Raw genomic sequence first — 57,671 nt, forward strand, 5'->3', positions numbered from 1 at the left:
TTGCTTACGTATGGATTGGCGATCAGATGTTTAATGAGATGCTCCTTGAAGAAGGACTAGCAAGAGTTGCTTATATTTATCAGCCAAACGTAAAGTACGTTGATACATTCCAAGAAATTCAGCGTAAGGCTCAAGAAGAAGGCAAAGGCATTTGGAGTATTGAAGATTACGTTCGCGAAGAAGGATTTAACGAATCCTTTGAAGCATCTGACTCCACATCTACTGACAAGGGATCTCAACAAGGTTGTGACATTAAAGGGAACATTAATTCTAAAGGAGATAAAATTTACCACGTTCCTGAAGGATCATATTACGAGATTACGAAAGCAGAAGAAATGTTTTGTAACACAGATGAAGCCGAACAAGCTGGATTCCGCCCCTCTCAACGATAGATGCAACTACTTATTACTCTCTTCAGACTGAAAGACGAGTGAGATAAAGAGTTCACTAAAATAAGCCAAAGATCGAGAATCAACAGTATACCTAACATATCTAATAGAAAAAGAATGGGGTTTGCACCCTCCAACATCAAAGCCGTAGCTTAAGCTACGGCTTTGATTCATTTCATCTACTGATATCTACTAAACAGCCTGCTCAACCTTTTTCCCTTGTTGAAGCTGATACATTTGGAAGTACCTTCCCTTTTGCTTCATCAATTGATCATGATCGCCTCGTTCAACGATTTCACCTTGGTGAAGAACAAGGATTTGGTCAGCCTCTCGAATTGTTGAGAGTCTGTGAGCAATGATAAATGTGGTACGACCCTTTTTTAAAATATCCAGCGCATTTTGAATAATCATTTCTGTTTCGGTATCAACATTCGAAGTCGCCTCATCAAGAATTAAGACAGCAGGGTCAAACGCTAGTGCCCTTGCAAAAGAGATCAGCTGTCTTTGCCCCGAAGAAAGCGTGCTTCCTTTTTCGATCACTGCCTCATCATACCCGTTAGGAAGAGATCGAAGCAGCTGCTCTGCTCCCACATCTTTTAAAGCCTTTTCAACTTTTTCTCTTGAGATCGAGGAATCATTAAGACTTACATTCGAAGCAATCGTTCCAGTGAACAAGAATGGATCCTGGAGCACGATCGCCATATGCTGTCTTAACTGCTGTTTTGGAATATCTTGAATATTTTGACCGTCGATAGAGATCGTTCCTTTTTGGTTATCGTAAAATCGGAATAATAAATTCATAATTGAACTTTTCCCTGAACCAGTATGCCCCACTAGGGCAACCGTCTGACCTTTTTTCGCTTCAAATGATAGTTCCTTTAACACATATTCTTCTGCTTTGTATGCAAACGAAACATGATCGAAAGTGACATTCCCATCATAACGAGGAAATTCACCATCTGATACATCTTCCCCCTTTTCATCAAGAAGCTCAAAAACTCTGTCCGCCGCTACTAAAGCCTGTTCTAAATTAGCTAGCTGGTTCACCATATTTGTAACGGGTTGAAATAAGCGATTCAAATAATCCACAAAAGCATAAAGAACACCGAGACTCACAATAGACCCAGCCGTTAATGAAGCTCCCCCAAAGTACCAAATCAATACTACAAATGAAATATTCCGTAGAATGTTCACAAGGTTATGTGACATTAAGGAATTCAAATTCAATAGCTTATTTTGATAAGTAAAATGGCTGTCATTCAGCTCTTCAAATTCCGCTTCAGTCTTCTCTTGACGTTTGAAAGCTCTTATTATCGACATGCCCTGAATGGATTCATTGATCATTCCGTTAATATCACTAATCCTTGTTCGAATGACCTTATTGAATTTCGACGCATATTTACGATAAACGAAGATCCAAATCAGAAGGAGTGGCACAATCGTTAATGTAATCAACGCAAGCTTTACATCAAGCAAGAATAAGGCAATAAATATCCCTGTCATATAAAAGATGCTTGTGAAGAACGTTGCGAGCACCGTCACATAAAGCTCTCTTATTGCCTCCGTATCATTCGTAATTCTTGCCACAACTTTACCGGCTGGTAAATTATCAAAATAGTTGATATGCAAACGCTGAATCTGGGAGTAAACATCCGTTCTCATTTTTTGAATAATACGGTTAGCAGAGGTTTGCAATAGAAGTCCCTGCCCATATTCAAAAAAGGATGCGAACAATAGAAGCCCAAAGTAGAGCGCTATTAACCAGACCATCGGTTCTATTTGCGGTTGATAAAAGGCAAGCAGTTCTTCATTGCTTATTTCTTTAGCTTGATAGGATTGTTGTTCCCCCTCCTTTTGAATCGTGATAAGGTTGTCGTCAACCGACCGTTCTCCATCGTATGCGATCGCTTCATCAACGAAATAGTAGTCGCGACCTACCTGAAGAATCCTTACTTCCTCTCCTTTAAATTCATCGCTCCCAAAATGATCACTTCGTTTATACCAGTCCCCATCATATTTAACAGCTTCTTCTCCCTGATCTGTTTCATACCAGGGATACTCAATCCCCATAATATGGACATCAATCATACGTTTCGCAATGAAAGGCCCAGAGAGCTCTGCTGTAACAGCTACCATTAATAAGAGTAAAGCAATAAGAATATTTTTCTTAAAACCCAGTGCATACTTAACTAATCGCTTTCCTACCTGTCGATTCATTTACAGCACCTCCTTCAATGAATCCTCAAGCTGCTGTCTGTCAAATTGGTCACGATACCATCCCTTTTTAGAAAGAAGCTCTTTATGAGTTCCTTCCTCAATCACCTTGCCCTCATCAAGAACGATAATCCAATCAGCATGCTGAACACCCGACAAACGATGCGTGGCTATAAACGTCGTTTTCCCAGAACGTTCATTGCGAATATTGGATATAATTTGTGCTTCAGTTTTTCCATCAACGGCAGACATTGCATCGTCTAAAATTAATATTTCAGGATTAATCATTAGAGCTCGCGCAATGGATACCCTTTGTTTCTGTCCACCTGATAAAGCGACGCCTTTTTCTCCAACAAGCGTCTCAAGCCCTTCAGGGAGCACATGTATATCTTTTTTAAAGTCGGATAGCCGCAGCACTCGATCAATGTCTTGATCTGTTCCATTATTTTTACCAAACAGAAGATTTTCTCTCACCGACCTTGAGAAAAGCATCTGATCCTGAGGAACATAACCAATCCAGTTTTGCAGAGTTTCGAGAGAAATTTCTTCGATCGGCACATCAGAAATTTTGATTTTCCCTTTACCGACTGGATATTCTCTTAAAAGTTGCTTCAGTAATGTCGTTTTCCCACTACCTGTTCTCCCTACAACGCCTAATGTTTGGCCTTTCTTCAGAGTAAATGAAACATTTTGTAAATTCGTAACAGATGAAGAGGGATACGTAAAAGTAACATCTTCAAAAACGATCGTACCTGGTGTATCCAGATATTGAGGAGAATGGTGTTCTTTCACATCCTCTTCATGAGACAGCGTCTCTAAGACACGGTTCAACGATGCATTTCCTCGCTGCATGACGTTGATCAACTCTCCAACCGCAATCATCGGCCATATGAGCATCCCCAGGTACACATTGAATGACACCAGTTCTCCGAGTGTTAGGACTTTATGAAAAACGAGATACGCTCCATACCCTAACCCAATTAAATAACTAATCCCGACAAGAACTTTAATAGTTGGCTCAAATAAAACATCTACTTTTGCTACTTCAATATTTTTCTTATATACATCTTCCGTTAAGTTCTGAAACTTCTGCTGATCTGCCCTTTCTTGTACATAAGCACGCGTTACTCGAACTCCTGCAATCGATTCTAGTACTTGATCATTCATATCTCCGAACGAATCTTGGGCAGCTGTAAAGCGCTTATGAATGATTTTTCCGTAACGATTCATGGCAAGAGCCATAAGGGGTAGAGGAAGAATAGCCGCAAGCGTTAATTTCCAGCTAATAAGAACGCCCATTGTAATCAAAATAAGAAACATAAAGATCGTTGAATCTACTAATGTTAAAATACCAAATCCTGCGGTAAGGGAGACAGCTTTTAGATCATTTGTGGCCCTTGCCATCAGGTCTCCAGTTCGGTTTTTCTCATAAAAGGATGGCGTCATTTTAAGGAGGTGCTTCATCAATTTAGATCGGAGCGCCCTCTCAACTAGAAAGGCACCACCAAATAATTGGTACATCCAAATATATGTGACGATATAGACGACGAGCAATAACCCTCCATAAAAAAATAAATAATTTTGTAAGCTTTCCCAGGTTAAGCTTCCTACGTTTATTTCATCAATGGCCATTCCGATTAATTTTGGTGGAATGACCTCGAGAATACCCCCAAAAATCAATAAAGCAATAGCAATGCTATACCGTTTCCAATGCTGTTTAAAAAACCAGCTCAATTTCCGTAAAATAGAGAACAACTTAATCCCTCCTAACTTTTTCCTACAGTTATGCTTTCTGATTGACTATTTCACCATCCTCCTTACATGGATCACTTCATTTCCCCACTGTCACTTTTCTCAGAAACCAAAAAAGACATAACCGCATGCGGTTATGTCTAATGACTTCTTAAGACATAGAAAAGGGCACACGTCTATGACGCGCGCCGATTCCTTTACTGTGACAAAGGGGTTACATCCCTGGCAAAGTGCGTCTATGAGTACATGAAGTTAGTTGTTGGATATCTTTCAAAATATGTCTCATCACACACACTCTCCTTTACCGTTATTTTTCACTCTGTCATCTTAGCACTATTGTCACAATTTTGTCAATATTATTATTTAAGTTAGTGGATTCACACTTTCTTCGCCTGTTAAATCCGCTATCATTTCCACGAGCAAATCAATTTCTTCCTGCATATCTTTTAAACTTACTGTTTCTACCGGTGCATGCATATAGCGAAGCGGAAGGGACACAAGTGATACAGGAACACCGTATCCTGTTAAACGAAGCTTATCTGCATCCGTCCCTGTCATTCTTGGTGTTAACTCATACTGAAGTTTCAAATCAAGCTTTTTAGCAGCCTTTTCAAGGAGCTGATTGATTTTTATATTGATTGGAGCGCCTTTCGCAAGAACAGGTCCACCTCCAAGATCAACCTCTGTGTGCTTTCTTGCATCAATTCCAGGATAGTCTGAAGAAAATGTAACATCACAAGCAATGGCCATTGTTGGTTGGATTCCTGCACCAGCGAAATAAGCACCACCCATGTTTGTTTCTTCATTCACTGTACTAACAGCATAAACACCTACTTTAGGGTTACGCTTGGCTACTTCACGAAGAACTTCTGCTACGATAAATGAACCAGTCCGGTTGTCTAATCCTCTTCCACTAATTCGGTCATTTAAGAGGTGCTCAACTTCTCGTTTATAGACTGCGAGGTCCCCAATTTGGACGTACTTCTCGATTTCTTCTTTTGTAGCTGCACCACAGTCAATATAGAGGTCTTCGAAATGAAACTCTTTCGCCCCTCCGTGATGTTCTGCATTGACACCAAATACACCTGTTAACTTTCCATGTGTGCCTAGAATTGTTACTTTCATGCCAATAGCAGGCTTATGACTAATTCCACCTAATTTCTCTACGCGAATAAATCCATTTTGATCAATTTGCTTCACCATAAATCCAATTTCGTCACAGTGTCCTGCAAGAAGCACTTTAAATTCTGCTTCTGGATTAAGAATTCCGATCGCATTACCTGCGTTATCCGTTTTAATGTCATCTGCAAACTCTCTTACATAGTCCATCCATTTATGCTGGATTTCCATTTCAGCTCCTGATGGAGAAGCGGTTGATAACAATTCTAATAAAAAATCACGGTTCATACGATGCACCTCCGAATAGTTTATAAGTTCCTTTTTCATTGTATCTTACAGCAAGACTTCATTCTAGTTTTGTGCAATGGCGAGCTTGTACACAAAAACACCCCGCACATTAGCGGGGGTGCTTCATTATTTCGACTCTTTTAATAATATTTCTTCCACTTCTGTTTTCGTTGGAAGAGCGGTCATTGCACCCTTCGTTGCAGCTGCTAAAGCACCAGACACGCTAGCAAATTGCGTCATACGTTCAAGCTCTTCACGCGATAGATCACTAAGAGAGCCTTCATATTCATTGAAGCCGTTTAAAATGCCAGAAACAAATGCATCTCCTGCGCCTGTTGTATCAACGGCTTTAACTTTCATAGCAGGTACTCTAAGTGAGTAGTCTGGTGTGAAAACGAGACTACCTTCACCACCCATAGTAATAAAGATCACTGGAATACGATAATGAGCGAGCTTCTTAATTCCATCTTCGATCGCTTCTTCACCTGTAATGAATGTGAGCTCTTCTTCAGAAAGTTTTAGTATATCTGCCTCTGATAACATTGAAACAATCGTTTCTTTAGCTCTTTCTTCACTTTCCCATAGGCCTAGTCGTAAGTTCGGATCATAAGAAATGATTAATCCATTTTCTTTTGCTTTTTCAACCGCTACCTTAGTTGCACTTCTAGAAGGTTCACTAATCATTGAAATTGATCCAAAATGAAGGATACGGTGACGCTCGAATAAATCGTCACTTATTTCTTCTGCATGCAAAAAGCGATCGGCACTTGGGTTTATGTAAAAGTCAAAACTACGCTCTCCGTTTTCTGCATTTGTAACAAAGACAACTCCGGTTCGGGCTGACTCAGTTAGGATCATCGTTGATACATCAACACCATAATTTTTTAGCGTTTCTTGGAGAAATCGTCCGAGGACATCATCCCCAACTTTCCCTAGAAACGTGGAGTTAACACCGAGACGTGCAAGTCCAACGGATACGTTTGCAGGAGCACCACCAGGACTTTTTTGATACGTGAGATTGTCCTTGTCCAGAGGAATAAAGTCAATTAATGCTTCACCAAGACTAATAACACCTTTACTCATATCTACTTCCCCCTAAGTTAATCGAGAATAGAGCAGTGCTCAGAATGATTCGAGTACTGCTTTTCGTAATCATATCACGACACGGTAGATCACTAAAGAAAAAACCTTGTTATCCCATGATCCTTTTTATCATTTTTAGCCCGTTTTTAGCAGAGGGATAACGAAATGCAAAATCGAATTTCGTTGTTTGTTTCACAATGCTTTTCTGATGAGAGAATGCTTCAAAGCTCGCTTGACCATGATAGCTTCCAGTACCGCTTGAACCAACACCACCAAATGGTAGATAAGGTGAGACGATATGCATTAACGTGTCGTTCATACATCCGCCTCCAAAAGAAATAGAAGAAGTGATCAAATCTTGCATTTTTTCAGATTCTGAGAAAAAATAAAGAGCAAGTGGCTTTGGGCGTCTGCGTACATCATCAATCACAGTATGAATATCTGTGAATTCAAGAACAGGAAGGATCGGACCAAAGATTTCTTCTTGCATGACAGGATCTTCCCAAGACACATTATCCATAATTGTTGGGGCAATGACACGTTCCTTTTCTTTATGTTGCCCACCTATTAATACGTCACCATCATTTAGGAATTCTTTTAATCTTTGGAAATGACGATCACTTACGATGTGACCGTATTTCTGATCAGACAATGGATCTTCTCCGTAGAATTCAACCAGGACTTGAGCCATTTGTTCTAACAATGCTTTCTTTACATCACGATGAACGTATAAATAGTCTGGAGCGATACACGTTTGTCCAGCATTTGTGAATTTACCCCACATGATTCGTTTAGCAGCTAAGTTTAAATTAGCATCTTTATTTACTATGGCCGGACTCTTTCCGCCAAGTTCAAGCGTTACCGGTATAAGTTGTTTAGCCGCAGCTTCCATCACAATTTTTCCGACAGGAACACTTCCTGTGAAGAAAATATGATCAAACGATTGCTTTAATAACTCCGTACTCGTATCTACGCCACCTTCAACGACAGCAATATACTTTCGCGGAAAGACTTCTCGAATCATTTTGGCAATCACAGCAGACACTGCGGGTGTTAGTTCCGATGGCTTTAAAACGGCACAGTTCCCCGCTGCAATGGCACCAACAAGAGGGGCAATCTGCAGCTGGAATGGATAATTCCAAGGAGCAATAATTAATGTAACGCCATATGGCTCTCGATGAACATAACTTTTAGAACCAAGATGAGTGACAGGCGACTTCGCTCTCTCAGGGCTCATCCACTCCTTTAAATGCTTTAGCGTAAACTTTATTTCTTCAAGCAGAAAACCAATTTCAGTTGTATAAGCTTCCCACTCTGATTTATGAAGATCTTCCTTAAGGGCTTTTAATACTTCAGGTTCATATTCTTTAATGACTTTTCTTAATGTCTCTAGCTTTTGTTTTCTGAAAGCATACGATTTCGTTTCTCCATTATAATAATACTCTCTTTGTGTTCTTACTATTTCTTCTATCACTTCCATCGTATCATCTCCTCAGGCAAGTCTCTTTATTGTTCTTAAGTTTAAACTTTTGAACATAAGGTGTCAAATCAAGACACTCCTAATGTTTAAATATCTCATTCATAGGGGGAGAAAACTGTATAAAACGATTTACTAAAATCAAAACTATAGGATGCAACCAATAAGGAGGCTATTACCATCGAAACATTAGGTCACCATATTATCGCTGAAATGTGGAACTGTAACAAAGAGAAATTAAACGATTTAGTCTATATAGAAGAAACCTTTGCTAGTGCAGCACTTGAAGCTGGAGCCGAAATTAGAGACGTAGTCTTCCACCCGTTCGAGCCCCAGGGAATTAGTGGCGCCGTTATTATTGCTGAATCCCACCTTACCATTCATAGTTTCCCTGAACACGGATATGCTTCAGTAGATGTCTATACTTGCGGGGACAAAATTGACCCTTCAGACGCAACCAATGCTATTGCAAGAGCACTTGAAGCGAAGAAGATACACACAGTAAAAATTCCTCGTGGAACTGGAGAAATCACTGTGAATGAAGTTGAAAAAAGCGGCGTCGAAGCAAAGTAGAACGATCAAGAGCGGATGCATATCGTGCATCCGCTCTTTCTTTCACTCCTGATTCAACAATTGTCTGTAATGGGCAAGGGCAAGGAGCGGCCAGATCATTTTATAACTGTGATAGTGAACGTAAAAGCCACCTGGTAATCCTGCTCCTGTTGGATAAGTGAGTTCTTTATTTTCAAAAGCGCCTTTCGTAAGATACTCTACTCCTTTATGAAGTGCATCACATTTATCTCCACAAATTGTTAAAGCATCAACTGCCCAAGCGGTTTGGGAAGGTGTACTATAGCTAAGAGAAATATACTTTTTTTGTTCATCACTTTTACATGATTCTCCCCATCCACCATCTTCCTGCTGAATCTTTTTAAGAAATTCTAAACCCTTACTGATTGCAGGAAAAGACGCACTATACCCCGCTGCCTTCAGTCCAGTTACAGCTGCCCATGTACCGTAAACATAGCAAATCCCCCACCTTCCGCACCATGAACCATCACTCTCCTGGTTGCTAACAAGCCACTTTACTCCTCTTACTACTGATGGATGATTATGTTGTAACCCAGCGAAGTTACATAGAAATTCGACAGTTCTTCCGGTAAGATCGGCTGACGAATCATCAGGAAAAGAAGATTGCGCTCCATCGATCGGTAGATCTTTCAATAGAAGAGCTTTACGGTCTGTTTCAAATGCGGGCCATCCCCCATCCTTATTTTGCATCGCAAGTATCCAGTTCACTCCTCGCTGCCAGCTGTTTGAGGAAGAAGCATGTTTCATTGCTCTCAGGGCAGCTGTCGTATCATCTACATCTGGATGAATACTGTTTCCTTCACTAAATCCCCATCCCCCAGGTATAATATTCTGTTTTGCCATCGCCCAGTCTCCAAACTTTGTTTGTTGATTTCTTCCTAAATATTTACTTGCCTTCATAATGATAGGATCAACACTTGAAAGTCCTGCTTCTTGGAGCGTATGCGTTATTAGAGCAGTATCCCAAATCGTAGAGGGAGAGTTTTGAATATGATTCTCTGACAAACACAACATCCCCTTCAAACCATCTATAGCACGTAGAATAACCGGAGACTGTTTTTCATAACCAAGGGCGAGCATGGCATAAATCATGAAAAATGTGGCAGTAGCATAATTTAATAACGTTCCATCACTTTCAATTCGCTGTAACATATATTGTTCAGCTCTCTTTCTTGCTTTGAACAACTGATTATCTGGAAATTGAACTATGGAATCCCATAATGATTTGATAGCGTCTGAAAAAACGCGTTCTTCATTTAATAAATGAGCGAGATCAGGTGTCCAGCTCGTCTTAATCGAATAGCGTAGATCCTGACATAAGATGATTGGCGCAAAATGGAGGCGGGCATATGAGCTTAAATCAAAGAAAGAAACCGGGAAGGAACCAGGAATAAGCATAAATAACATCGGAAAATGGAAAAGCTGTGGCCATTCCAGATGACCATTTAATGCTAGAAAAACTTTAGTCATTGAATCCGTTCTCTCTATCCCTCCCCACTTTCGGATATACAACTCAGCTTTCTTCATCTGAGGATGCTCCCGCTTTATTTTCCCCGAATAAAGGAGGCTATGATACGCCTGAACTGTAGCCGAAAGATTCCCTTCATCATCTTCAAATAGCTTCCAATACCCGCCCCTTGACTGATTCATCAGCAAACGATGGACAAGCTGATCCACTAATGTTTCTTCTTTCAACCCAAGTGTTCTTATGAGCACAATCATAACTGCATCAGTTAGAAGACTATTCTCAAAACAGTAATGAAATGAGCCATTCTTCTCCTGGTGACTTACTGCTTCTTTTACTAACTCATCTATTCTCTCATTCACCCTCTTCATATCCATAACGGTACCCCCTGAATTTAGCTACCGTATTGTATTCACGAAATCTTTTGGCGATTCAAACTAAAACTTATTGTAAATTTTTTGAAACTTGTGTAAAATTCAAACGTATGTAAGGAATAAGGAGTGATTGAATGAAAAAATTTGGGCTTCCCATACTAACTGGCCTCGTTATTTTGTTATTAATTTTTCTCCATCAGCTGTCAATTCTTCAAGAAAAACCCGACGAAGAATGGAGTAGAACAATTGCTTTAGACGTAGCAGCTGAGGATAGTGAAATGTTTGTGGAACATGAAGAAGAAGTAAGTACGCTATATTTCAGCGGCGATCCTGTGCGAAAAGTCGTCGTAAACGAACAGCTTGAAACATCCTCAGAAAATCTCGAGTATGTTATTCCTGAAGGGTACTCTTTCTATGTTGATGATAAACAAGCCATTTACAAAAAAAAGGATGAAATTATCTATGCTCGAAATGGAGAAGAGCAATCCATCCTGAATAAGATTGAAGGTATAAATGCATCAAATGATGGGGTTATAGCCTGGTCACGCCACACGGTTTACGCCATTTCTCCAGAAGGAACAATTGATTCAGAAACGAAGTTACCTCAATACATAAAAGGTGGAACCTTTGCAGAAAATGGACAGTTATTTCTTTATGTTCAATCAGAAGATACAAATCAATTTCTAACATTTGACCCGGGCAAAGAACCAGTTATTATTCACGAAACCCCTCTCTCGTCAGGAGAATTATACAGCAATCTCCAGATGATCCAGGTAGATGAAACCTTGACGTTTACATATACAGTTAGTGCAACAAGACAGGGAACAAGAGTGATTAACACTTACTTCGGCGAAAGTATTAGTGGAGAAGAGGCTAAAGTTAACCTCTTGAAAATCACTAATGTTGAAACAGGAGATAGCTTCCCAAGGCCTAACTATTTCTCTTTAACTAAAGTAGATGGAAAACCTCATCTGTTGTTTAGTGCAGACGGCGAAATATCTCCGAAACGTTCTGTTATAAGTATTTATGAAGCATCTCGCCAGGATGGAGAATGGGTGGCTTCTAGAAGAAGTACAAGTGAGGAACTTTCGATACGACCTGTTTCGATTACAGATCAATCGCTAGTTTGGATGGACCAAGAAGACAATGGCCTGGTTTTACATGGGGCATCTACTGATTCAACCGTAATTGAGAGCAGTAATGAAACGTCAAAAGATGATCTGAAATTCGCTCTTTATTATACATTCACAGCAATTGTAGGTATGTTCGCAATGCTAGCTTTTTCCTTTGGTTTTCTGATTCTACCGGCAGTTGCTTTAATGTACTTATATTTTGCAAATACAACTGCAGTTGAGCAGGATAAGAGCTGGGTAGAATGGACAATTGTCCTCCTTTGCGTTGGGTCCCAGATGATTTTCTTACCTTCGATTCTTGACGGCCCCTTTCAAAACCTTGCCCCTACCTATCTTACGTTTGAAGGAGCTCCATACGTCTGGCCAGTGATTATCTTCCTTGTCTCTTTCATCATCAGTCGAATAGGACAGGACCAAGAATGGACCATTCTTCAGCGTACTTCTTATCAGCTAGGATTAAATCTTGGAATACTCATTTTCTTGTTAGGACCTTATATTTTATAATAATCAAAAAGAGGATGCCCGCTTTAATGGGCATCCTCTTTTTATTTCGCCTGTTCAGCCGCTTTGTCGTTTACAGCGAGAATCGCCTCATGCAGAAGCTGACTGAAATCTCCTTTCCTCAGAACATCTAGTCCTGCAGCAGTAGCCCCACCTGGTGTTGTCACTTGATCACGCAATTCTCCTGCGTCTCGCCCATCTTTAAGCATTGAAGCAGATCCATAGATCATATGCACAACAAGCTTCCTCGCTACATCAGCAGTTAATCCATAAGACGCAGCCGTTTTTTCAAGTGACTCTGCTAAGTGATAAACAAATGCTGGAGCACTTCCCGTAATTGCAGTAAGATCATGAATTTGCTTCTCAGACAACTCTTCAGACTCTCCGATAGCATCCAGAATGACCTGAAGTGCTTCACGATGATCCTCTGTAACGTGATTTCCACACGTGAATAATGAAATTGACTCACCGATATCAGCCGCTGTATTCGGCATGATCCAGGCTGTTGGACGTCCTGGAAGTGATGCTTCTAAAATAGAAGGACCTATGCCTGCAGCAACTGTAATGATAAATTGATTTGTTACTCGATCAGCTAGCTCTTTAAGAACAGCTGGATGTGCTGCTGGGGGCATTGCTAGTATGACAATATCATGTTCGGTAATGACATCCTGCCATACTCCTGTTTCAACATCATACGTTTTTCTCAAATCATCCAATTTCTTCTGATCAGATTGATTCGTTACCGTAATTGTCCCCATATTTCCAGACTGTTTAAGTCCTGAGAAAATAGCCTCAGCCATGCGCCCAGCACCAATAAACAAGATATTAGACTTTTTCAATTATACCCCTCCTCTTTTCCAACTTAACTATACCAAACTGATGTACAATAGAAAAACGCCGGATTATAACCGGCGCTTTGATTACCAAAATTTAAACCCAGGAGACCCGGGTGGTGCATGTTCAATCATATGAACGACCGGTACTGTATAAGCCACAAGTATGAGTATTGTCGCAATACTAAGCCATAGTCGCCAGTTTTCCAAAATAGCAGGCGTTTTCTCTGCATCTTCTGCCACTTCTCCAATCGGAAAATCTTCTTTTCCTTTTGGTGCAAAAAACGTGAGGTTCACAATAATGTAAACTAACAGCAAAATGGCAAGAAACAGGATTGATCCACCAACGGCCATCGTCACTTCATATGGAATCCACCCTAATGCATCAGGGTTATCCCGATAAGTCGTATAAGCTGTTCTCCTCGGTGCACCAAGTAAACCCACTGTATGCATGGCTCCTGACATAAAAAACATGCCAATCGCCCACAAAATTGTTTGCAAATTCGCAATGCTGTGCATTTTCCCCGTCAATACTCTTCCAGTAAGATGAGGAATTAGCCAGTAAGCAATGCCAAAGAAAGTAAGAGCCACACTTGAGGCAACGGTAAGGTGGAAATGCCCAGTTACCCAAAGCGTGTTATGCACAATCTGGTTCATTTGGTTACTTGCATTAATGATCCCACCAGCACCAGCTGGAATGAAAATCAACATTCCGACCATGGGCGCAAAGAACCGCGCATCTCTCCATGGTAATACTCTGAACCATCCAAAGAGGCCCTTTGCCCCTTTGCGACGACCAGCGATTTCAAAAGAAGCGAATAGTGAGAAGGCCGTCATGAGTGAAGGAACAATAACCATAAACGTTAACACAACCTGTAGAAATTTCCAAAAAGGAGAAATGCCAGATTCGAGTAACTGATGATGAAATCCTACCGGTATCGAAAATAGCAAGAAAAGGACGAAAGACAAACGTGCTAAAGAATCACTGAAAATTTTACCACCTATAATTTCGGGTATAATAACGTACCAACAGACGTAGGCAGGTAATAACCAAAAATAAACGAGTGGATGACCAAAATACCAGAAAAGCGTACGACTTAGAAGAATATTAATTTCATCCACCCAACCGAATGACCAGGGAATAAACTGAAAGATAACTGAAACAGCAACACCAATCGTAGCGACAAACCACAGTACCATCGTCATCACAGCCATGAAGCTAAATAATGGAGATAGCTTCTCATGAGAAACTTTTTTCCAAATGTAGTACTGATGACACATCGCACCGCCCGCTAACCATGTTCCGATAATAAACAACGTTAATCCAATATAAAACCATGGAGACGCTTTTAACGGGGCATAGAAAGTATACAGAACCGTTCCCTCATTTAATAAAACCATAACAGTTGTAAGAACTGTTCCAATCGTCATTATGATATATCCCAGCCACGCCATACGGTATGGTTGGTCATAGAACTTCCCCATTGTTCTGCTCATGCCGGCATAAAAGAACCCAATAATAAAATAAGTTGTAAAAATAAGTGCGAGTAAGATCCCGTGTGCAGTTAAAAGCTGATAATATCCTATTCCTGCTGGTAACTGAATTGTTCCACTTCTTACTAACGTTTGTAGTAATCCTGCAATACCACCTAATAGAACAGCTAGAAAGGCAATTAACAAATGAGCCATACTGAGCTTTGCATCATTTCGATCTACTATAGAATGACTCATTTCGTCACCTCCAGAGGTACACCCATTGCCTGATGTCCTACCCCGCAATATTCATTACATAAAATCAGGAATTGTCCTGCCTCATCAAACGTATGTGTAATGGTATTCACGTGCCCAGGAGTAATCATCATATTGACATTCGTCTTTGGGATTTGAAATCCATGAACAACGTCTTTACTAGTAACTTTAAAATGAACGGTAGCCCCTTCAGGTATTTTCAGCTCATCATTTGATTGGAAGGTGAAGGCTTGAGCAACTAAAACCGCTTCATATTCATTCTCACCTATTTTCTTTAAACCAGGTTGATCAAAGGGCGCAGTTACATCTACTTTTGTTGGATCAAGAATTTCGTTATCACTCGGTGGCGTATGCCCCATTGCGAAAGCGTTCACACCAATGACTAAAAGAAAAAGAATAAGTGTCCCGCTTCCAATCATAAGCCAAAGTCTTTCTAATTTGTGCATGTGCATCTCTTTTCCCCCTTTCTAAAGACGAACCATATATAGCCAGTAAACCCCAAACCAGGATAATAGAATAAAGCCACCAAGTAACATTACTGCGACCATCGTCCCTTTCAGGTTTGGTCCTCCCTTATTTATTACAACTTTTCTCGCTGTTTCTTTCTTCTCCTCAAGAGCCCCCATCACTCATCCCCCTTTATACTTCACTATAGGTTTATTGTATGAGAATACACATTCCTAATCTGTGACTAAACTCACTAAACAAGAGAACATTCACGAGTTAGCCAATATATCTGAATTTAGCCAATATTTATCGATTTTGGCGAGTATCCTCTTCCACAACCTCCGCACGCCATCACGATCAAGACAAAAAAAGAGTTCAGGATTAAAACTCCTGAACTCTCACGCCTTATAACCTGCATATGTTTTTTGGACAGCCTTCGCAATGACATATGGCTTTCAATTTATCGAGATCTTCAATCAGGATTGCTCCCCCATCATAGGCTATAATCTCATCTTTCTTAAGCTGGTTGAGCATTCGATTAACCGTTTCTCGAGTTGCTCCAATCAAGTCTGCAAGCTCCGCATTTGTAAACTTCGTAGTCATGCGAATACTTGGTCCTTCTTCAACCCCATAAGTATTGGCGATTCTAATCAAAGTTGAAGCGAGTGCTCCATGCTTTCCGAAAAACATCAAATCGCGTAATTTTGTTTGGGTAAAACGCTGCATATAGCCCATCCATTTCATAAATTCAATGGCAAGATCCCCATTTTGCCATAAAATTGTTTCAAGATCTTTCTGCTGGATGATACCTAGACTACAATCCGTCATGGCTTCTGCACTAAAGCTATTCTGCACATGACTATCATCATGGAATTCTCCGAACAGATCTCCTGCTTGAAAATGATAGAGTACAAGATCTTTACCCTCATCAGAACTCTTCGTAAGTTTTACTGCTCCGCTTTTCAAATAATATATATGATTCGATTCATTGCCTTCCCAATAAATCGTTTCTCCACGCTTAACCTGTTGTTCATACATTAATTCTGCTAATTTAATAAAATTACCCTTTGAAAATGACTGTGTATTGTATCCGCCTTTATTCATAGTGGAGATGGGACAAGTAACTTTCATGATTTTCGCCTCCTATAATGTTTCTCTTAGCATCATTATAAGAGTTCCACTCCATTCTAAGTGTGATATACATCACACCTCAATCATTTTTCTCTTGAAAATGTGACATTGTTTACAGCCTAGTTTTCCTCAACCATATTACATTTAAGGTAACAAAAAATTGGAAGGTGATGAGCATGCTAACAGGAATCATTTTAGCCGGAGGACGTAATGATTATGTAAACGGTCACCATAGATCCCTTCTACTACATCATAATGAGCCAATCATCTTATGTCAGATCAAAAAAATGAGTCAAATTGCAGATGAGATCATTATCGTTACAAATACTCCTAGAGAGTTACTACCACACGTCCCAACAAATATTCGCATCATTACGGACTTTTATCCAAATAGGGGACCTATAGGAGGATTGCATGCCGGACTATCTCTCGCTAGAACAGAAATAGCATGGGTTATTGAAGTAGACACACTTTCCATTTCAACATCTATAACAAGTAAACTAATTAAAAACGTATTGCGTTATCATGCAGATGGCGCAATTCCATTGGTAGATGGGACACTTAAACCTCTACAGGGCGTCTATAGGACAAGTACAAAAGCAACCTTAACGAAGTTACTTCAACAAGAAAATACCACTCTGTCTACTTTTCTAGAAAACATTCACACCGTTTCAGTGAGCTCTAATTCAGACTATAAAATCCAACCACATCATACGCCCCAATAGACATGGTGAATTCACCATGTCTATCCTTTTGATAGGAACATGCTTTTCTCATCAAAAGGTGATAATATAACGGTGATGCAAACTAATTTCATATTAATAATATACATATGGATATGGGTGAACTTAATGAAAAAAACATCCGTTATTGTTGGAATACTTTTCTTTATTGTAGCTGGTCTCATAGTTGTGCTTTCTACACAAAATGAAACTGAACCTCAGCAGCCGTCTGAGCTGCTCACGACCTATCGGAACATCTCTCAACAAACTGAGGAGAATACAGCTATTCAGAATGCTTCCTTAACGCTTTCGGCGGTGGGAGATATACTCATTCACGACCGAGTTTATGAAAAGGCAGTAGTAGGCAATGGATTTAACTTTAATCCAATGCTTGAAGATGTTCAAAACCAATTAAAGAAAGCTGATATTACGATCGCCAATCAAGAAACCGTCATCGGCGGGACATCAATCGGCCTTTCATCTTATCCTTCTTTTAATAGTCCAACAGAAGTTGGGGACGCACTTAAAAATTCCGGAGTAGATATTGTATCGATGGCGAATAACCATACTTTAGACCGAGGAGAAAAAGCCATCCAAAATGCGATTAAACATTGGAACAAAATCGGCGTACTTTATACAGGAAGTTATGTTTCAAAAAAAGATCGCACTATCATTAGAACGATTGAACATAATGGGATAACGCTGGCTTTTCTCTCCTATACTTACGGAACTAATGGCCTCCGCCCTCCTAGAAATAAACCTTATCTTGTGAACTACATTGATAAGCAACTCATAACTCAAGATATTCAAGAAGCCAAAAAGGTAGCTGATGGGGTAGTTGTAAGCTTACACTTTGGAAATGAATATGAACGCTATCCAAACAATAACCAGCTAGAACTCAGTTCTTATGTAGCTGAAGCGGGAGCAAACCTGATTTTAGGTCATCACCCCCACGTTCTCCAGCCGTTAGAATGGATTGAAACAAACGACAAGCGCAATGTATTGGTTGCCTATTCACTAGGTAATTTTTGGTCAGGTCAAAAAGGGGATTACAAAGATATCGGAGGCATTCTTGAGGTTCAATTCGTCAAAAAGAATTTCCGAGGAAACTCTATGCTCTCAATCACTTCCCCAGCATTTACTCCGACTTATGTAGATAATGAGTATAAAGTCCACCCGCTAAGTGAAGTAAAACCTGATTTATTAAATGAAATGAATCTTCATATGAAGCAGTGGATGCCAGATTTACAGGTTCCAAAACCATAAGAAAAAAGCCCGTTATCAACGATAACGGGCTTTTTTCTACAATAGGATATATCAACCATCAACAACAAGATTATGACCATTAATATAACTTGCGTCCTCACTTGATAGAAAGTAAACCACTTTTGCGATTTCAAGAGGCGTTCCAAATGACCCTCTAGGATGTTGTTTATAGGCTTTCTGAAACCCATCCTCTGTGCCATATAACTTCCGAGCAAGAGGGGTATCAATTGGTACTGGCGAAATAACGTTCACACGTATTTTCCGCTTCGCATAACGACTTGCCAATGATTTCGATAGTGAGACGATACCTGCCTCTGTTGCATTGTAAGCTGGAAGAGCTGCGTTGGAGGTTCTCAATGCGCTACTTAAAAAAGCATATTCCATGTATCTGGACCAACAATCCCATCTACTGATAATCCCTTTCTTTTCTGATAAGCCCTTACAGCCTTTTCAGTTGCGGGTCCAAAGATACCATCGGGGTTCACATTAACCGCTCGTTGAACGGCCTCTACATCTTTGCCACGATCGCCATTCATCACATATCGACCAGGATAAGGTCTTACTGGAGCATTCATAGCGAATCCACCTTTTGGAGCTCGCTTCAAAGCAGCAAGTGTTTTCGGACCAACAATCCCATCTTCCACTAGACCTGTTAATCGCTGAAATTTCTCAACTGCTTCCTGCGTCTCTCTTCCAAAAATGCCGTCCGCCCCAAATTCACGCAGGTCCATTCCTACACGAATGAGAAGGTCTTGAATTCTCTCAACTTCTTTCCCACGATCACCTGCACTAACAATAAGTGTGCTAGTAGTAGATTTCACCTTCCCAGGGCTACTTATTTCTTTAAAGTTTTTCCAAACGCCTGTTACATCTTCAATAAAAGTTGACCATGTAATTCCATAGCGATTTAATGCATTCTCAGGGTCTGTTCTACGTGTTGGATCAAGTGTTGAGTGGGCAACTATATCTGATTCAGGATCGAGTTTATATTTATCACATAAATAAGCATGGTACCAAACATAGCGGTCATATGCCTCTATAAAGGATATACCTCCTCCCCAACAAAGTTCCACACCGATCGCTTTATCGTTCGCATCTCCGTTATAAAGGAGATTGTCCTTTTCCGTTACATAACGTACATGCCATGCTTTTTCAGTTAATGGAATGATTTCAAGAATAATCGAATCATCAATAAACGTATGAGCAGACGCTGAGATAATATTTTTAGCAAAATAGGCTCGATTTACGTATGCCGTTGAACCTGGATTACCTGTATCATGAGCGACAATAAAGCTAATTCCATCATTTTTTTCTTTTGGTCTGGACTTACCTTTATCGATATAATCTCTAGTAATTGTATATTTTGAATTACTTGCCATTATTTCACTCTCCCTTTCTTTGCTTCCCCCCTCCTCTCTAATATCCATCATATGTAAACAATTCTTATCTGGCTCGCTTCTTTGTGTCTTATCAAATAAAATTAGTCAGGTGCTGAGTAGCCCTGACTAATTAATTGATTCTTCGTTATCAACTAGACAATCATTCATAAACCCTTCCCAATCACTAAATTGATAAAGAGTCGGAGTGAGCACCAATTTTTCTAATATCCCTGCATATGTTTCTTTGTTGTTATCATCTATTAACGGTGATAGAGCTGTTCGAATCATTTCTGCTTCTCTACGCGTTATGTTCATATGAAGTCCTCCTTTCGCCTTTTTACATAATTTCTCCGATAGACGTCATAATCATGTGCTTTTTTTGCCAGAATAACGATGAGGTGAACACGAAATGAACCAGGGAATGAATACAGCTTTATCAGCGATCATGCTAGCACAAGGATTAAAAATAGTAACACATAAAGCGAAATCGGGAAATTGGGATTGGCGCCCTTTCTTTCAAACGGGAGGAATGCCAAGTTCTCATTCTGCAGGTGTATCTGCTTTAGCTACTTACACAGCATTAAAAACAGGAAAAAGCTCTGTCGAAACAGCACTGGCTGTCGTATTTGGAGTGATCGTCATGTATGATGCACAGGGCATTCGACGACATACGGGCGAGATCGCTCGATTGGTCAATGACCTAGATGAAGACATCGAACTATTATCGGGGCACTATCCTGATTTATTTCACGCGAGACGAGATGTTGAACTAAATGAACTTCTAGGTCATCAGCCTGCTGAAGTGGCCGGTGGTGCTTTGCTAGGGATTGCCCTTGGCTTAATAGGTTATTTCTCGAGGAAATAATTAACAAATAAAAAGTTGACAATCCTTCTCAAGCGTGTATAATGTGTAGTTGGGGTAACAAAAACCCGATATTAACAACTAGCTCCTTTAAAATAAGGAGAACTAAAATTCATAACTGGAAAGGTATGAACAGCATGATTCTAATTGGCTTGTATCAAGTTAATGGCCATACTACAATTGCTGTTGATCCTCCTCACTCACACTGGCGCGGCTTCGGAGCCGTAAGGATGGAAGAGAGGTAGGGCTTTCGTTGTTTGAGAGATCAACAGATCTCTATGGTATGTTTACCGCGGCAATGAAGGAGTTACTGTTAATAAATAACGATCGTTATATAAAACGTAGAAAGAGCGCATCTAAGCGATGCGCTCTTTATCAATTTATAGAGAGTTGCCTTCATCTTTTCTAACAATGATGTCGGCAATCACGCCTCCAGTATAGAGGATGGATGAAATAATTCCACTAACACCAAATGCACCTAATGCGATAATCCAGCGCATTGGATAAGGTTCTTCAATAGTTGAATAATTTGGTAAGTTTTCTCCAAGGGTAATACCAATGAATATAGCGGCCACAATACCTGCTAGTAATGTGTATACTGACATCTTTCTAAGTAAATATCCGTTCACGTTCATTACCTCCTTCTCTCCTAATCATTCCCTCTAAATAAGCAACAAAACATGAAAGGAACCTGATCAATAGTGAATTAGTGGACTAGTCATTATTTATTTCCTGGTGTTTATTGTGGTAAAACCAAAGAGCTAGGTAAAGAGAGAAAGTATTGAACAACGGCTACTATGTTAAAATAAGATGAAACACTACAAAAGCGCACCAATCATGAAAGTGTTAAAGACATAAAGTACTGATACGACATTTAACAGAAGCCCCCTGTGGCCAACTGTATACGAAAATAAAGGAGCAACGATATGACAATGTTTGATCAACACCCTTTTCTTTCTGAAAACTGGCAAGCTGCCGGCTTTAGTAATTTCTCAATGGTTCAAGAACAAGCCATTCCTCGGATCTTGAACGGAGAAGACTTACTAGTTGAAGCTCCAACCGGCACTGGAAAAACACTTGCTTACCTTTTACCGATTATGCAAATGCTTGATCCAAATAAAAAAAATACACAGGCCATTATTCTTGCTCCTACGCGAGAACTCGCCATGCAGGTTTTTGAAGTTTCTCAACAATTCCTAAAGGGCAGTAACATGACAGCTGCTTCAATGATTGGGGGAGCTGCTATTAAACGACAGTTAGACAAGCTTAAGAAGCACCCCCAGCTTATCGTTGGTACACCCAATAGAATTGCCGAGCTAATTGATATGAAGAAATTGAAAATGAACGAAGTAAGAACCCTTGTAGCTGATGAAGCCGATCAAGTGTTACATCCGTCTACCTTTGAAGATGTCTCCTATATTTGTCAATCTGCGCTTAGAGATTGTCAGCTCCTTTTCTTCTCTGCCACGCTCAGTGATAAAGTGCTTTTGCAGGCAAAGAAACTATCTGATAATCCATCCGTCTTAAGCATCAAAGCTACAGCAGAAGACAAAAAAGCGATTGACCACAGTTACTATGTGACAAATCGACGAGAGAAGCCAGAATTACTGCGGAAGCTAGCTCGTAAAGACGGTGTAAAAGCGCTAGCCTTTGTTAACAACAGTAACTACCTCTCTCGATTGAAAGACATTCTTGCAACTAAGAAAATTTCATTCGATGTATTAGATAGTTCGACAAATAAAACGGAAAGAAAGAATGTATTAAATCGTTTCCGTAATGACCAAATCCAATTGCTTTTAACAACTGACCTTGCTGCAAGAGGACTAGACATCGATAATATTACTCATGTTTTCCACTATGATTTATCTGAAGATGCAAGAACATACCTGCATCGCTCAGGACGGACAGGACGCATGGGGAAAGAGGGTTCAGTTGTCACGCTATTACTCCCTGGTGAAGAAAAGTATCTTGAGAAAATCACCCAAAAGCTAGATCTTGAACTCACTAGAAAGAACGTACCAAGACCATCTACTACTAAATCTCGTAAGCGTCATTAAGTAAAATACAAAAAGCTGCCTTTCATCGATAATCATTGATGAAAGGCAGCTTTTTGGTTCTATTAATCCCCATTAAACATATCGAAAAGACCTCTTGCCATACTTCCCTCGCCCTTACTTCCACCTGGCGTTTGAGGCATAGCTGCAAATACTCTGCTTGCAAGACGACTAAACGGAAGTGACTGCACCCATACAGTTCCAGGCCCTTTAAGCGTTACAAAAAACAGCCCTTCTCCACCAAATAAAGCTGTCTTTACTCCTTTAACAAACTCGATATTGTAATCCACCTCTCCAGTCATCGCCACTAAACAACCCGTATCTAGACGAAGCGTTTCCCCAATTTGAAGCTCCTTTTTGTGGATCGTTCCTCCAGCATGGACAAAAGCCATACCATCTCCCTCTAGCTTCTGCATGATGAACCCTTCTCCTCCGAAGAAACCAGTGCCTAATTTCTTCTGAAGCTCGATACCTACTGATACGCCTTTTGCTGCAGCTAGAAAAGCATCCTTTTGACAAATAATCTTCTTATCCCATTCACTTAAATCCATAGGGATAATTTTCCCAGGATAAGGTGAAGCAAAAGATACATGCTTTTTCTCTTTTCCTTCATTTGTAAAAGCCGTCATAAACAAACTCTCGCCAGTTAAAACACGCTTACCTGCACTAAATAATTTCCCCATTATCCCGCTTTGTTGACCACTTCCATCGCCAAAAATAGTCTCCATTTCAATATGATCTTCCATCATCATAAGGCTCCCTGCTTCAGCAATAACAGTTTCCCCTGGATCTAGTTCAACTTCTACAAACTGCATATCATCCCCATATAGTTTAAAATCTATTTCGTGGTTGTTCATTCACAGCTCTCCCTTTTATCATTGTGATAGCTATACGTTCTAACATAATGAAAGGTTTCGACTTCCTTACAGTAAAAAACCTGCTCCATATGGAGACAGGCTTTTCACTCTTTACTTCGTACGGGCCATTTCTTTTTCATCCAGCGGGGATACGCGTTTTACTGTTCGGCAAACTTCTTCTATATCAAATGGTTTAGCAAAATGAGTGATTGCTCCTAGTTTCATAAATTCTTGCACGAGCTGTAATTCACCGTATGCAGTCATAAAAATAACCTGAACTTTTTCATCAAACTTCTTTAACGATTTAAATACTTCTAATCCATCCATACCGGGCATTTTCAAATCGAGGATTACGAGATCAGGACATTCCTGCTTAAAAAGCTCAATTGCCGTCAAACCGTTCGCAGCTTGAAGTGTTTGATACCCTTCTTTCTTAAATAGCTCACCTAATAACACTCGAATGCCATACTGGTCGTCCACAATTAATATCTTCTTCATCGTATGCCCACCTTTTTTGCGATATAGTCTCAGATCATGTGACTTCCTATCATTATTGTGCACCATCTAAAGCCGATTGAAAATAACTTCGTCGAAACTAGTCACGAGATTACAAATCTCGCACATTTTCGCCCTATTGAACGTTCATTATTAAGAAATGTAAGCGCATTATAGAAGACGCACGTTCTTTTTTACCATTTTACAACTTTTTACTGAATTTTCGTTTTATTTTATGAGACAGGGGAAGAGTTTACTAGAACAAATTTAGGAGGGTATATTAAACCATGACTGGTCCTACAATCCAGACGATTAAAGAAATTGAGAACAAAGCTATGAAAGATCAGCGAGAGGCTTCAGAAGCAAGAAATGTGGTAAGAGAAGCAACGAAAGTGAATTCAATCCATCCCTCATAGACCATAAGTTAACTATAAAGCCAGAAAAGCAGATAGGCGCATAGGCGCCTATCTGCTTTTCTACATCAATGAAACAACCGCCGTTTGGCGGTTGTTCATTATTTATTTTATTTACGCTTGCGATAAGTTCTCTTCAGTTCCATTTCGGCTGCTTCGTCTAACGTTTCAGGGTTGTCTGGATCTCTTTCAAGAGTTCTTTCTACATCACGTTCAATCACATCATCAAACGTTTCAGCACCTTCTGTTTCGACGATTATCTTTTCGACATCGCGATTAACAACTGTAGACATTGGAACTTCCGACTCGTCTAACTCTGCTGCTCGCTTGATTGAATAACCGCTTACTAATGCTTCTTCCTCTGCAGCAGGTGTTTCTTTCTCACCTTTGCGATTCTTCACTTTGTCCACAATGTCATTTGATTTAGTTTTGACGGATTGAGCAAAAGCGCTCGATTTATTTTTCATGTTACCTGATACTTCTACACTTTTATCTTTTGCCTTTGTCACACTATCACTAATATCATTTCTAAGCTCTTTTCCAGCCTTTGGTGCAAGCAGAACACCAGCTGCTGCTCCTACCATACTACCTGCTATGGCCGCTATTGCCGGACCTTTAAACTGACTTTCTGACTTCACTGGATCTGTTCGATCAATACGAATCACTTCTCTAGTTGAGGATGAATATCCTTCTGGTGCTGGCTCACGTTCAACCTTCACCTCATGGTTTGGTTTTGAATCTTTCATCGTTATCCTTCCTCCTTAACAGATTGAATGTTTGATTTCTTAAATCGATACTTTTCCCACATTGTCAGAGCAGTACTTCCCCAATTCGCCGCCTCCGCAGCTTTTCCCTGCTTCGACTCAACACCTTTTTCAACAGAGTGGCTTAGCTTAGAAAAAGAACGTGATAAATTTTGAAGAGAAGCTCCTGTTTCTTTAACTGACTCAAACACTGGTGAGAATTGACCAACCTTTGATTGAACCTCATCAGCAAGTACATTTGTTTTATGCAACATCATTGTGGTTTCTTTCGACAATCCATTGATCTGCCCTTGTAAAGAATCGATCATTTCTGCTGTGTTAGAAAGAGTTTTTTCAGTAGACTTTAACACTTTAATTAAAAATACACTTAATACTGCGAACACGATTGCGATAATAGCTACTGCTACATAAAGAATAATTTCCATTACGATGCCTCCTACTTCTATTTGAATATAATTACCAATACCCTAGAGTAGGAAATATAATCATAAAATTAACGAGCCATAAAATAGCTCAATACTAAAACACTTCTTCAATCGTTATTTTTAGCCTACTAAACAAAGGAAAGTGAGCCTCTTGAGGTGAGAGGCCTTCTAGTAAACTATTGTAAATCGACTCATAATACCACTTTTGCTTTTCTCGACCACGGTTAAACCTCTGCCAAATTTGTTCTCCTACTTGATCATAATCTTGTTTGATTGTCGTTAAGTTGTGAAGTTTATCAGCACAAGTAATTTGTTTTACTGAAAATGGCGCCTGCTTCATCTTTTCAATCGTATGTTCTTTTCTTTTTTCCCATTCTAAATGCTTATCAGGTTCAGAACACGCTGCTACTAAATTCGCCACAACTTGACCAAACTCTTCATTCAACATCTCATACGTCATTGATGTATCCTCTATCACATCGTGAAGAATTCCTGCTGCAATCGTTTCTTCAGAAGCTCCTGATTCCATTAAATAGAATCCAACTGTTATTGGGTGAGAAAGGTAAGGGAGCGTTGATTCTTTCCTATATTGGCCATCATGAGCCAACGCTGCTATTTCGACTGCTTTCTCAATGATTCTCATATACAATTCCTTCTTTCTGATCACGTTTTAACGGGAATCGCCTTTGATAAGTCACCATTCTCCAAATCCATTCGATTGGTCCATACTTAAATTTAGATAGCCAGACTCTACTGAATCCGATTTGTATAAGGAAAATACAAATTAATAAAAGAACCCCGGTGCTTACTTCTGTTTCTCCATAAAAACCCAATCCATAATTGTAGAAAATAAGCGTACTAACAATAGATTGCATTAAATAATTCGTAAGAGCCATTTTCCCTACCCATTCAAGCGCTTTAAGACTTCTTCCTGAATAATAAATTAACGAGATAGCCGCCATATAAAAGAGTGAAACAAGTGGTCCACCGAGACTATCCTGAAGATGGGAAAAGGCGTAAGATTCAAAAACAAAAGGCGTTAACTTCACCAAGAATCCTAGTGAGCCGATAACTAGTAACTTTTTCACTAATGATAGCTGATTGCGATGCCCATTGAGCCATCCTTCTTTTGCAAAAGCTGCCCCTATTAGAAAATAAGGAAAAATAGAAAATAAAAGAAAAACGCCACTTACTCCTCCATTTACATAATACCAATCGCTTACTCGTTCATTTAAAATCTCAATATAGCTTCCCGAACCATACACCAGAATCGAATTTCTTATCGCTTCTGGGTCATGCGATGTTAAGTCAGCCGTACTAAACGGTAGCAACAAGAGAAAGAATATGACGGCATAAAACAACCATAATCCCAGACCTATTTGCAATAGTCGTTTCCCTTCCATACGGATAAAGAAAAGTAGCAATAATCCACATAGACTATACGTAAATAGAATATCTCCATGCCAAATGGCAACAAAATGAAAGATTCCAATGATTAATAGGAATAGCAAGCGTCTTAGCATTATAGGAAGAAATCTAGAGCCACGTGATGTTACTCGGTTTTGTAGAATAATAAAACCATACCCAAACAAGAAAGAAAACAACGGGTAGAAACTGGCTTGTGCAAAAAAATCAATGAGGTTCATGAAAAGCTGATTCCATTGATCACCCCAGTAGTTTATTTTATCAACGTACATCCATGGAGAATGAAAATCGACCATGTTAACAAAAAAAATACCAAGCAAAGCAAAACCACGCATGGCATCAATTGATTGAATTCGATCACTTGCACTTGTAGGAATTAGGGCTGCATTCTTCATTTCATTCATCCTTTACTTGAGTCTTTTTCCTCTCAGAAATCGTTCCACATCATCACAGCGTTCTCCTTCTTTTGACTCATCTTATCAGATATTAGAAGGATGACCAGCATGAATTCCTATTCTCAAATAAGACATTTTGAATATAATTCAAGGAAAATCTACCCAGTTTACATCAAACTATTCTATAATAAACACACACACAAATTATGGAAAACTTACTATATGAAACCCTTCGCGCATGCAGATCGTCTTTTGTTTGAAGGGCCGAAGGAGGAAGGCGCAACCTTGGGGAACAAAGAACCAACAGAATATCTTGACCTTACCAATAAGGAAGCGGTCCTTGAAATGATAATGGATGAATACGGTGAAAGTGTTGTTTGGCTTGCTTTCAGTTATTTAAAAGACAAAGAAAAAGCGGAAGATGTTGCACAAGAAGTCTTTATTGCCTGCTATACAAAATTAGATACCTTTAATATGGAAGCCTCACTCAAATCCTGGGTATTAACTATAACTGCGAATAAATGTAAAGACGTACTCAAAAGCTGGTCTTATCGAAATATTGTGTTTGCCCAATCCTTATTAAATACATTTAAACATAGCAACTCTGAACCTGACATGGCCTTAATTGGGTCAGAAGAAAATAAAGAACTTACTACAAATGTCCTTAAACTTCCAGCCAAATATCGAGAAGTCATTTTTCTTCATTACTTTGAGGATTTAAAGGTTCAAGAAATCAGTGATTTGTTATCAATTAAAGAAAATTCGGTTAAAACAAGATTACGTCGTGCCAGGATGCTACTTAAAGAAATGTACTAAGGAGGGTGACAATGGACAAACGATTGAAAGACCTTCGTTCGCGAATGATCGATACAAAAGCTGTCACCTTCGATCATACTCATAAAGATCATATTCGAAGAAGAATTAAGGAAACATCCATTTCTAGATTCAATCTGATAAAATCTCTACAAAACCTTTTTCCTATTGCGCTAACCTACCTTACTCTTCTTTTCCTAGTAGTTAGTACTGGACTATTTGCAGCATCTGAAGTTGGTCTTTTACCTAAGAATAGTTCTGTTAGTGTTAGTGAACATTCTCTTACAAAAGAAATGTTATATGAAAATGTCCTAGCCTCTACAGAAATGATTGATATACAAAAGGATCAGGAAAAAGTTCGCTCTATTGCCCATTCGTACTTAGAAAATCAGCGTAACTGGAAAATCACCAATCATAGCGCTACCTATGGAACTCATTCCACTGTTCTTGTTCAAGGTAAAATCACAGAAGGACATTTTGACAAGATGACTTTTAGTATCTGGATTGAACCAGAAACCGGTCTTCCATTAAACTTTGTGATTCGCAATCAAGAAAGTAGTGTTCTTGAACAATTTAAACTACCTGACGAAACACTCGCCCATGCTGAGCGGCAAAATTAAAGGCTCCCGTTTTAGAACGGGAGCCTTTATTAACTATTTGCATGTGTCATCTAATACTCGGGAAGTATTTAATAGAAACTCTCGATCAAGATCAGGAAGTTCATCGAGATCAATACTTGTTAGTAAGTAGTGATGGAATCGCTGAACATCTGCTTTAATTTCTTTCCGTTGACCATCCGCGGTTAAAATAAGTGCATCAAGTATACCATTTAACATGGATACATCGTCTTTACCGTAGTGTCTAATCTGATAAAAGGCCTTATAAAGATATTGAAAGAAAGGCTTAGGCGTAGTTAATACACGTAAATTTCTCTTATCATCAAAAAACGCTTCCTTAGGTTCATACGTATTGCCAATTTTGGCGAGAATGGTACCAATTCGATTCGTGCAGTTCACAGCCGTGTGAGGATCATTAACAGAGGGAGAAATAGCCCTAAGAGCAATATCAACTAGTTTTTGAATTGAAAATTCTAAGTCTTGGTCATTTATTCTCTCTGTTCCAATTGCAATGATATTTAATATATCACTGGATGAAACCGAAGAAGCATCTTTGGCCCAAATCGTGGCAATCCTAGATCCGTTTTGTACATAGTTTCCTACATCTGCATCTAGTCTTAGTACACTTTCATATTTAGTAGCCAAGTTAACTAGTTTAGCGTAAGGTATTCGCTGAATATAGCCCATTTTCTCACTGTATATCGGTATTCCAGCCTCTTCTTTTAGCTCTTCTTCTTCCCATCTATCCCACTTTTCAAAAGTTTCACCTTCATGTAATTCACTTTTACTTTCTACAAGGTATAGCGATCTGCGGGTGATTTTTTCAATCAGATTGTTGACCTGAACAAAAGTAGCCGAATGATGAATAAACAATACAAAGAACAATAAACACGCAATCGCAAGGATCACTGTTAAGAGAGGCGATAAGATAATCCGACTATCCTTACCAGTTAATAGAAGCATGTTCACAAGGGCAAAGATAAATCCTGCCACAAAAACACCTAGCACGTGCTGTGTAAAGCGGTCAGAAATAAAATCTTGTAACACCCTCGGTGAGAACTGTGAAGAATAAGTTGTCAGCACAACCATAATAGACGAGAATGAAATGGTTGTCATGGTTAATATAGCCGTAATTAACGGAGCATATAGTGCCTGAGCGATTTTCTCCGTAGCTAGAAATAGCTTTGGAATTGTTCCATCCAATTGCGCAATGTACATAATGTCAATCCAAGTACTTAGAGCGACAACTACGATAGATATGATGCCATATACGACTGGAAGAAACCAGAAGCTGTTGCGTAAATTAATCGATGTCTTAGAATAATTCATGTGTTAAATCCTCTTTCACTATTGTGTCATCTCTTTCTTGTTCCCTCATTCACTTGAGCTAATCCCAATATTTGATGATGGATTAATATCCCAAGCGATAGCCGTGCTTTGTAATATGCCTCAAGCTCTTCTGATGACCCGAATGGTCGCAAAATGAACGCAAACCATGAAGATAACTTTTAATAAATGAACGGTAGAATCCTATATCTATCTTTTCCCCATTCGTGATAAGTTTCTCCAACTGACATATAGAGCATTCTTTCCTCAATCCGGATACGGTATAAGAGAGCCGGGACAATGAGTAGAATGGATAGTAAAATGCCGCCCCACGTGCCTATGTATAATGGAAATCCTATCATGATTAGTAGTAGTCCAGTATATAGAGGATGGCGTAATAAACGATAGGGACCAGAACTAACAAGATCTACTTTGCTTTCTACTACTACATTTCTAGAAAAAAAGCGTCCTAGTTCTTGAATACCCCAATATCTTAATACAATCCCACTTCCATAAAGAAAGAGCCCTAAAACTTGATTAAATATGTTGTTTTGAAATGTGAAAAGATCAACCCCACTAAAATAGAGCGTTCCTATAATCACACCAGAGATCGCTAACAAAATAAAAACAAAGGACCGCTTTTCAGAAGAAGAGGTTTCTGTGTTTTTCTTTCCTCGTTTCATGATAAATTCACTTACCCATAAAACCGAAAGCAGAATGAATAATACATCAATTACACTCATGGCGCTCCCCCTTTATTATACCTTAATCAGCAGTATACCAGACTTCAATCCTTATTGTCTGACATCGATAGTGGCTTTGTATAAAACAGTCACTTTATACAATCCCACAAATGAAAACCCTTACATTAAGCTAAAGTTCTTCACTAGACTTATACAGCTTCGCGAATAAAATGGATATTTTTGTAAACAATTCATGTTTTTCACTTCTTATATGGAGTGGTGAGCAAGCCTCTCATCTTCTAAGCGTATGTTAAACGAGTTTAGAGCAAACATCGTCCATATTCTTAGTTATTCTCCACTTATTCGGACTATTTGGGCAAGTCTTGTTGTCAGCACATAAGCGTTTGTTATACTCATAGAGTCAATTGATTAAAGCAATCACACATTTAACGGCAAGTTATATAGGAGTGAAATAATGAATCTAAACGACGAAAAGAAACGAATCGTAATTAAAATCGGAAGCAGCTCTTTAACGAGCAGACTCGGAGACATTAGCCGAAGAAAACTTGAACGACTAGTAGATGACATTGTAATGCTTAAAGATGAAGGACATGAAGTACTTCTTGTATCTTCTGGCGCAGTAGCTGCTGGATATCGCAGACTAGGATGCTTAGAACGTCCAACATCACTTTCAGAAAAACAGGCCGCTGCATCAATCGGTCAGGGACTGTTAATGGAAGCTTACTCAGAACGTTTCATATCTCACGGCTACACTGCTTCACAAATTCTGATTACGCGCAGTGACTTTTCTGATCGCAAAAGATACAACAACGCAAGAAACACTATTAATGTACTTTTAGAACGTGGAATCGTTCCAATTGTTAATGAGAATGATACTGTAACAGTTGAACGTCTAAAATTCGGAGATAATGATACCCTTTCAGCTAAAGTCGCTGCACTTGTGAGTGCCGACCAGCTTATTATTCTTTCTGATATAGATGGACTGTATAGTGAAGATCCGAGAAAGAACCCAGATGCTAAACTGTTAGAGCACGTAACTGAAATTACTCCAGAAATCGAAGAATCTGCCGGAGAACCTGGTAGCTCTGTCGGTACTGGTGGCATGATATCGAAAATTGATGCAGTCAAGATTGCTATGGCATCAGGTACACCTTCTTTCCTTGGAAACGCAACAACTAAAGGAATTATTTATAATGCTGTTCATCAAACAGCAACTGGAACTTACTTTACCCCAGAAGGTCAAACCGAGCTTGATAACAAGAAACAATGGATAGCCTTCAATTCAGGTCCTGAAGGTGAAGTCATCGTGACTGATAAAGCAAGCTCTGAGATTTCTGAACATGAACGCAGTCTTCAACCTGTAGGCGTTCATTATGTACATGGGCACTTTAAGCCAGGGGCAGTTGTGAAACTGACAGACATGGATGGTGAAGAAATAGGTCTGGGTGTTACAAACTATTCTTCCAAGCATTTGAAAATGATTAAAGGACTTCCAACTGAAGAAATTTCTGAGCTTATTGATATTTCAGTGAAAGAAGCCGTTCATATCAATGATTTTGTTTATCACGATCAGCTAGCTATTCCACTCGGTTCATAATAAAAAGAACGAAGATTGTGAGGGGTTTTCCCCTTCATCAATCGTTCATTACAGCATTAGGGACAGTTAGTTCTAATCTTTTCATTTAGATGAACCTATATTTTAAGATTAGCCTTTTACTGCCCTATACGTCTGAGATAAAATAGAAGAAAAAAATATAGGAGGCGTTTGATGACTACTCTAGATCCGATTAAAGTAAATGTAAAAGAACAAGCAAAACAAGCACAGGTGGCTTCCAAAGCCCTATCCTTGCTTACAACTGAGGAAAAAAATCAGGCACTACTGATTATTGCTGATGAGCTCGAAAAAGAAACAGATTATATCCTAAATGAAAACAAGAAAGACCTTGAGCGCGGTAAAGAAAATGGCTTTACAGAAGCGTTTATGGATCGTTTAAGCTTATCTAAAGAACGCGTAAAAGACTTTGCTAATGGTCTTCGCGAAGTGGCAGAGCTAGAAGATCCGGTTGGAGAAGTCATTTCTGATTGGTCACTTGATAACGGCATGCAAGTCGAACAAGTCCGCGTCCCGCTCGGCGTTATTGGTATGATTTATGAAGCACGTCCAAACGTAACCGTTGATGCGACGGGTCTTGCACTTAAATCAGGAAACGCTATCGTCCTCAAAGGTGGTTCTAACGCTCTTAATTCCAACAAAGGGATTGTTCGCGTAATTCATGAAGCACTTCCAAAAACCAAAATCCCTGTAGACGCGGTTCAACTAATCGCTACAACTGATCGCGAAGCAACGAGTCAACTCTTTACGATGAAAGAACACATTGATGTTCTAATTCCTCGTGGAGGCGGCGCTCTAATTAATACAGTCGTGAACAATGCAACTGTCCCAGTACTAGAGACAGGCGTAGGTAACTGTCATATTTATTTTGATCAGTCAGCTGAAGCTGAGAAGGCAATAAACATCTTGATTAATGCCAAAACAGATCGGCCAGCTGTATGTAATGCAGTTGAAACACTAATCGTACACAAGAAATGGCTAGAAGAAAATCTGGACGTTCTTGAAAAATCACTAGCTGATCATAACATTAAAGTTCATGGTGATGAGCATATCGTAAACACGTTTAAAGATGCTGTACTTGCTGATGAAGATGACTGGAGTAACGAATACCTTGGTCTTGAAATTGCAATCAAAACAGTCGAAAACACTGAAGAGGCAATTGATCATATTGAAAAGTATGGCACGAAGCATTCTGAAGCGATTATTACAGAAGATGCTAAATCTGCATCCCTATTCCGCAGTCTTGTAGATGCGGCTGCAGTCTATCACAATGCATCCACTCGCTTTACAGACGGCTCTGCTCTAGGCTTTGGGGCAGAAATCGGTATTTCTACCCAAAAACTACATGCTAGAGGACCTATGGGTCTCCCTGCTTTAACAACGATTAAATATTGCATGACAGGTACTGGACAAATCAGATAAACGTACTCTAAACCACCCTTTTCTTTAAAGGGTGGTTTTTCTATGAAGTAGTAGCCATTGAGGATTCTACTATACTGAGCATAACTTTCGTGTAATCTAAGGCTCCCCCCTTATAATTACTCCATACACACGATAAAAGAGAGGATGATAATCATGACATATGAAAACTTATATACTTCAGAAGTGCTAGGAAAGATTTCATTAAAAAATCGCTTTATCGTCGCTCCAATGACTAGAATAACGGCAACAGATGACGGTAGCGCAACAACAACAATGCGCAATTATTATGAGCGTTTTGCGAAAGGAGGATTTGGTGCTATCATCACTGAAGGCATCTATACGGATGAAAGATATAGCCAGGGATATTTAAACCAGCCCGGGTTAACAAATAAAAACCACGTTGAGACGTGGAGAAATATCACGTCTTCCGTTCACGAGTTCGGAACTCCAATAATTGCCCAACTGATGCATGCAGGTGGACAAAGTCAAGGGAATGCATATTCAGATGTAACTGTAGCACCTTCTAATATTCCTCCCAAAGGAGAACAGCTTGGCTTTTATGGAGGATCAGGTCACTTTGATAAACCAACACCCCTTTCGATCGACGATATTAAGGAAGTGAGACACTCCTTTATCAGTGCTGCCCGGCATGCAAAAGAAGCTGGATTTGATGGTGTTGAAATTCATGGGGCCAACGGATATCTTCTTGACCAATTCTTAACAGACTATTTAAACCATCGAAACGATGAATATGGTGGATCACTTGAAAACAGGCTGAGACTTCTAGTTGAAGTGATTGAAGATGTTCGAAATGAAGTAGGAGAGGACTTTACAGTTGGCATTCGTATATCTCAAATCAAAGTTGCTGACCCGGCTTATAAATGGCCTGAAGGCGAAAAATCTGCCAAAACCATTTTCTCCATTCTAGAAAAAGAGCTTGATTACATCCACGTCACAGATCCTGATGCAACTCAACCTGCATTTGGAGAGGGAACGAAAACGTTAGCTGCGGCAGCGAAAGCCTTCAGTTCCATTCCAGTGATCGCAAATGGACAGCTAGGTGATCCAGATAAAGCAACTAACCTTATCGGAAGCAAAGAAGGTGATTTTGTTAGCCTTGGTACTAGCGCTCTCGCAAACCCTGACTATCCAAATCGTCTTTCAACCGGAAAAGAGTTAAAACCATTCGATTTCGAAAGTTCTCTTCTTCCGCTTGCTTATATTAAAGAACATGAATTGAAAGAAGAGATCATCAGAAATTAACTCTATAGTCCTCCCTCTCCAAATTGGTGGAAAAGAATAGTATCTACGAGAAAAATGAATAGAAAAAAGCCTACCAAATATTATTGGTAGGCTTTTTTGTTATGATTATTGTTCTTTGATCTTTTTGAATCATTGATCAGCTCAATAAGAGGATTCATTAGATGACACAGGATGTTGATAATGCAATATGGCTGTTAGTAACGCTTTACACTGAGGTAGCGCAAATTGAATGATCTTACCTAGCATAAAAGCAATAATAATACTGCCAATACCAACTGGTCCTCCCAGCATCCAACCGAGGAGTAACACAGTAATTTCGATACCATTTCTAACCCAATCAATGCGCCAACCTGTTTTTTCAACAATGAGTAACATAATACCATCGCGAGGTCCAGCACCGAGACCAGACGTTACATATAAACCAATACCGTAACCTAGCACAACAACACCGACAATGAATATGACGGCTTGTGCCAGCAATGTTTCAGGATCTGGTAAAACATATAAGAAGAAATCAATAAATAATCCCAGTAGCAGCATATTTAGAAAGGCCCCCACTTTCGGAAGTGACCTTGTATAAAGTGAAGTGAAGCTTAGTATAATAAACCCAGTTAGAATAGACCAGCTTCCGATCGTTAATCCAAACTGCTTAAATAAGCCATAGTGAAAAACATCCCAGGGACCAATTCCAAATGTTTTCCCCTTAATGGTCATTGCAATCCCTAGACCAAGAACAGCGAGACCTACGAAAAAGAAACTCCACCGAATGATTTTATTTCGCATTGAAAAGCCCCTCTCAAACAATACAATTTCAAACCTTTGAAACTATATCATAAGAAAGAAAACATAAAAACCACCCGGGAAACTAGGTAATGGAGTTGGAAATCACCTTCTATATTATGTAGCTTTCATTAAGGATAAAAAAAACTGCCTGATTTCTTAATCAGGCAGTTATCTTTTATTTAATTAGTCCATTACCGTTACAGTAACTGTTTTACGACCAAAGTCTAGTGCATCTTGTTGGTCGGCCATGAATAGATCAACTCGATTACCTTGGATTGCGCCACCAGTATCACCAGCAACGGCTTCTCCGTAACCTTCTACATATACTTTAGAACCTAGTGGGATTACATCAGGGTCAACAGCGATTACTTTTTGATTTGGATTAGCTCTCAAATCAATACCAGTTGCTGTTACACCAGAGCATCCTGTACAGAAAGCAGTGTAAGCTGTTGCTTCCATCTGAATTTCTTGTCCACTTGCCTGTGAAGACTTACTTTCAGTGTTTGATTCTTTTGCAGGCGTGGAATTAGAAGTAGTAGATGTTTGAACTGCTTCCTTATTAGCTGTTTCTTTCGGTGCTGGAGCACTACCACCGTTTAGTACAGACCACGTGTTCTTACCTGCAATACCATCTACCGATAGACCATTGTCAGCTTGGAACGCACGAACTGCTTGTTCAGTGATAGGACCATAAATTCCGTCTACTGTATAGTTATAATAACCGCCAAGCTCTTCTTGTAGTGCTTGTACTTGGTGACCGTGATCACCTTGAACGAGCGTACGCATAGCTTGTCCATTATTTACGCTTTGCATTGCTGAAAATGTATTTGGACCTGCGATACCATCAACTGAAAGACCGTGCTCTTTTTGGAATTGCTTTACAGCACCTTCAGTAATAGATCCGTAGTATCCTGTAGATTCATCATAGTTGAAATACCCCTTGGCAGACAGTACATCCTGTAACTCGACAACGTCGCCGTGTTTTTCACCATAAGAAAGTGTTTGATCACCTAGTGCCGCCTCTGAAACTACTGGACTAGCAAACATCATTCCAGCTAGTGCTGTGGATGTAACCACGTTTCTTACAATGTTTTTACGAGCTACCATGTATACATTCCTCCTGAGAGTTTTTAATATTGGTGTTGGTTTGTTTATCTCTCAATCACCCATGTTCCACATGATAACAGGCAAATATAACACAGTGATTTTAGTCCAATAACAAGTCGGTTACATAAATATGACAGATTAATACGGTTTTTATAAACTTTGCACAATATAGTACCTAATACCTATTTACGTCATGTGTTTATTACAATTATGTCAACAAACTAGTAAAAATCCTTATTTTAGGTTCTTCAAAAAGAACAAAATTAAATGAATTCTTTTCAATCATGCTCTTGCATTCCCTTTACAAGGTCTTTTATCCTATCATTTTCATTTCATCATTAACTTTCTTTAATTGAAATGGCGTGTCTAATTCATAAAGCCTTCTGTAGCGGTCACTCGACACGAGCAGCTCATCATGCTTTCCTTCCATTACAATTTCACCTTCATCCATAAACAGAATTTGGTCCATTCTTTTCATTCCAACAAGGTGGTGTGTAACCCAAACAACGGTTTTACCATCAAGAACGTGAAAAATTGTAGAGAGTAATTCCTGTTCCGTTCGAGGATCAAGAGCAACAGTAGGTTCATCCAGAAGGACGATCGGTGCATCTTGCAACAAAATACGAGCTAGTGCAATTCGTTGACGCTCTCCTCCCGAGAATCTCATTCCCGCTTCTTCCATAGAAGTTTGATAGCCTTCAGGTAATGCAACAATAAAGTCATGAAGTTGGACGCTTTTCGCCGCTTCATATACCTCTTCATCTGTAGCAGATGGCTTCCCGAGTCGAAGGTTATTCAATACCGATGTATCAAAAAGATAAGGCTGTTGATTAAGTACACTTAACTGTTGTTTATTCCCATTAGTCAGAGCTGTCTCTAAACCGTTTATAGACACACTACCTTCAGAAGGAGAATAGATTCCTTTCATAAGATTAAGAAGACTCGTTTTACCAGAACCACTCGGACCAAGAATAGCAAGCTTTGTTCCCTGAGGTATTTCTAGATTGATATTTTTAAGTATCAATTGCCCTTCTTTCGTTTGATAACTAACCTTATTAAAGTTAAGATGACTGTTCTTCCAAACGCTCATATCATCATATTCTTCCTCAGAAGACTTCTCCAATGACAATCCTTTCAATCGATTAATCGAATCTTCATATCCTGGAAGTTCACTCACAGCATCAGAGAGTGGAAGAAAGGCCTCTGTTAATGGAAAGAGAATAAGAACAAATGCGGCAATTAGCGTATGGGAAATCTGTCCATCCATACTCTGATTACCTGTCCAAACAAGCATAGATAAAACAATGATTGCAACAACAAACTGAGCAGCAAAATTTCGATAAGAAACGAAAGCAGACCGACGTCTCTCTTCCCTATAAATCTCCGCATCATCCTTTTCAACATTTTCAATAAACGTTTTCTGATGACCGCTAAAGACCCAGTCTCCAATTCCAACCACACCGTCTGTTACCAAGCTGTATTGAGAGCTACGACGACTTTTTAGCTTTGCTACATTTTTACGGGTAACTAATAAGGACACTAAAGGAAAGAGAAAGACGAGAATAAAGCCATAGATGGCCATTAACCCCGTAAATACCCAGGAGAAAGTCCCAAGCATTCCTATTGCGACTGCATATAAAAAGATACCGATCACAGAAGGGAAGATCGTCTTTACGTAAACATCTTGTAAATATGCAATGTCCTCGGCCATCACACCAAGAAGATCTCCTGTTGTTATACTGGCTCCTTCTTTTAAAACTCTCGGTTCAATGGTTTCATATAATCGAGAGCGCATATGTGAAAGAACCTTTAGAATAATATGGTGACCCAGCAACTTCTCACTATATCTTGAAACAGCACGTAATATGCCAAATGTCCTTACCGCAACAATTGGCACATAGATTAATAGAAGATTTTCCGGTCTAGTGGCAGCTTTAGAAATTAGAAATCCGGATGTAAACATAAGAAAGGCTGCTGAAAATGCTGTCACTAAACCAAGCAGGATGACAAGCGAGAAGAGCTTTGCATTCCCTTTTAAATAGGGAAGAATCCATCCTTTCTTCTCCATTATGAGACCCCCTCCATTTGCAAATACACCATTTGATAGTAGCTACCTCTTCTAGACATGAGATCTTCATGAGTACCAAACTCAACCACTTTACCCTTTTCAAGCATAAGAATCAGATCCATCTCTCTCATCCAATGCAGACGGTGCGTGGCCATGAAAACAAGTTTATCTTCTAATAAGGGAAGGATCTTTTTCTTTATCTCGTATTCTGTTTCAACATCAAGCTGGGCTGTTGGCTCATCTAGAAGTAGAATGGAGCGATCTTCAAGAAATGCGCGAGCTAACGCGATTCTCTGTACCTGACCACCACTTAATTCTCTTCCGCCCTCCCCGATCTTTTCGTTTAAACCATTAGGAAGATGATCAAGGACTTTCCTCAAACCAGCTGCCTCTGCTGCGCGTTCGACCGCTTCTAATGAAGCATCTTGATTATAGAAACGGATATTATTTGCTAAAGTATCATGAAAAAGATGAGGGTGCTGCGGGATATAAAATAACTGCTTCTGCCATTCCTCATGCTTTAGATGGTCCAATTCCTGACCATTTATCTCAATGGTCCCTTCACTTCCTTCAAGAAACCCTCCCAATATGTCAATCAAAGTCGATTTACCAGAACCACTTTCTCCAATGATCCCTATTTTCTGCTTTCCTTTTACTGAAAAAGAGACGTTTTGAAGAGCATTTCTTTCATTTCCATGATCTACGGAAAAATTTTGAATCGTTAAAAGGTCTTTATCAGACCAATGAGGAATCGCTCCATTTTCTTCTTTAAAATCTTGTGTTTGAATCATATCCAATAACCTTCTTCCTGCATCTTGTCCATCCAACGTTGCATGATAATCATTTCCTAGCTCACGAACTGGAAGAAAAAATTCAGGAGAAAGAATTAAAATCGTAAGAGCTGGCATTAAAGATATCTCTCCTTCTACAAGTCGCAATCCAAGAAATACAGCGACTGTAGCGATTCCTAACATTGTAAAAAAGTCGAGAGCAAATGAAGAAAGAAAAGCTACTCGAAGCGTACTCATCGTCGATTTCCGATACTTCTCACTCACTTCTTGAATGCTTCTGGCGTGTTTTCCACTTAATCCAAGATACTTCAGAGTTTCAAGTCCACGAAGGGAATCAACAAAATGATTAGATAAAATGCGATGTGTGCTCCACTGCTTATCCGCCTTCTTCTTCGCAGCTAATCCAAGTAAGATCAGAAAGCCAATCAATATTGGTAGAGTGAGACTTAAAATAATAGCTGACGTCACATCAAGAGTCCAAACATAGATAAGGACAAGCGGAGCAACAATAAGCATGGCCGTTAATTTAGGAATAAATAACTCTAAATAAAGACGGAATTGTTTTGCCCCGTCAATTAATAACGTAACAAGATTGCCAGTTCCCCATTTCGCTGCATAGCGTGGACCTAACGCAAACAATTTTGCAATGGCATCTTTCTTTAAAGAAGCAGCCGTTTGAGCAGCATAACGATCGATTACTTTGGTCATAATCAGCTTAACAAGATGCCTGATGATAAAAGCAGCGAGGAAGAGCGACACAACGAATAAAATTCGTTGCAGTGCTTCTCCATCAAAGAGACTTGTAACTGCTTCTGCAAGCCATTTCGCCTGCAGGATAATCATGGTCCCTTGAATAACGGTTAATAGCGTTAGGATAAACAACACCTTTTTGACGTTTTTTAATTGAAATAGAATTTTCCCCATTAGTAAACCATATCCTTACCGTCTACACGCTTTCTGAAAATATAATAGCTCCAGATTTGATAACCAAGGACAAAAGGAAGAAGCGTGAGCGCCACGATGGTCATCACCTTTAATGAATAGTTTCCAGAAGAAGCATTATAAACGGTTAAATTATAAGCGGCATCGATTGAGCTAATCATTACGCGTGGGAATAACGCTGTAAATATGGTGGAAATCGTTAATGCGATCCCTGCGCCAGTCATTCCAAATGCCCACCCATCACGCTGCTTTTTCAAAAATACGATCGCCAAAGAATAACTGAGTACTATCAGTGCAATAAGCGTTACACTTACAACACCGCGATTGCTGAATAAATCCGTTTCGAAATAAGAAAGTCCAACAAAAGCAACTAATGAAGCCAGAACACCATAAATCACTTTGCTCGCTAATTCTCTCGCACGCTTCTGAAGATCTCCAACAGTTTTCAGAGTGAGAAATACAAGTCCATGTAAGAAACAAAGCATGGTCACTGTTACCCCACCTAATACCGTGTATACATTGACATAATCACTAAAACCCGCATGGATATTCATTTGTTCATCAATTGGCATTCCTCTTAAAATACTTATAAAAAGAACCCCAAATAGAAATGGCGGCATAATACTTCCAACGAATACAACCCAGTCCCACGACTTGATCCACTTAGGGGTATCCACCTTTCCACGAAATTCAAAGGCAACTCCACGAGCGATAAGCGCAAGAAGGACAAACACAAACGGTATATAATAACCGCTGAACATCGTTGCATACCAGTGTGGAAACGCCGCAAATATTGCGCCTCCTCCTGTTAATAACCACACTTCATTCGCATCCCAGAATGGTCCAATCGTGTTAACCATTATTCGCCGCTCTAGCTCATTTCTTCCGAGGAAACGACTGGCCATACCCACACCGAAATCAAACCCTTCGAGAAAGAAAAACCCAACAAACAAAACAGCAACGAGTATAAACCACAGTTCATTAAGTGCGATCATAAATAGGCCCCCTGATCAAACGGATCAACTGCCACTTCTTTGTCCTCATGAGCAGTATGTTCTGATCCCTTTTTAATTTCACGAACGAATAAGTAAACGAGTAAGATAGCGAGAATCGTATAAATCAATGTAAACGATAGAAAAGAGAATAATAATGAGGCCTTTGATACGTTTGGAGAGACAGATGCGGAAGTTGTCATCAATCCAAATACTGTCCACGGCTGCCTTCCGATTTCCGTCATAATCCATCCGGCTGAATTCGCTATAAAAGGAAACGAAATGAGCCACACCATTCCTTTTAAATAAACTTTACTACTCTCAAGCTTTTTGTAGAAATTTAGTAAAAGCCCGAGGAAGGAAGTGAATATCATCAGCATTCCAGCACCAACCATAATGCGAAAGCTCCAGAAAGTAGTTTTAACTGGAGGAATATAATTCCCCTCTCCGTATTTTTCTTCATACTCTTTTTGCAAGGTCTTCATACCCGGTACTTCACCACTGAATTCTTCATAAGCAAGGTAACTAAGTGCATATGGTATGTTAATTTCAAATGAGTTTTCTTGATTTTTGGAGTCAACCAGTGCGAAAGCTGTCCAGGCTGCTGGATCACCACTGTCTTCCCATAACGCTTCACTAGCCGCCATCTTCATTGGCTGTGATTCCATCAAATGCTTCGCCTGGGCATGACCACTAAACGCAACGCCCATACCTGAAATAAATGCCACAATCATGGCAATGTTAAATGACTTTTTAAAAAACGCAACTTCCTGTTTACGGAGAATTTTATAAGCACTCACACCTCCGATAAAGAAAGCACCAGTTGCAAGTGCGCCAAAGATCACGTGGGGAAATTCGACAAATAGCTGAGGGTTCGTAAGAAGCGCGAAGAAATCATTCATCTCTGCTCTTCCGTTTCGCATCACAAAACCTACTGGTTCCTGCATAAATGAATTCGCTGCTAAAATCCACAATGCTGACATCAACGTTCCGAGTGAGACGAGCCAAATACACATTAAATGAAGTTTCTTCGATAACCGCTCCCACCCAAAAATCCATAGACCAATAAACGTTGATTCCATAAAGAAGGCAAGCAACGCTTCAATCGCAAGCGGAGCCCCAAACACATCTCCAACAAATCGAGAATACTCAGACCAGTTCATCCCAAACTGAAATTCCTGGATAATTCCCGTCACAACCCCAACAGCAAAGTTAATGAGAAACAAGTGCCCCCAGAATTTCGCCATTCGTTTATACACTTCTTCTCCTTTCACAACGTATAGCGTCTCCATGACTGCTACTAGAAAGACAAGCCCAATAGACAACGGAACAAACAAAAAGTGAAAAATCGTTGTTGATCCGAATTGTAGTCTTGCTAAAAATAGTTCACTCATACTAAATCCCCCTCAATCCTCTCTAATGACTATTCACACATGCACAAAGTAACAAATACGTAAATAATCACTATTTAGATAAATTCTCCTATGACAAAAGTCTCTTTTAACTTCTTCCTTAGATTACCTCAGACGCTAAAATGAGTGAGCAGATGAATTTGAACGGTTTTTGTCTGTCTTGTGTGCGAATTTCGACAGTTGAATCAGAAAGGAAAAGAAAAGTGAGGGATGTCACAGACTGATGAGAAAAAAGTTTCCATTCGACAAAAAAGAACATTATTCGGGTGGTGACAGGCACTTTTCCTCAATTAACCATTGCTTTAAGCATCGCAAATACGATATATTTGATTTTGTGTTTTTAAAATCAAAAGCGCTTTCAAAGATCACTTAAAGAAGTGAGATCCACGCCACGGTGGATACGATGAAGCTAGAGTTTAACTGGAGGCAAATGTTCAATGAAAATGTACTTATATCCATTGCTTGTTATTATCGGTGCAAGCAGTTACGGAGTTGTTTCAACTATTATTAAATTAGCGATGGGAAGCGGATTTACAGCATCTGAAGCCGTTACGAGCCAATTCTTTATCGGCTTTGTAATTGCAGTACTCATCTTTCTCATCACAAACCGACAAAAGCTAAGTTTCGCTGGAGTTAAAATTCTAATTTTCGCAGGGGTTTTTACAGGCTTAACTAATATTCTCTATGGGCAATCATTAAATTATTTACCAGCCTCTCTGGCTGTCGTACTGCTCTTTCAATTCACATGGATCGGCATGCTGATTTCAAGCATTACGAAACGTCAGCTTCCAACAAGGATGGAAATGCTATCACTTGTTATTTTAATCGGTGGAACGATACCTGCTGCAGGACTTATTGATGCAGATTTATCTAACATCCCTTTTCAAGGCTGGTTATGGGGACTTGGAGCTGCACTTTGTTATTCACTCTTCCTTTATTTTAATGGGAAAGCGAACGCCAAAATGAATACGTCAAATCGATTAGTCATTGTCTCGTTTTTCGCATTCCTGATGTCAGCAGTTTTTCAATCTCCAGAAATCGTTTGGAACGGTACACTGTTCACAGAAGGGCTATGGCTATACGGAATCGCACTAGGCTTATTTGGAATGATCATCCCGGTGTTCCTATTTTCGATTGCCATTCCCAAGGTGGGCTTAGGTAAGTCCTCGATTCTTAGTGCAATTGAACTACCAATCGCTGTCATGGTTTCCGTCATCTTATTAAGTGAAACAGTATCTGTCCTGCAAATAGCGGGTATTGTGATCATTATCATCGGAATGACGCTGCCCACTATATTCAGCGAAAATATAAATCTTACTCGCAGAAAAATAGTCGAACAACATTAGCAAAAACACCTCGTCCAAAAGGATGAGGTGTTTTCGTATAGTAGCTTAGTAATCTATTTAAACTCCATTGGTCCAACATTCATTTCAAACGAACCATCTTGGTACAAAAGCGGTGATCGCTCCGTACCGCTTTTCGAATATTTCTCAACATGACTAACGCTCATATCAAGCGGATCAGTAAAATCAATCTTAGCAATAGCTACCCAATAAGCAAAGTTATTCTTTTCAAATAGAGGAGAGGTCACTTTTTGCCCCATTTGATTATCAACAACTGCCTTTGCCTTCATAGACTTAAAACTTCCAATTCCATTTGATATCGCACTATACGCTGAAAACAGCACGTATTTTAGCTCAGACGGTTTATGTACAACCACCGTTTCCTTCCCTGCTCCCTGTGCATCACCATCTAACGTAATATACGGTTCTTTATGAGCATGTCCTGGTGTTCGATAATATACTTTTCCTTCTGTTCCGTCTTTAAGGACGTAAAAACAATAAAGATCCAGATCTTTTTTACTTTTCCATTCTAGCGTAGCGACTACTTTCTCGGACTTACGAATGGAGATCGCTTCTTTTTTCTTCAAAGTGACTGTTAGAGGGACAACCGCTTCTTGTGAAGACTGAACGGGCTGGCTTTGAATAGGATCTGGCTGCTTACGATTATCTTTGTTACTTTCAACCTCAATGCCAAAATTCTCACACAGCGCTGCGAGTCCGCCGAAGAAACCACTACCTACCGCATTAAACTTCCAATCTCCGTTATGTAAATATAACTCGCCTACAACGATGGCCGTCTCTTTCGTTAATTTTTCACCAAATGTAAATGAAACGAGGTTCTCTCCAGTAGATTTGTCTGCAATACGAAGTGATAATGAGGAAACTTGACCAAAATTCTGGCCTCTTTCTTCCCCCTCGTGGATCGTGAGTGTAAAAGCAACTTTCTGAATACCAGGCGACATCTTCTGTAAAGAAATGTGTGTTTCATTCTGATTATCCCCCTGCTTTAACTGTTTCACACTTTGGTCAATACTTACCGGCTGCCCATAAAATATGAAACTCTCATCGCCACTACATTTGCCTGTTTCATTTAATAGGTATGCAGCGGCGTCTACTTCAATTGTTTGATAATCGTTTTGCCATTCTATTATTATATTAAGATCCGATACGCTTCTCCCTTTTGTAATAGGTACTTTTTGACCTCTACTTATGTTCATTCATTCTCCCCCTGCTCGATTAACTGTTTAGTTACATCAATTTAAAATCTTTTTCATAATAAATGTCTAACTCTAAATACAACTTACCATTTACCGGTTCAATTTAATTCCAATCCGCTAATTTATTCAAAAATGAGTATTTAGTCTGTATAGCAACTTGTGAAAGTCATAGCAATCAGGGGTTACAACACATCCCTACATTTTTAAATTCATAGGATTCACACTCGAAAATTCCATATCTTATATTATTCATCCATATTTTACATTTTAATGTTTATTAAATGGAAATTAAGGGGTATTATGTCATAGTATATAAGTTACATTTTTTGCCGATGTGTGTATTAAACCTATCAAGTTATTACAAATTATGCTAATTATATATAAGAAAGACTGATGCAGTTCTGTAGGAATAATGCACACATTACTAATTTAAGAGGAGTGATTTTGAATGGCAGGTCAAATTCGCGTAACACCGGAAGAACTTATTACGATGTCTCAACGCTATCAAACAGAAGAAAGTAAAGTAGAAGAACAAATTGGTAATTTAGACAAAATGATTGCTGAGTTAGAAGGTATGTGGGAAGGTGCTGCAAGCCAAGCTTTTAGTGATCAATATCAGTCTCTTCGTCCATCTTTCGTAGACATGCAACGTCTCCTCGCTGATATCTCAACACAACTAGCAAGCACTGCGAAATCTCTTGAAGATGCTGACGCACAAATTGCTAATCAAATTCGCGGATAAGCGATAAAGAATTGATCGGGAGCGCTTAGGCGCTCCTTCCTTATGAGGTGAACTATATGTACATTGAAGTAACAGTCGATCTCCATCATTACAAAAAAGGTCGCTTTATTGACCTCAGACTATCAAACTATCATTCAGTCAAGAAACTCATTGAAATAGTGTGCCAAACGGAACAAATTCAAACTCCTCCAGATCAAACGGGGTGGGTTAGGCTAGTGAATAAGCATAAGGTAGTAGCCGCTAATGAGAGATTAATTGATGCTGGGATTATGACTGGAGATCGAATTGAAATACTTTGAAGGAGATCACAACCATGTCGAATCAAGTGAAACCCTATCTTGAAACACAAATAGATGCAAAAATTATTAGCGAAAAAGATGTCATTACCTTTCTGTTTCAGAAAGAGAAAATCAAATTCGATGAATTGTCAGAAGTTCATTTCCTAAGCGAGATCCATACCGGAATCCCGAAAACAATTGATATGAATGAGGATGAGGTAAGCATCAAGCACAAACTTTCACCTTCTATTATCGCTCTTCCAGCGAAGCTTAAGGAAATGACTGAAAGCGATCGCCTCACAAGTGCCTATCAACTGGTGCAAAAAGTAAAGGACCACCGCTACAAGCGTCTTAACTTAATTATTTGTCCAGATAATCTTGTGCTGGATCAGGGATTGACGCCACATTTTTTACATTTCGGCGTAAAGGAAAGTCTTCCCCCTTATGAGGAAGATCCTGAACGTATTCTTGATGAAACACGAGCAACAGTTGCAGCTATGATGAATCCAGAGCAATCATTTGAACAATACCTACATTATTCTGACACGCTCACACTGTCATCTGAACTAAAACAAGTGCTTCAAGCCAAAACACTTCATGAGCTTCAGCCAATCATTCATTCACAAATTGAACACTTACATAAGAAAGAATCTGAATTCATTAAAGTGAATAAAAAGAAGTGGAAAACAAGTCGTTATTTCCTTCTTGGCGTATCTATTTGCTTACTACCAGCTTTACTCTACTCTCTTTACTCTTTGTTTCTTCTCCAACCAAAGCAGGAGAATATCGTCCAGGCACAGGAGAACTTTTTAACGAATGAGTATAGTGAGGTTGTGAACTCGCTTCAATCTTATGACATTGACGACATTCCAAAAGTGACGCAATATCAGCTAGCCCTCTCCTATATCATCAATGAATCTCTAACAGATGAACAAAAAGAAAGTGTGCGTAATACGATCTCCCTTCAATCTGACCCAAGGTATTATGAGTATTGGATTCATATTGGACGCGGAGAAGCGGAACAAGCACTTGAAATCGCACGTTATTTAGAAGATCGCGACTTATTAATGTATGGCATTTTGAAGCGCAAGGAACAGGTTAAAGCTGATTCAGATCTGGAGAGCGAGAAGAAGCAGCAGATGATCAATGAGTTAGAGCAAGAATTTGAAGAATACGAAAGAGAAATAGAAGAGCAGCAGCAAGAAGAGGAAGAAGCCCAGCAGGAAACAACAAATGAAGAGAAACAACAAGGTGACCAGAAAAAAGAAGAGAAATAGATCGGAGGTGAAATAATGGAGCAATTATGGGTGTTCTTTCGTGGTACTTATCAAATGATTGAACTTGATAAGCAGTCAAACCACCCTATCACAATTGGCACTAGTATCAATCACACTTTTACTATACCCTCGTCCAATTCAGACGAGCATGTCTACTCGGTACAGCTTCATAACGAGAACTTTCATTTGCAAAAAGATGATGAAGAGAGTATTCCATTGTCTCTCAATAAGCGCTCTACTTTTGAATTAGGTTCTGAAGAAGTTGCCATCATGATAACTCCTAAAGCGAAGAAGCACGTTTACTACATTGATGATCAGCAGGAAGTAACCATTTCGAGGTCCTCATCAGAGATTCAAATGAGGGCTCTTCCTGAAAAAGTTAGGCTTGTTTTAACCCGTGAGAAGAAACATTGGACAATTACAGCTACTAGTCAAACAACCGTTTATCATAATGGTTCGCTCTTACATAGTAAATCACCACTTCAAATCGGTGACATGGTTTTCCTGCCGATGATGACATTGACACTAATAGCTGAGGATATGCTTGAGGTAACAAGTCCAGAGACGTTTGAAACCTCTCTCCCAGAGGCCACGATTCCGTCATCTGAAATGAAGAAAAAATACCCAAACTATCGTCGTACGCCGAGGATGATGTATGAATTACCTGAGGATAAGATTGATCTATCCTTCCCTACTCAAGAATCTGATCGGAATAATCGAAGCCTTTGGATTATTATCCTTCCTCCATTAATGATGCTTATCGTTATGGGGTTAGTAGCGATTCTTATTCCAAGAGGCATTTTCATTCTTATTTCTGTTGTTATGTTTACGACAACACTCGTTACATCGACAGTGCAATATTTTAAAGATAAAAGTCATCAAAAGAAATCAAAAGCACGTAAGAAACGGATATATAAAAGATACCTTGAGGATAAGCGACACGAACTTCATGAATTGGCTCAAAAGCAGAGAAAAGTTCTTACGTTCCACTACCCTAGCTTTGAGCGAATGAAATACTTTACCGAGCAGGTTTCTGACCGTTTATGGGAACGTAGCCTAGAGAGTCCTGACTTCCTTCAATTTCGCTTAGGAACGGGAACGGTACCAGCAAGCTATAAAATATCCGTTAATTCAGCTGACATGTCGACACGAGAAATGGATGAACTATTAGAAGAATCCCAGAACCTGAAGCGAGTATACAATGAACTGCACTCCCTTCCTATTACCGCAGACTTATTCCAGGGAGCAATTGGCCTTATCGGAAAAGAAGCAGTTGTTAAAAATGAACTGCATCAAATCATTGGACAGCTGGCCTTCTTCCATAGCTATCATGACATCCGATTTGTCTTCATCTTTAATGAAGAGGAATACGCCGAATGGGAATGGATGAAATGGTTACCGCACTTGCAAATGCCGGGGTCATTTGCAAAAGGGTTTATTTATAATGAGCAAACGCGAGATCAGCTCCTCTCTTCGATCTATGAAATGATTCGAGAACGGGATCTAGAAGAAGATAAAGAAAAGCTACGATTCGCACCACATTATGTGTTTATTATTTCGAATCACAACTTAATCTCGGACCATGTCATTTTGGAGTACTTAGAAAGTGAACATACACATCTTGGTCTTTCAACTATTTTCGTTGCAGAGGCTAAAGAGAGCCTATCAGACAATATCCATACGCTGATTCGCTATATTAACAAGAGCGAAGGCGATATTCTCATTCAAGAGAAAAAAGCAGCCGAAATTTCATTCGAACTTGATCAGCACAAGCAAAGTGGTAATGAACAGTTTTCCCGAATGCTCCGCACGCTGAATCACCAGCGCGGCATAACGAATTCCATTCCTGAGAAAGTATCCTTCCTGCAAATGTTGAATATGGAAGATATTGATGAATTACCGGTTTCACATAATTGGGTGACGAATCAATCATCGAAATCACTTGCAGCACCAGTGGGACTTAAAGGGCGCCAGGATGTTGTGGAATTAAATCTTCATGAGAAAGCTCATGGTCCCCACGGATTACTTGCTGGTACAACTGGATCCGGGAAGAGTGAATTTTTACAAACATATATTCTTTCGCTAGCCGTCCACTACCATCCACATGAAGTGGCATTTCTGTTAATTGACTATAAAGGTGGAGGTATGGCACAGCCATTTAAACAAATCCCTCACTTGTTAGGGACAATTACCAATATAGAAGGTAGCGAAAATTTCAGTACGCGAGCACTCGCTTCCATAAAAAGTGAGTTAAAGAAACGACAAACCATCTTTGATCAGTATGAAGTGAGTCATATTAATGACTATACGGTTCTTTATAAAAATGGCGTAGCGGCTGAACCTATGCCTCATCTCTTTTTAATTTCTGATGAATTTGCTGAGTTAAAAACAGAAGAGCCAGAATTTATTAAAGAGCTTGTCAGTGCTGCACGAATTGGTCGAAGTCTAGGTGTGCATCTCATTCTTGCCACGCAAAAACCTGGTGGCGTAATTGATAATCAGATCTGGAGTAACGCTCGTTTCCGCGTCGCTCTAAAAGTACAAAACGTAGAGGATAGTCGCGAAATTTTAAAGAACGGTGATGCTGCATCACTAACCGTGACAGGTCGGGCATACTTACAGGTTGGGAATAATGAGGTGTACGATTTATTTCAATCGGCCTATAGCCGAGCGACATATATGGAAGACACCTCCGATATGGAAGATGAGGTTGCCTTAGTTACTGATCTTGGTCTCGTTCCTCTGTCAGAGCTATCATCATCAAAAGAAAGTAAGAAAAAGAAGCAAAGTGAAATCGAAGTAATTGTAGATAAAATCGTAGATGTCCAGCAGGAACTTGGACTCAGTAGATTGCCGAGTCCATGGCTTCCACCACTCGAAAAGCGATTGTATCGTCATGATTTTGAATCAGATAAGAAGAAAATCGCCTTTGCCCTGCTGGATGAACCTGAAAAACAAGCACAATCTCCATACGATTATGAATTAATTAAGGATGGCAATGTTGGCATATTTGGCTCATCAGGTTTTGGGAAGACGCAAACCATCTTAACGTTACTTATGAGCATCGCATCAACAAACACGCCGGAAGAAGCGCAATTTTATATACTTGATTTCGGTAACGGTGGTTTATTATCCATTAAGAACTTGCCTCATACGGGAGATTATTTCTTAATAGATGAGGAACGCAAACTAAACAAATTGTTGAAGTTCATTCAGGAAGAATTTACGAAGCGTAAACGACTCTTTCAGCGTGAAGAAGTGAGCTCCATTACGATGTACAATCGTCTAAATGACAAACCTCTTCCTCTACTCTTTATTACGATCGATAACTATGATCTCGTAAAAGAAGAACTGATGGACCTTGATCCGATCTTCACTCAGTTTGCGCGAGACGGACAGTCGCTCGGTATTTATATGATCTTGAGCGCTACGCGTTTGAACTCAGTTCGTCAGGCACTGATGAATAACCTTAAAACAAAAATTGTCCATTATTTATTAGATAACTCAGAAGCTTACACCGTTCTTGGAAGAATCCCCTTTGCTCCAGAAGCAGTACCGGGTAGAGCCATTATGAAGAAGGAGAAAACACACTTCGGTCAAATAGTGCTACCAACTAGAGGGGAAGATGACTATGAACAGCTAGCTTCATTGAAAGAAGAAGTCCAAATGCTACAAGACAAATACCGTGATGTGAGCAAGCCTGAAGCTATTCCAATGCTACCGACTGATCTTACGTTAAAGACCTTCCATACGTACATTCCAGCTTCGGAATCAAAGAACACTTATCCGATTGGATTGCATGAAGAAACAGTTAAGCCTGTTTCCCTTTCCTTTGCGCAGACTTCACATTGTCTTGTACTTGGACAGGCCCAGAAAGGTAAAACCAATATCATGCGTCTTCTTACGCAGCAAGCGTTACTGCAAGAAGGTGATCATATTGCCATATTTGATTCAATCGATCGCGGACTTTTTCATCTAAAAGACGAGGAAAACACGACTTATTTAGAAACAAAAGAACAAATCGAAGAATGGATTGAACAAGTGACAACTGAATTCAAGTCACGTGCAATCACCTATCATGAGAGTATGAATAATGGCCAAACACTTCCTGAATTCTCAAGAGTTTTCCTCTTTATTGATGGATATGGACGATTTTCCCAAACTCTCGGAAACCTCCTTCAGGATCGAATGACCGCATTAATGAAAAACTATAGCCACCTCGGCTTAAGTATTATCGCATCTGGCAGTAGCAATGAACTAACGAAAGGATACGATCCGCTTACGGTCGAATTAAAGCAAATTCGTCAAATTATACTATTAATGAAGAAATCCGATCAAACGCTCATTAATCTACCTTTTGACCGGAAAGAACCCGATATTAAAGCCGGATTTGCTTATTATGTTCAAAGCGAAAAAGCGCAAAAAATCCAGGTTCCACTTGTCCAAATAGAAAGGAAGGTACATGCGTGAAAGAGAAGAAAAGCATCCTTAAACTCATTCTCGTAACAGCGATCATTTTAGTTCTTCCACTCATATACTTTACTTCCATTGGAGAAAATCCAATGAAGAAGAAAGAGAGCGCAACGAAAACCATCGCTGTTATTAATGAAGATACGGGAACAGAAGAAGACGAGGAAGTCGTGAAATTCGGAAATGACGTCCCTCCCATTCTTAAATCAGAATCACAATACAATTGGGAAGTCGTTGGACGTAGTGCCGGAGAAAATGGACTAAACAATCAAAAGTATGATGCCATAGTGTACATCCCGTCAACATTCTCTGAGAAGATTCTAACTTATGATGAAAACCAACCTGAACAAACAAAACTAGAATACACGGTTCAGAATCAACTAAATGCCATCAATAAAGAGAAAGTTTTGCTTGAACTTGAGCAAGCAACAAATCGCGTTAATACGAAGATGTCTTCTCTTTACTGGAACTATGTTTCAAACGATCTCGTCAACATCCAACAAGAGTTTGATCAAATTGTAGAGAAAGAGAAAGCATTCCAGCAAACAATGCTCTCCTTCTATACACCAAGCTCCAAAGACCTTGCTGAGCAAATGGAGCAGCAGGTGTCGATGCTTGCCAATCTTCAATCAACGTCAGAAAATGCTGAGGAACGAGCAGCAGATCAAACAAATACGATGGAAGATTTTCAAGAAAATCTAGCAAACTTTGTTACTTATACGAATGACTATCGTGAGTATCAGCAGAAACAACAAGAAGTTCTTGAACAAATTCAAGCTGATTCAGTCGATTCGATTTCACAGGCAACTGAAATGCCTCAACCGATGTTTATGAACAACAAAGAATTGTTCGAAGGTAAATCTGAGAGCGTTCTTGAAAACATGTCTCAGGTAGAAAATCAGATGATGCAGCAGCAAGAAATGTTTGCTGGTTTAAAAGAACTTCGGTATGACCAGGTTGAGCGCCAGGTTAACGATTTCTATACGCTACAAGAGCGAATTCTTAATTACTATCAGCAGCTAAAAGACTCCATGGTTTTAAATGAACTAGAAGGAGATATCGCCACGCTTAGTAATAAGCTCGGTGATGGAGATGAGATTGTCATTCCCGATGACCCTGAACTACCTGAGGTCCCTGAAGATCCAGAAGAACCCGTTGATCCGGAAGAGCCAGGTGAAGAAGAAGATCCAATGGAAGACCTTACGAAACTTCTAAAGAGCTTACAGGATGAAGAGCCTCCTGTGATCGATGAAGATGGAGAAACAAATGGTCCAACTCCAGTTGATTTAAGTGCAGAACGCAATGAGTTGTTAGCCATCGCACAGGAAATTGTGACGCTACAGGAAACGTTGATTGCGCTCGAGGAACCAAAAGTAGAAGATCTTCAAACCGCATCGACAAAGTTATTAACGCTCAACGATCGGATAAAGCAAACCGAGCAGCAACTTCTAGCCAAAGAAGGCGGCGACAACCCACTTGACGGCGAATTGGAAGAGCTAAAGAAGCTTATCGATACGCTAACTGAAGAGAATAAAAGTTTACTTGTACAAATTGAAGAGTTAACAAAGGAAGTTGAAAAGCTAACAAAAGAAAACGAAACGCTCTCTTCTCAAAAAGAAACGTTAATGGAACAGGTTGATGTATTAAAAGAATCAAATACCGAGTTAAAAGACTTGCTAGTAATGGTATCTGATAAGATTTATCGTATTTCATCCGGCATTAATGAAAAAGAAAATGCGATTCTAGCATCACCTGCTCTATCACAAGCTAGAAAAGATACGCTATCCGTCTATTTCCAACGTCCGATCAAAGGGGCGAATTTGACGGATGTTCTTCAGTACTATGCATCCCTGGATCGATATGAAGCAACGCTAAATAGTATGCTTTCTAAAAACAACGTGAAAGACACCGTTCTACAGGACAATGACCTTCGTGAAGAAGTAAATAGCATGTTAGAACTAACCAACAAAGAAGAAGGCCAATGGGACGCGGTTGGAACTCAAGTACCGAAAACGAGCGACGCCCTGACGACGTTACAAGATGATTTCACTGTCTTTTTAGCGGACTACAAAAACGTTCTCGACACACAGCAAGCGAAGTTACTCGAAAGCTTGAATGGAATTGAAGAAGAAGCAGATAACGTTCTAAACCAGATGCAACAAGCTCAGCAACAAACCCCTGATGAAACTACGCAGGGTACGCAAGTTATAAGTAATCATGATCAAGTTAAAAGTCAGATGGGTTCTCTGTATGATTGGGTGGATTCAATTGAAGATAGCCAATCCGAAATTCTTACCTACACAGATGAACTCCAGTCTCGAGTGGCTGAAGTGCAAACAGACGCTAACACACTGAATAATAAGTGGGACACGAATGTCGCTTCAACCCTTATGATTCGTGATGATGTCTTTAACGTCATGGGGAATGCCTTTGTAGATGGTCGATCAAATGATTACGTCTATGATTTCCTAGCTACTCCAATTGACGTCACCGGTAGCGTCTTTACAGATAAGAAAGATACGAATCTTCCACCTGTTGTGATTTTATTCATTATTCTCTTAAGCAGCTTGTTGATTGGTTATGCAAGCTACTACTTCCAACATGGTCCGTGGTGGTTACAAAGTATCTTATTCTTAATGCTGACAAGTATCGTTGGTCTCGTTATAAGTCTCTACAGCTTATCGATTTACCCTTTAGGAAACGATCGTTCAATGGAATGGACAATCTTTACGATCTTACTTTTATTAAGCTGTGCAGCGTTAATTCGCGTTGCCTTTATGGGACATCATTTATTAGGATGGCTAGTCACAGTTGGCCTCGTTGCCCTGTTTGTGACACCTTTACTTGCACTTTCGACACCGAACTTTAGCTTTACTGATCCAATGTCTCGCGTGTATATGTCTATACAGAACAGTACACAAACGCTCTTTACAGAAGGTGCGATGATTTTAACCGCTATTTTAATTGTCCTGATTATTATTCAATATGCTTTAAACAAACGGTCATGGACACAAACTAAAGAGGATGAGGCTCATGAAGCCTAAAATTATCTGTCTTATTACAATGATCTTTCTTTGCTGTCACCTTGTTCCAGTTGCAGTAGAAGCAAGTACGGACATAAACGAGTTATTACCGAATGAATATCAAAAAAACAAGTTCAAGAAAAACACTGACTTGATCCATGATTCTTCAAACTCGAAGGAAATGGAAGAGATTTCTGAAAATCAGAAGACGATTTCATTTAACGGGAAAAAAGTTTTTAACCCTGAGAATACCCTAAGTGAATTATTTCTTTCTATGAGTAAAGAAAATAGTACGATTAAAGATAAAGCGGAGAATTTAAACCTTTTCTCTGAGACGGAGACAGCAGCTTTTAAATCGATTAACGAAGAAGATACAGAAACAACGTCGTCCTCTTTTCAACTACTGATTGGTATTTTAATTGGTGTGTGCCTCATCGTTCTAATCATGGTGTTAGTGATCTATAATCGATTGTCGTCTTCGAAAAGCTAATCGCTCATCAAAAAAGCTACGGTCCATTTTCTGGACCGTAGCTTTTTAATTTCAAGTATCTAATAGATGGAACCGCCATAGAACCAGAAAAATCATTGTCACTTTTTAGTGGTCAATAACATTTTCTTGAGAAAACAACAGCCACTCACACCCTTTCTACTTTTCACCAATTTTTAACCTTCTACTTAAACTTCTCCATTCCCGTTTCACTTTAAAAATTGAGATTAATGAAGTTGTTAAACGATTATTAATAGTTCTATATAACCACATTTTCTAATTATTCTATATTTTAAGATAATTACATGGACTCATGAGAGAAGTTCAATTCCACCTTATAATTGTAAATAGATTACATATTAGGAGGAATTTATTTGAGAAAAAAGTTTATTGCCCCACTTGTTGTGACGACTGCCTTAATAACCGCATCGCTCCCTTATAATAATGTTCTAGCCGTCCAGCCTGATCATCAAGTGGAGAACCAGATGGTTAAGCAATGGAACGAAAAAGCGAACGTTCCGCTATTCGTGAAAGAGAAGCAAGCAGTTAAACGTTCTTCTACTTCTGCTGAAGATGCCCTAAACTACTTGCAACAAAATAAAGAAAAAGTTAAGATCAAAAATCCAAAAGCAGACCTAAAAAAGAACAATTCCGCCAAGGATGAACTTGGAATGACTCACGTCAGGTTTAATCAAACAAAGAACGGCGTCCCGGTTGAAGGGGCTGAGATTATTGTTCACTACAATGTGGATAATGAAATCACTGTCGTAAACGGAGCTTATAATGAAGATATCGAAGCAAGTAAGCTCGATACTAAACCTACCCTTTCTTCAGAAGAAGCATTGCAAGTCGCAAAATCTTCTACTCATGCTCCTTCTACATTAGATCAAGTTCCAACATCCGAGTTAGTTGTTTATCCATTTGAAGGAAAAAATCACCTCACCTACAAAGTGAATGTGAACTTCTTAGGTAATGAGCCTGGTAACTGGTATGTTTTTGTTGATGCTACGTCTGGTAAAGTTGTGGATCAATATAACGCCATCATGGACGCAGGTCATTTTAAAACCCAAACCGGGACTGGTACCGGGGTACTCGGCGATCATCGTCTTCTCCACGTGACAAAAAGCAAAGGTGAAAAAGAAGGCACCGTTTTTCAACTAGCTGATTACAGTCACGAAGGATTAGATGGGATCATCACCTATGATTACTCAAAAAATTATCTTGAATTGTTTTCAAACAAAAGCGCGGCGTTTAAATCTGAATTTGCAGAACCTGCTGTTGATGCTCACTATAATTCGGAACAAGTGTATGACTATTACTTAAGTGAGCATGGACGGAACTCTCTCGATGATAACGGCATGCCGATCCAATCAGTCGTT

The 57,671-nt window shown here is 39.5% G+C and carries 51 protein-coding genes and 1 pseudogene (2 of these 52 only partly in view); 21 read left to right on the forward strand and 31 right to left on the reverse strand.

The features are described 5' to 3' along the window. Positions 1 to 392, forward strand: the 3' portion of a protein-coding gene (locus AC0VYO_RS16675) for a thermonuclease family protein (protein WP_430241890.1). The gene continues 325 nt to the left of window position 1, outside the view; 392 of the gene's 717 nt are visible here — the last part of the coding sequence; its start codon lies beyond the left edge, outside the window; it ends in the stop codon at positions 390 to 392. 189 nt (positions 393 to 581) lie between these two features. Here AC0VYO_RS16675 and AC0VYO_RS16680 read toward each other — a convergent pair whose 3' ends face one another. The 5 genes from AC0VYO_RS16680 to AC0VYO_RS16700 all read right to left on the reverse strand — a co-directional run bounded on the left by AC0VYO_RS16680 (position 582) and on the right by AC0VYO_RS16700 (position 8,325). Beyond that, positions 582 to 2,606, reverse strand: a complete 2,025-nt coding sequence (locus AC0VYO_RS16680) for an ABC transporter ATP-binding protein (RefSeq protein WP_475365654.1) — start codon at positions 2,604 to 2,606, stop codon at positions 582 to 584. Continuing rightward, positions 2,607 to 4,358, reverse strand: a complete 1,752-nt coding sequence (locus AC0VYO_RS16685; RefSeq protein ID WP_475365655.1) for an ABC transporter ATP-binding protein — start codon at positions 4,356 to 4,358, stop codon at positions 2,607 to 2,609. Positions 4,359 to 4,718: 360 nt separating this feature from the next. Beyond that, a complete protein-coding gene (locus tag AC0VYO_RS16690; RefSeq protein WP_475367507.1) occupies positions 4,719 to 5,771 on the reverse strand; it encodes a M20/M25/M40 family metallo-hydrolase in 1,053 nt (350 codons plus the stop codon). A 117-nt stretch (positions 5,772 to 5,888) separates the two neighbouring features. Beyond that, complete coding sequence (locus tag AC0VYO_RS16695) at positions 5,889 to 6,845, reverse strand: aminoimidazole riboside kinase (RefSeq protein ID WP_475367825.1); 957 nt, start codon at positions 6,843 to 6,845, stop codon at positions 5,889 to 5,891. Between the two features lie 109 nt (positions 6,846 to 6,954). Continuing rightward, entirely contained in the window at positions 6,955 to 8,325 is a 1,371-nt protein-coding gene (locus tag AC0VYO_RS16700) for an aldehyde dehydrogenase (RefSeq protein WP_430241882.1), read from the reverse strand. Positions 8,326 to 8,502: 177 nt separating this feature from the next. Between AC0VYO_RS16700 and speD the strand changes: the two genes are divergently transcribed. Further along, the gene (gene speD, locus AC0VYO_RS16705; RefSeq protein WP_194219625.1) at positions 8,503 to 8,895 is read left to right on the forward strand and encodes an adenosylmethionine decarboxylase; all 393 of its coding nucleotides are present in this window, start codon (positions 8,503 to 8,505) and stop codon (positions 8,893 to 8,895) included. A gap of 42 nt (positions 8,896 to 8,937) precedes the next feature. Here speD and AC0VYO_RS16710 read toward each other — a convergent pair whose 3' ends face one another. Then, positions 8,938 to 10,755, reverse strand: coding sequence for a terpene cyclase/mutase family protein (locus AC0VYO_RS16710; protein ID WP_475367826.1), 1,818 nt, complete (start codon positions 10,753 to 10,755; stop codon positions 8,938 to 8,940). Positions 10,756 to 10,886: 131 nt separating this feature from the next. On the opposite strand from AC0VYO_RS16710, the gene AC0VYO_RS16715 reads away from it, so the two are divergent. Continuing rightward, the gene (locus AC0VYO_RS16715; RefSeq protein WP_475365657.1) at positions 10,887 to 12,389 is read left to right on the forward strand and encodes a hypothetical protein; all 1,503 of its coding nucleotides are present in this window, start codon (positions 10,887 to 10,889) and stop codon (positions 12,387 to 12,389) included. A 41-nt stretch (positions 12,390 to 12,430) separates the two neighbouring features. On the opposite strand, the gene proC is transcribed toward AC0VYO_RS16715, so the two are convergent. The 5 genes from proC to AC0VYO_RS16740 form a co-directional block, all read right to left on the reverse strand. Beyond that, on the reverse strand, positions 12,431 to 13,225 hold the full coding sequence (gene proC, locus AC0VYO_RS16720) for a pyrroline-5-carboxylate reductase (protein WP_475365658.1): 795 nt from the start codon (positions 13,223 to 13,225) through the stop codon (positions 12,431 to 12,433). 81 nt (positions 13,226 to 13,306) lie between these two features. Beyond that, positions 13,307 to 14,950 (reverse strand): b(o/a)3-type cytochrome-c oxidase subunit 1, encoded by a 1,644-nt coding sequence (locus AC0VYO_RS16725; RefSeq protein ID WP_475365659.1) that lies wholly within the window; start codon positions 14,948 to 14,950, stop codon positions 13,307 to 13,309. Further along, on the reverse strand, positions 14,947 to 15,420 hold the full coding sequence (locus AC0VYO_RS16730) for a cytochrome c oxidase subunit II (RefSeq protein WP_430241875.1): 474 nt from the start codon (positions 15,418 to 15,420) through the stop codon (positions 14,947 to 14,949). The genes AC0VYO_RS16725 and AC0VYO_RS16730 overlap by 4 nt, the downstream gene beginning before the upstream one ends. A gap of 15 nt (positions 15,421 to 15,435) precedes the next feature. Beyond that, positions 15,436 to 15,594 carry a cytochrome c oxidase subunit 2A gene (locus AC0VYO_RS16735; protein WP_194219170.1) on the reverse strand — a complete coding sequence of 53 codons (159 nt, stop codon included), beginning with the start codon at positions 15,592 to 15,594 and terminating at the stop codon, positions 15,436 to 15,438. A gap of 226 nt (positions 15,595 to 15,820) precedes the next feature. Beyond that, complete coding sequence (locus tag AC0VYO_RS16740; RefSeq protein ID WP_475365660.1) at positions 15,821 to 16,546, reverse strand: Crp/Fnr family transcriptional regulator; 726 nt, start codon at positions 16,544 to 16,546, stop codon at positions 15,821 to 15,823. Between the two features lie 176 nt (positions 16,547 to 16,722). Here AC0VYO_RS16740 and AC0VYO_RS16745 point away from each other — a divergent pair, with 176 nt between their 5' ends. Both AC0VYO_RS16745 and AC0VYO_RS16750 read left to right on the forward strand, forming a co-directional pair. Beyond that, positions 16,723 to 17,271: a molybdenum cofactor guanylyltransferase gene (locus AC0VYO_RS16745; RefSeq protein ID WP_475367827.1), complete on the forward strand. Its 549-nt coding sequence runs from the start codon at positions 16,723 to 16,725 to the stop codon at positions 17,269 to 17,271. Positions 17,272 to 17,397: 126 nt separating this feature from the next. After that, positions 17,398 to 18,534, forward strand: coding sequence for a CapA family protein (locus tag AC0VYO_RS16750; protein WP_475365662.1), 1,137 nt, complete (start codon positions 17,398 to 17,400; stop codon positions 18,532 to 18,534). 51 nt (positions 18,535 to 18,585) lie between these two features. Here the strand turns inward: AC0VYO_RS16750 and AC0VYO_RS16755 are convergent, their stop codons facing one another. From AC0VYO_RS16755 to AC0VYO_RS16770, 4 genes and pseudogenes are all read right to left on the reverse strand, one after another. After that, positions 18,586 to 18,891 carry an SDR family NAD(P)-dependent oxidoreductase gene (locus tag AC0VYO_RS16755; protein WP_475367828.1) on the reverse strand — a complete coding sequence of 102 codons (306 nt, stop codon included), beginning with the start codon at positions 18,889 to 18,891 and terminating at the stop codon, positions 18,586 to 18,588. A gap of 8 nt (positions 18,892 to 18,899) precedes the next feature. Beyond that, positions 18,900 to 19,355, reverse strand: coding sequence for a peptidoglycan-binding domain-containing protein (locus tag AC0VYO_RS16760; protein WP_430241901.1), 456 nt, complete (start codon positions 19,353 to 19,355; stop codon positions 18,900 to 18,902). 21 nt (positions 19,356 to 19,376) lie between these two features. Then, positions 19,377 to 19,913: pseudogene (locus tag AC0VYO_RS16765) on the reverse strand (peptidoglycan recognition protein family protein); the annotation flags it as partial. A gap of 126 nt (positions 19,914 to 20,039) precedes the next feature. Beyond that, positions 20,040 to 20,228 (reverse strand): hypothetical protein, encoded by a 189-nt coding sequence (locus AC0VYO_RS16770; protein WP_430241866.1) that lies wholly within the window; start codon positions 20,226 to 20,228, stop codon positions 20,040 to 20,042. 94 nt (positions 20,229 to 20,322) lie between these two features. Here AC0VYO_RS16770 and AC0VYO_RS16775 point away from each other — a divergent pair, with 94 nt between their 5' ends. Further along, positions 20,323 to 20,778 (forward strand): divergent PAP2 family protein, encoded by a 456-nt coding sequence (locus tag AC0VYO_RS16775; RefSeq protein WP_430241865.1) that lies wholly within the window; start codon positions 20,323 to 20,325, stop codon positions 20,776 to 20,778. 377 nt (positions 20,779 to 21,155) lie between these two features. Here AC0VYO_RS16775 and AC0VYO_RS16780 read toward each other — a convergent pair whose 3' ends face one another. Beyond that, positions 21,156 to 21,404 (reverse strand): hypothetical protein, encoded by a 249-nt coding sequence (locus tag AC0VYO_RS16780; protein ID WP_226614886.1) that lies wholly within the window; start codon positions 21,402 to 21,404, stop codon positions 21,156 to 21,158. Between the two features lie 297 nt (positions 21,405 to 21,701). On the opposite strand from AC0VYO_RS16780, the gene AC0VYO_RS16785 reads away from it, so the two are divergent. Then, entirely contained in the window at positions 21,702 to 22,832 is a 1,131-nt protein-coding gene (locus AC0VYO_RS16785) for a DEAD/DEAH box helicase (protein WP_430241863.1), read from the forward strand. Positions 22,833 to 22,894: 62 nt separating this feature from the next. Here the strand turns inward: AC0VYO_RS16785 and AC0VYO_RS16790 are convergent, their stop codons facing one another. Beyond that, the gene (locus AC0VYO_RS16790; RefSeq protein ID WP_430241861.1) at positions 22,895 to 23,686 is read right to left on the reverse strand and encodes a TIGR00266 family protein; all 792 of its coding nucleotides are present in this window, start codon (positions 23,684 to 23,686) and stop codon (positions 22,895 to 22,897) included. Between the two features lie 111 nt (positions 23,687 to 23,797). Next, the gene (locus tag AC0VYO_RS16795) at positions 23,798 to 24,184 is read right to left on the reverse strand and encodes a response regulator (RefSeq protein ID WP_430241859.1); all 387 of its coding nucleotides are present in this window, start codon (positions 24,182 to 24,184) and stop codon (positions 23,798 to 23,800) included. A gap of 284 nt (positions 24,185 to 24,468) precedes the next feature. On the opposite strand from AC0VYO_RS16795, the gene AC0VYO_RS16800 reads away from it, so the two are divergent. Then, positions 24,469 to 24,597: a hypothetical protein gene (locus AC0VYO_RS16800; RefSeq protein ID WP_430241858.1), complete on the forward strand. Its 129-nt coding sequence runs from the start codon at positions 24,469 to 24,471 to the stop codon at positions 24,595 to 24,597. A gap of 107 nt (positions 24,598 to 24,704) precedes the next feature. Here AC0VYO_RS16800 and AC0VYO_RS16805 read toward each other — a convergent pair whose 3' ends face one another. From AC0VYO_RS16805 to AC0VYO_RS16820, 4 genes are all read right to left on the reverse strand, one after another. Next, positions 24,705 to 25,340, reverse strand: a complete 636-nt coding sequence (locus tag AC0VYO_RS16805; protein WP_430241857.1) for a YtxH domain-containing protein — start codon at positions 25,338 to 25,340, stop codon at positions 24,705 to 24,707. 2 nt (positions 25,341 to 25,342) lie between these two features. After that, complete coding sequence (locus AC0VYO_RS16810; protein ID WP_475367829.1) at positions 25,343 to 25,783, reverse strand: DUF948 domain-containing protein; 441 nt, start codon at positions 25,781 to 25,783, stop codon at positions 25,343 to 25,345. 94 nt (positions 25,784 to 25,877) lie between these two features. After that, on the reverse strand, positions 25,878 to 26,426 hold the full coding sequence (locus AC0VYO_RS16815) for an HD domain-containing protein (RefSeq protein ID WP_475367830.1): 549 nt from the start codon (positions 26,424 to 26,426) through the stop codon (positions 25,878 to 25,880). After that, complete coding sequence (locus tag AC0VYO_RS16820) at positions 26,413 to 27,603, reverse strand: DUF418 domain-containing protein (RefSeq protein ID WP_475367831.1); 1,191 nt, start codon at positions 27,601 to 27,603, stop codon at positions 26,413 to 26,415. Before AC0VYO_RS16820 ends, AC0VYO_RS16815 begins: the two co-directional genes overlap by 14 nt. Positions 27,604 to 27,888: 285 nt before the next feature. On the opposite strand from AC0VYO_RS16820, the gene AC0VYO_RS16825 reads away from it, so the two are divergent. Further along, positions 27,889 to 28,419 (forward strand): sigma-70 family RNA polymerase sigma factor, encoded by a 531-nt coding sequence (locus AC0VYO_RS16825; RefSeq protein WP_475367832.1) that lies wholly within the window; start codon positions 27,889 to 27,891, stop codon positions 28,417 to 28,419. A gap of 11 nt (positions 28,420 to 28,430) precedes the next feature. Continuing rightward, positions 28,431 to 29,036: a hypothetical protein gene (locus AC0VYO_RS16830; protein WP_475365668.1), complete on the forward strand. Its 606-nt coding sequence runs from the start codon at positions 28,431 to 28,433 to the stop codon at positions 29,034 to 29,036. A gap of 33 nt (positions 29,037 to 29,069) precedes the next feature. On the opposite strand, the gene AC0VYO_RS16835 is transcribed toward AC0VYO_RS16830, so the two are convergent. Beyond that, positions 29,070 to 30,362 carry a DUF2254 domain-containing protein gene (locus tag AC0VYO_RS16835; protein ID WP_475367833.1) on the reverse strand — a complete coding sequence of 431 codons (1,293 nt, stop codon included), beginning with the start codon at positions 30,360 to 30,362 and terminating at the stop codon, positions 29,070 to 29,072. 179 nt (positions 30,363 to 30,541) lie between these two features. Next, entirely contained in the window at positions 30,542 to 31,102 is a 561-nt protein-coding gene (locus tag AC0VYO_RS16840; protein WP_475365670.1) for a methyltransferase family protein, read from the reverse strand. Between the two features lie 415 nt (positions 31,103 to 31,517). Between AC0VYO_RS16840 and proB the strand changes: the two genes are divergently transcribed. The 3 genes from proB to AC0VYO_RS16855 all read left to right on the forward strand — a co-directional run bounded on the left by proB (position 31,518) and on the right by AC0VYO_RS16855 (position 35,360). Then, positions 31,518 to 32,660, forward strand: coding sequence for a glutamate 5-kinase (proB, locus tag AC0VYO_RS16845; RefSeq protein ID WP_475367834.1), 1,143 nt, complete (start codon positions 31,518 to 31,520; stop codon positions 32,658 to 32,660). A gap of 171 nt (positions 32,661 to 32,831) precedes the next feature. Further along, positions 32,832 to 34,097: a glutamate-5-semialdehyde dehydrogenase gene (locus AC0VYO_RS16850; RefSeq protein WP_475367835.1), complete on the forward strand. Its 1,266-nt coding sequence runs from the start codon at positions 32,832 to 32,834 to the stop codon at positions 34,095 to 34,097. A 153-nt stretch (positions 34,098 to 34,250) separates the two neighbouring features. Next, positions 34,251 to 35,360, forward strand: coding sequence for an oxidoreductase (locus AC0VYO_RS16855; protein ID WP_475365671.1), 1,110 nt, complete (start codon positions 34,251 to 34,253; stop codon positions 35,358 to 35,360). Between the two features lie 141 nt (positions 35,361 to 35,501). Here the strand turns inward: AC0VYO_RS16855 and AC0VYO_RS16860 are convergent, their stop codons facing one another. The 6 genes from AC0VYO_RS16860 to AC0VYO_RS16885 all read right to left on the reverse strand — a co-directional run bounded on the left by AC0VYO_RS16860 (position 35,502) and on the right by AC0VYO_RS16885 (position 43,437). Further along, positions 35,502 to 36,143: a YczE/YyaS/YitT family protein gene (locus AC0VYO_RS16860; protein WP_303535377.1), complete on the reverse strand. Its 642-nt coding sequence runs from the start codon at positions 36,141 to 36,143 to the stop codon at positions 35,502 to 35,504. 183 nt (positions 36,144 to 36,326) lie between these two features. After that, a complete protein-coding gene (locus tag AC0VYO_RS16865) occupies positions 36,327 to 37,250 on the reverse strand; it encodes a peptidoglycan-binding protein (protein ID WP_303535378.1) in 924 nt (307 codons plus the stop codon). Positions 37,251 to 37,563: 313 nt separating this feature from the next. Beyond that, positions 37,564 to 39,318 (reverse strand): thiol reductant ABC exporter subunit CydC, encoded by a 1,755-nt coding sequence (gene cydC / locus AC0VYO_RS16870; RefSeq protein ID WP_475367836.1) that lies wholly within the window; start codon positions 39,316 to 39,318, stop codon positions 37,564 to 37,566. Next, on the reverse strand, positions 39,318 to 41,033 hold the full coding sequence (cydD, locus tag AC0VYO_RS16875; protein WP_475367837.1) for a thiol reductant ABC exporter subunit CydD: 1,716 nt from the start codon (positions 41,031 to 41,033) through the stop codon (positions 39,318 to 39,320). Before cydD ends, cydC begins: the two co-directional genes overlap by 1 nt. Continuing rightward, on the reverse strand, positions 41,033 to 42,046 hold the full coding sequence (gene cydB / locus AC0VYO_RS16880) for a cytochrome d ubiquinol oxidase subunit II (RefSeq protein ID WP_475365675.1): 1,014 nt from the start codon (positions 42,044 to 42,046) through the stop codon (positions 41,033 to 41,035). Before cydB ends, cydD begins: the two co-directional genes overlap by 1 nt. Continuing rightward, complete coding sequence (locus tag AC0VYO_RS16885) at positions 42,043 to 43,437, reverse strand: cytochrome ubiquinol oxidase subunit I (RefSeq protein WP_283153808.1); 1,395 nt, start codon at positions 43,435 to 43,437, stop codon at positions 42,043 to 42,045. Before AC0VYO_RS16885 ends, cydB begins: the two co-directional genes overlap by 4 nt. 461 nt (positions 43,438 to 43,898) lie before the next feature. Here AC0VYO_RS16885 and AC0VYO_RS16890 point away from each other — a divergent pair, with 461 nt between their 5' ends. Then, positions 43,899 to 44,801, forward strand: a complete 903-nt coding sequence (locus AC0VYO_RS16890) for an EamA family transporter (protein WP_475367508.1) — start codon at positions 43,899 to 43,901, stop codon at positions 44,799 to 44,801. A 53-nt stretch (positions 44,802 to 44,854) separates the two neighbouring features. Here the strand turns inward: AC0VYO_RS16890 and AC0VYO_RS16895 are convergent, their stop codons facing one another. Beyond that, a complete protein-coding gene (locus tag AC0VYO_RS16895) occupies positions 44,855 to 46,015 on the reverse strand; it encodes a TerD family protein (RefSeq protein ID WP_475365676.1) in 1,161 nt (386 codons plus the stop codon). 448 nt (positions 46,016 to 46,463) lie between these two features. Between AC0VYO_RS16895 and AC0VYO_RS16900 the strand changes: the two genes are divergently transcribed. The 7 genes from AC0VYO_RS16900 to AC0VYO_RS16930 form a co-directional block, all read left to right on the forward strand. Beyond that, entirely contained in the window at positions 46,464 to 46,757 is a 294-nt protein-coding gene (locus AC0VYO_RS16900; protein WP_194219140.1) for a WXG100 family type VII secretion target, read from the forward strand. Between the two features lie 56 nt (positions 46,758 to 46,813). Beyond that, complete coding sequence (gene yukD / locus AC0VYO_RS16905; RefSeq protein WP_194219139.1) at positions 46,814 to 47,056, forward strand: ESX secretion system protein YukD; 243 nt, start codon at positions 46,814 to 46,816, stop codon at positions 47,054 to 47,056. A gap of 14 nt (positions 47,057 to 47,070) precedes the next feature. Further along, positions 47,071 to 48,312, forward strand: a complete 1,242-nt coding sequence (gene essB / locus AC0VYO_RS16910; RefSeq protein ID WP_475367838.1) for a type VII secretion protein EssB — start codon at positions 47,071 to 47,073, stop codon at positions 48,310 to 48,312. A gap of 15 nt (positions 48,313 to 48,327) precedes the next feature. After that, entirely contained in the window at positions 48,328 to 52,782 is a 4,455-nt protein-coding gene (gene essC / locus AC0VYO_RS16915) for a type VII secretion protein EssC (protein ID WP_475367839.1), read from the forward strand. Then, entirely contained in the window at positions 52,779 to 55,826 is a 3,048-nt protein-coding gene (gene esaA / locus AC0VYO_RS16920) for a type VII secretion protein EsaA (protein ID WP_475367840.1), read from the forward strand. Before essC ends, esaA begins: the two co-directional genes overlap by 4 nt. After that, positions 55,816 to 56,295: a type VII secretion protein EssA gene (essA, locus tag AC0VYO_RS16925; protein ID WP_283153804.1), complete on the forward strand. Its 480-nt coding sequence runs from the start codon at positions 55,816 to 55,818 to the stop codon at positions 56,293 to 56,295. Before esaA ends, essA begins: the two co-directional genes overlap by 11 nt. A gap of 371 nt (positions 56,296 to 56,666) precedes the next feature. After that, positions 56,667 to 57,671 carry the 5' portion of a M4 family metallopeptidase gene (locus AC0VYO_RS16930; RefSeq protein ID WP_475367841.1) on the forward strand. 654 nt of this gene lie beyond the right edge of the window, so 1,005 of the gene's 1,659 nt are visible here — the first part of the coding sequence; it begins with the start codon at positions 56,667 to 56,669; its stop codon lies beyond the right edge, outside the window.

The organism is Anaerobacillus sp. 63XJN7_4_ISO-PGPR-S23-413 (assembly GCF_056173725.1).

Excerpts from the sequence above, each read along its gene's own strand:
- AC0VYO_RS16680 (WP_475365654.1), bottom strand. The coding sequence starts at position 2,606 with ATGAATCGACAGGTAGGAAAGCGATTAGTTAAGTATGCACTGGGTTTT.
- AC0VYO_RS16695 (WP_475367825.1), bottom strand. The coding sequence starts at position 6,845 with ATGAGTAAAGGTGTTATTAGTCTTGGTGAAGCATTAATTGACTTTATT.
- AC0VYO_RS16700 (WP_430241882.1), bottom strand. The coding sequence starts at position 8,325 with ATGGAAGTGATAGAAGAAATAGTAAGAACACAAAGAGAGTATTATTAT.
- AC0VYO_RS16710 (WP_475367826.1), bottom strand. The coding sequence starts at position 10,755 with ATGGATATGAAGAGGGTGAATGAGAGAATAGATGAGTTAGTAAAAGAA.
- AC0VYO_RS16715 (WP_475365657.1), top strand. The coding sequence starts at position 10,887 with ATGAAAAAATTTGGGCTTCCCATACTAACTGGCCTCGTTATTTTGTTA.
- AC0VYO_RS16725 (WP_475365659.1), bottom strand. The coding sequence starts at position 14,950 with ATGAGTCATTCTATAGTAGATCGAAATGATGCAAAGCTCAGTATGGCT.
- AC0VYO_RS16730 (WP_430241875.1), bottom strand. The coding sequence starts at position 15,420 with ATGCACATGCACAAATTAGAAAGACTTTGGCTTATGATTGGAAGCGGG.
- AC0VYO_RS16735 (WP_194219170.1), bottom strand. The coding sequence starts at position 15,594 with ATGGGGGCTCTTGAGGAGAAGAAAGAAACAGCGAGAAAAGTTGTAATA.
- AC0VYO_RS16740 (WP_475365660.1), bottom strand. The coding sequence starts at position 16,546 with ATGAAAGTTACTTGTCCCATCTCCACTATGAATAAAGGCGGATACAAT.
- AC0VYO_RS16745 (WP_475367827.1), top strand. The coding sequence starts at position 16,723 with ATGCTAACAGGAATCATTTTAGCCGGAGGACGTAATGATTATGTAAAC.
- AC0VYO_RS16750 (WP_475365662.1), top strand. The coding sequence starts at position 17,398 with ATGAAAAAAACATCCGTTATTGTTGGAATACTTTTCTTTATTGTAGCT.
- AC0VYO_RS16770 (WP_430241866.1), bottom strand. The coding sequence starts at position 20,228 with ATGAACATAACGCGTAGAGAAGCAGAAATGATTCGAACAGCTCTATCA.
- AC0VYO_RS16775 (WP_430241865.1), top strand. The coding sequence starts at position 20,323 with ATGAACCAGGGAATGAATACAGCTTTATCAGCGATCATGCTAGCACAA.
- AC0VYO_RS16785 (WP_430241863.1), top strand. The coding sequence starts at position 21,702 with ATGACAATGTTTGATCAACACCCTTTTCTTTCTGAAAACTGGCAAGCT.
- AC0VYO_RS16790 (WP_430241861.1), bottom strand. The coding sequence starts at position 23,686 with ATGAACAACCACGAAATAGATTTTAAACTATATGGGGATGATATGCAG.
- AC0VYO_RS16795 (WP_430241859.1), bottom strand. The coding sequence starts at position 24,184 with ATGAAGAAGATATTAATTGTGGACGACCAGTATGGCATTCGAGTGTTA.
- AC0VYO_RS16800 (WP_430241858.1), top strand. The coding sequence starts at position 24,469 with ATGACTGGTCCTACAATCCAGACGATTAAAGAAATTGAGAACAAAGCT.
- AC0VYO_RS16805 (WP_430241857.1), bottom strand. The coding sequence starts at position 25,340 with ATGAAAGATTCAAAACCAAACCATGAGGTGAAGGTTGAACGTGAGCCA.
- AC0VYO_RS16810 (WP_475367829.1), bottom strand. The coding sequence starts at position 25,783 with ATGGAAATTATTCTTTATGTAGCAGTAGCTATTATCGCAATCGTGTTC.
- AC0VYO_RS16815 (WP_475367830.1), bottom strand. The coding sequence starts at position 26,426 with ATGAGAATCATTGAGAAAGCAGTCGAAATAGCAGCGTTGGCTCATGAT.
- AC0VYO_RS16820 (WP_475367831.1), bottom strand. The coding sequence starts at position 27,603 with ATGAAGAATGCAGCCCTAATTCCTACAAGTGCAAGTGATCGAATTCAA.
- AC0VYO_RS16830 (WP_475365668.1), top strand. The coding sequence starts at position 28,431 with ATGGACAAACGATTGAAAGACCTTCGTTCGCGAATGATCGATACAAAA.
- AC0VYO_RS16835 (WP_475367833.1), bottom strand. The coding sequence starts at position 30,362 with ATGAATTATTCTAAGACATCGATTAATTTACGCAACAGCTTCTGGTTT.
- AC0VYO_RS16840 (WP_475365670.1), bottom strand. The coding sequence starts at position 31,102 with ATGAGTGTAATTGATGTATTATTCATTCTGCTTTCGGTTTTATGGGTA.
- proB (WP_475367834.1), top strand. The coding sequence starts at position 31,518 with ATGAATCTAAACGACGAAAAGAAACGAATCGTAATTAAAATCGGAAGC.
- AC0VYO_RS16850 (WP_475367835.1), top strand. The coding sequence starts at position 32,832 with ATGACTACTCTAGATCCGATTAAAGTAAATGTAAAAGAACAAGCAAAA.
- AC0VYO_RS16855 (WP_475365671.1), top strand. The coding sequence starts at position 34,251 with ATGACATATGAAAACTTATATACTTCAGAAGTGCTAGGAAAGATTTCA.
- AC0VYO_RS16860 (WP_303535377.1), bottom strand. The coding sequence starts at position 36,143 with ATGCGAAATAAAATCATTCGGTGGAGTTTCTTTTTCGTAGGTCTCGCT.
- AC0VYO_RS16865 (WP_303535378.1), bottom strand. The coding sequence starts at position 37,250 with ATGGTAGCTCGTAAAAACATTGTAAGAAACGTGGTTACATCCACAGCA.
- cydC (WP_475367836.1), bottom strand. The coding sequence starts at position 39,318 with ATGGAGAAGAAAGGATGGATTCTTCCCTATTTAAAAGGGAATGCAAAG.
- cydD (WP_475367837.1), bottom strand. The coding sequence starts at position 41,033 with ATGGGGAAAATTCTATTTCAATTAAAAAACGTCAAAAAGGTGTTGTTT.
- cydB (WP_475365675.1), bottom strand. The coding sequence starts at position 42,046 with ATGATCGCACTTAATGAACTGTGGTTTATACTCGTTGCTGTTTTGTTT.
- AC0VYO_RS16885 (WP_283153808.1), bottom strand. The coding sequence starts at position 43,437 with ATGAGTGAACTATTTTTAGCAAGACTACAATTCGGATCAACAACGATT.
- AC0VYO_RS16890 (WP_475367508.1), top strand. The coding sequence starts at position 43,899 with ATGTACTTATATCCATTGCTTGTTATTATCGGTGCAAGCAGTTACGGA.
- AC0VYO_RS16895 (WP_475365676.1), bottom strand. The coding sequence starts at position 46,015 with ATGAACATAAGTAGAGGTCAAAAAGTACCTATTACAAAAGGGAGAAGC.
- AC0VYO_RS16900 (WP_194219140.1), top strand. The coding sequence starts at position 46,464 with ATGGCAGGTCAAATTCGCGTAACACCGGAAGAACTTATTACGATGTCT.
- yukD (WP_194219139.1), top strand. The coding sequence starts at position 46,814 with ATGTACATTGAAGTAACAGTCGATCTCCATCATTACAAAAAAGGTCGC.
- essB (WP_475367838.1), top strand. The coding sequence starts at position 47,071 with ATGTCGAATCAAGTGAAACCCTATCTTGAAACACAAATAGATGCAAAA.
- essC (WP_475367839.1), top strand. The coding sequence starts at position 48,328 with ATGGAGCAATTATGGGTGTTCTTTCGTGGTACTTATCAAATGATTGAA.
- essA (WP_283153804.1), top strand. The coding sequence starts at position 55,816 with ATGAAGCCTAAAATTATCTGTCTTATTACAATGATCTTTCTTTGCTGT.